At 67.9% G+C, this 57,671-nt stretch carries 43 protein-coding genes and 1 pseudogene (1 of these 44 running past the window's edge); 26 read left to right on the forward strand and 18 right to left on the reverse strand.

Annotated features, from left to right (window positions below):
* Positions 1-501: glycogen/starch/alpha-glucan phosphorylase (locus tag H6G99_RS13710; protein ID WP_190612069.1), on the forward strand; the 501-nt coding region annotated here is incomplete at its 5' end.
* A 4-nt stretch (positions 502-505) separates the two neighbouring features.
* Here the strand turns inward: H6G99_RS13710 and H6G99_RS13715 are convergent.
* On the reverse strand, positions 506-1,738 hold the full coding sequence (locus H6G99_RS13715; RefSeq protein ID WP_190612070.1) for an NAD(P)/FAD-dependent oxidoreductase: 1,233 nt from the start codon (positions 1,736-1,738) through the stop codon (positions 506-508).
* A gap of 114 nt (positions 1,739-1,852) precedes the next feature.
* Here H6G99_RS13715 and H6G99_RS13720 point away from each other — a divergent pair, with 114 nt between their 5' ends.
* Genes H6G99_RS13720 through H6G99_RS13735 form a run of 4 tightly spaced genes read left to right on the forward strand, consistent with a single transcriptional unit; the run spans position 1,853 to position 5,027 of the window.
* Positions 1,853-2,065, forward strand: a complete 213-nt coding sequence (locus tag H6G99_RS13720) for an acetyltransferase (protein WP_190612072.1) — start codon at positions 1,853-1,855, stop codon at positions 2,063-2,065.
* A 35-nt stretch (positions 2,066-2,100) separates the two neighbouring features.
* Entirely contained in the window at positions 2,101-3,024 is a 924-nt protein-coding gene (locus H6G99_RS13725; protein ID WP_190612074.1) for a cation diffusion facilitator family transporter, read from the forward strand.
* Between the two features lie 29 nt (positions 3,025-3,053).
* Positions 3,054-3,845 carry an inositol oxygenase family protein gene (locus tag H6G99_RS13730; protein WP_190612075.1) on the forward strand — a complete coding sequence of 264 codons (792 nt, stop codon included), beginning with the start codon at positions 3,054-3,056 and terminating at the stop codon, positions 3,843-3,845.
* 21 nt (positions 3,846-3,866) lie between these two features.
* Complete coding sequence (locus H6G99_RS13735) at positions 3,867-5,027, forward strand: UDP-galactopyranose/dTDP-fucopyranose mutase family protein (protein WP_199297204.1); 1,161 nt, start codon at positions 3,867-3,869, stop codon at positions 5,025-5,027.
* Here the strand turns inward: H6G99_RS13735 and H6G99_RS13740 are convergent.
* The 3 genes from H6G99_RS13740 to cysT all read right to left on the reverse strand — a co-directional run bounded on the left by H6G99_RS13740 (position 5,022) and on the right by cysT (position 7,732).
* Positions 5,022-5,840 carry a glycosyltransferase family 25 protein gene (locus H6G99_RS13740; protein ID WP_190612080.1) on the reverse strand — a complete coding sequence of 273 codons (819 nt, stop codon included), beginning with the start codon at positions 5,838-5,840 and terminating at the stop codon, positions 5,022-5,024. The two genes, H6G99_RS13735 and H6G99_RS13740, sit on opposite strands and share 6 nt — an antisense overlap.
* Before the next feature lie 71 nt (positions 5,841-5,911).
* Positions 5,912-6,811 carry a sulfate ABC transporter permease subunit CysW gene (gene cysW, locus H6G99_RS13745; RefSeq protein WP_094584006.1) on the reverse strand — a complete coding sequence of 300 codons (900 nt, stop codon included), beginning with the start codon at positions 6,809-6,811 and terminating at the stop codon, positions 5,912-5,914.
* A 69-nt stretch (positions 6,812-6,880) separates the two neighbouring features.
* Complete coding sequence (gene cysT, locus H6G99_RS13750) at positions 6,881-7,732, reverse strand: sulfate ABC transporter permease subunit CysT (RefSeq protein WP_190612081.1); 852 nt, start codon at positions 7,730-7,732, stop codon at positions 6,881-6,883.
* 103 nt (positions 7,733-7,835) lie between these two features.
* On the opposite strand from cysT, the gene H6G99_RS13755 reads away from it, so the two are divergent.
* Entirely contained in the window at positions 7,836-8,858 is a 1,023-nt protein-coding gene (locus H6G99_RS13755; protein WP_094584004.1) for a sulfate/molybdate ABC transporter ATP-binding protein, read from the forward strand.
* Here the strand turns inward: H6G99_RS13755 and H6G99_RS13760 are convergent, their stop codons facing one another.
* The 3 genes from H6G99_RS13760 to H6G99_RS13770 form a co-directional block, all read right to left on the reverse strand.
* Entirely contained in the window at positions 8,859-9,050 is a 192-nt protein-coding gene (locus tag H6G99_RS13760; RefSeq protein ID WP_094584003.1) for a hypothetical protein, read from the reverse strand. It abuts the gene before it with no gap.
* 77 nt (positions 9,051-9,127) lie between these two features.
* Positions 9,128-9,679, reverse strand: a complete 552-nt coding sequence (locus tag H6G99_RS13765; protein ID WP_190612083.1) for a Crp/Fnr family transcriptional regulator — start codon at positions 9,677-9,679, stop codon at positions 9,128-9,130.
* Between the two features lie 197 nt (positions 9,680-9,876).
* Entirely contained in the window at positions 9,877-10,308 is a 432-nt protein-coding gene (locus tag H6G99_RS13770; protein WP_094584001.1) for an RrF2 family transcriptional regulator, read from the reverse strand.
* Positions 10,309-10,515: 207 nt separating this feature from the next.
* Between H6G99_RS13770 and H6G99_RS13775 the strand changes: the two genes are divergently transcribed.
* From H6G99_RS13775 to chrA, 4 genes are all read left to right on the forward strand, one after another.
* The gene (locus H6G99_RS13775) at positions 10,516-11,532 is read left to right on the forward strand and encodes a sulfate ABC transporter substrate-binding protein (RefSeq protein WP_094584196.1); all 1,017 of its coding nucleotides are present in this window, start codon (positions 10,516-10,518) and stop codon (positions 11,530-11,532) included.
* A 134-nt stretch (positions 11,533-11,666) separates the two neighbouring features.
* Positions 11,667-12,734 (forward strand): sulfate ABC transporter substrate-binding protein, encoded by a 1,068-nt coding sequence (locus tag H6G99_RS13780; protein ID WP_353617251.1) that lies wholly within the window; start codon positions 11,667-11,669, stop codon positions 12,732-12,734.
* A 50-nt stretch (positions 12,735-12,784) separates the two neighbouring features.
* Entirely contained in the window at positions 12,785-13,588 is an 804-nt protein-coding gene (locus H6G99_RS13785) for a class II glutamine amidotransferase (RefSeq protein WP_190612084.1), read from the forward strand.
* 448 nt (positions 13,589-14,036) lie between these two features.
* The gene (chrA, locus tag H6G99_RS13790) at positions 14,037-15,353 is read left to right on the forward strand and encodes a chromate efflux transporter (protein WP_353617252.1); all 1,317 of its coding nucleotides are present in this window, start codon (positions 14,037-14,039) and stop codon (positions 15,351-15,353) included.
* A 9-nt stretch (positions 15,354-15,362) separates the two neighbouring features.
* On the opposite strand, the gene H6G99_RS13795 is transcribed toward chrA, so the two are convergent.
* Positions 15,363-15,650 carry a hypothetical protein gene (locus tag H6G99_RS13795; protein ID WP_094583999.1) on the reverse strand — a complete coding sequence of 96 codons (288 nt, stop codon included), beginning with the start codon at positions 15,648-15,650 and terminating at the stop codon, positions 15,363-15,365.
* Between the two features lie 47 nt (positions 15,651-15,697).
* On the reverse strand, positions 15,698-17,179 hold the full coding sequence (locus H6G99_RS13800) for an FAD-linked oxidase C-terminal domain-containing protein (protein WP_199297212.1): 1,482 nt from the start codon (positions 17,177-17,179) through the stop codon (positions 15,698-15,700).
* A 118-nt stretch (positions 17,180-17,297) separates the two neighbouring features.
* Between H6G99_RS13800 and hemL the strand changes: the two genes are divergently transcribed.
* The 11 genes from hemL (at position 17,298) to H6G99_RS13855 (ending at position 29,189) form a co-directional block, all read left to right on the forward strand.
* Positions 17,298-18,653: a glutamate-1-semialdehyde 2,1-aminomutase gene (gene hemL, locus H6G99_RS13805; protein ID WP_190612086.1), complete on the forward strand. Its 1,356-nt coding sequence runs from the start codon at positions 17,298-17,300 to the stop codon at positions 18,651-18,653.
* Positions 18,650-19,846 carry an ABC transporter substrate-binding protein gene (locus H6G99_RS13810; protein WP_094583996.1) on the forward strand — a complete coding sequence of 399 codons (1,197 nt, stop codon included), beginning with the start codon at positions 18,650-18,652 and terminating at the stop codon, positions 19,844-19,846. Before hemL ends, H6G99_RS13810 begins: the two co-directional genes overlap by 4 nt.
* Positions 19,847-19,853: 7 nt before the next feature.
* Positions 19,854-20,783 carry a branched-chain amino acid ABC transporter permease gene (locus tag H6G99_RS13815; RefSeq protein WP_094583995.1) on the forward strand — a complete coding sequence of 310 codons (930 nt, stop codon included), beginning with the start codon at positions 19,854-19,856 and terminating at the stop codon, positions 20,781-20,783.
* 5 nt (positions 20,784-20,788) lie between these two features.
* Positions 20,789-21,700 (forward strand): branched-chain amino acid ABC transporter permease, encoded by a 912-nt coding sequence (locus H6G99_RS13820; RefSeq protein ID WP_190612088.1) that lies wholly within the window; start codon positions 20,789-20,791, stop codon positions 21,698-21,700.
* Positions 21,697-22,524, forward strand: coding sequence for an ABC transporter ATP-binding protein (locus H6G99_RS13825; protein WP_190612089.1), 828 nt, complete (start codon positions 21,697-21,699; stop codon positions 22,522-22,524). The genes H6G99_RS13820 and H6G99_RS13825 overlap by 4 nt, the downstream gene beginning before the upstream one ends.
* Positions 22,521-23,240 carry an ABC transporter ATP-binding protein gene (locus tag H6G99_RS13830; protein WP_190612091.1) on the forward strand — a complete coding sequence of 240 codons (720 nt, stop codon included), beginning with the start codon at positions 22,521-22,523 and terminating at the stop codon, positions 23,238-23,240. Before H6G99_RS13825 ends, H6G99_RS13830 begins: the two co-directional genes overlap by 4 nt.
* Positions 23,241-23,242: 2 nt before the next feature.
* Positions 23,243-24,139, forward strand: coding sequence for an ion transporter (locus tag H6G99_RS13835; protein WP_190612092.1), 897 nt, complete (start codon positions 23,243-23,245; stop codon positions 24,137-24,139).
* Positions 24,140-24,448: 309 nt separating this feature from the next.
* Complete coding sequence (locus tag H6G99_RS13840) at positions 24,449-24,766, forward strand: hypothetical protein (RefSeq protein ID WP_190612094.1); 318 nt, start codon at positions 24,449-24,451, stop codon at positions 24,764-24,766.
* Between the two features lie 42 nt (positions 24,767-24,808).
* Positions 24,809-24,970: a hypothetical protein gene (locus H6G99_RS13845; protein WP_190612096.1), complete on the forward strand. Its 162-nt coding sequence runs from the start codon at positions 24,809-24,811 to the stop codon at positions 24,968-24,970.
* 146 nt (positions 24,971-25,116) lie between these two features.
* On the forward strand, positions 25,117-28,470 hold the full coding sequence (locus H6G99_RS13850) for an autotransporter family protein (protein WP_190612101.1): 3,354 nt from the start codon (positions 25,117-25,119) through the stop codon (positions 28,468-28,470).
* Positions 28,471-28,502: 32 nt separating this feature from the next.
* Complete coding sequence (locus tag H6G99_RS13855; RefSeq protein ID WP_286191166.1) at positions 28,503-29,189, forward strand: 3'-5' exonuclease; 687 nt, start codon at positions 28,503-28,505, stop codon at positions 29,187-29,189.
* Here the strand turns inward: H6G99_RS13855 and H6G99_RS13860 are convergent.
* Genes H6G99_RS13860 through H6G99_RS13880 form a run of 5 tightly spaced genes read right to left on the reverse strand, consistent with a single transcriptional unit; the run spans position 29,153 to position 33,893 of the window.
* Positions 29,153-30,010 (reverse strand): metal ABC transporter permease, encoded by an 858-nt coding sequence (locus tag H6G99_RS13860; RefSeq protein ID WP_190612103.1) that lies wholly within the window; start codon positions 30,008-30,010, stop codon positions 29,153-29,155. The two genes, H6G99_RS13855 and H6G99_RS13860, sit on opposite strands and share 37 nt — an antisense overlap.
* A complete protein-coding gene (locus H6G99_RS13865) occupies positions 30,007-30,795 on the reverse strand; it encodes a metal ABC transporter ATP-binding protein (RefSeq protein ID WP_190612105.1) in 789 nt (262 codons plus the stop codon). The genes H6G99_RS13860 and H6G99_RS13865 overlap by 4 nt, the downstream gene beginning before the upstream one ends.
* Positions 30,795-31,790 (reverse strand): metal ABC transporter solute-binding protein, Zn/Mn family, encoded by a 996-nt coding sequence (locus H6G99_RS13870; protein ID WP_190612110.1) that lies wholly within the window; start codon positions 31,788-31,790, stop codon positions 30,795-30,797. The genes H6G99_RS13865 and H6G99_RS13870 overlap by 1 nt, the downstream gene beginning before the upstream one ends.
* Entirely contained in the window at positions 31,787-32,917 is a 1,131-nt protein-coding gene (locus H6G99_RS13875) for a WD40 repeat domain-containing protein (protein WP_190612111.1), read from the reverse strand. The genes H6G99_RS13870 and H6G99_RS13875 overlap by 4 nt, the downstream gene beginning before the upstream one ends.
* 7 nt (positions 32,918-32,924) lie before the next feature.
* Positions 32,925-33,893 carry a CobW family GTP-binding protein gene (locus H6G99_RS13880; protein WP_199297205.1) on the reverse strand — a complete coding sequence of 323 codons (969 nt, stop codon included), beginning with the start codon at positions 33,891-33,893 and terminating at the stop codon, positions 32,925-32,927.
* Between the two features lie 137 nt (positions 33,894-34,030).
* On the opposite strand from H6G99_RS13880, the pseudogene H6G99_RS13885 reads away from it, so the two are divergent.
* Positions 34,031-34,207: pseudogene (locus tag H6G99_RS13885) on the forward strand (NAD(P)/FAD-dependent oxidoreductase); the annotation flags it as partial.
* A gap of 362 nt (positions 34,208-34,569) precedes the next feature.
* Here the strand turns inward: H6G99_RS13885 and H6G99_RS13890 are convergent.
* Positions 34,570-36,687: a hypothetical protein gene (locus tag H6G99_RS13890; RefSeq protein WP_190612114.1), complete on the reverse strand. Its 2,118-nt coding sequence runs from the start codon at positions 36,685-36,687 to the stop codon at positions 34,570-34,572.
* A 553-nt stretch (positions 36,688-37,240) separates the two neighbouring features.
* Here H6G99_RS13890 and H6G99_RS13895 point away from each other — a divergent pair.
* Positions 37,241-38,722, forward strand: a complete 1,482-nt coding sequence (locus tag H6G99_RS13895; RefSeq protein ID WP_190612116.1) for an NAD(P)/FAD-dependent oxidoreductase — start codon at positions 37,241-37,243, stop codon at positions 38,720-38,722.
* Here H6G99_RS13895 and H6G99_RS13900 read toward each other — a convergent pair.
* Positions 38,650-39,417 (reverse strand): potassium channel family protein, encoded by a 768-nt coding sequence (locus H6G99_RS13900; protein ID WP_353617253.1) that lies wholly within the window; start codon positions 39,415-39,417, stop codon positions 38,650-38,652. The two genes, H6G99_RS13895 and H6G99_RS13900, sit on opposite strands and share 73 nt — an antisense overlap.
* 112 nt (positions 39,418-39,529) lie before the next feature.
* Between H6G99_RS13900 and H6G99_RS13905 the strand changes: the two genes are divergently transcribed.
* Together H6G99_RS13905 and H6G99_RS13910 are read left to right on the forward strand one after the other, a co-directional pair.
* Positions 39,530-39,916: a hypothetical protein gene (locus H6G99_RS13905; protein WP_190612117.1), complete on the forward strand. Its 387-nt coding sequence runs from the start codon at positions 39,530-39,532 to the stop codon at positions 39,914-39,916.
* Between the two features lie 56 nt (positions 39,917-39,972).
* Positions 39,973-40,488 (forward strand): HdeD family acid-resistance protein, encoded by a 516-nt coding sequence (locus H6G99_RS13910; protein ID WP_094583980.1) that lies wholly within the window; start codon positions 39,973-39,975, stop codon positions 40,486-40,488.
* 10 nt (positions 40,489-40,498) lie between these two features.
* On the opposite strand, the gene ggt is transcribed toward H6G99_RS13910, so the two are convergent.
* The gene (gene ggt / locus H6G99_RS13915) at positions 40,499-42,319 is read right to left on the reverse strand and encodes a gamma-glutamyltransferase (RefSeq protein WP_286191167.1); all 1,821 of its coding nucleotides are present in this window, start codon (positions 42,317-42,319) and stop codon (positions 40,499-40,501) included.
* Positions 42,320-42,321: 2 nt separating this feature from the next.
* Entirely contained in the window at positions 42,322-46,074 is a 3,753-nt protein-coding gene (locus H6G99_RS13920) for a hydantoinase B/oxoprolinase family protein (protein ID WP_190612121.1), read from the reverse strand.
* 327 nt (positions 46,075-46,401) lie between these two features.
* Between H6G99_RS13920 and H6G99_RS16640 the strand changes: the two genes are divergently transcribed.
* Positions 46,402-57,671 carry the 5' portion of a beta strand repeat-containing protein gene (locus tag H6G99_RS16640; protein WP_190612122.1) on the forward strand. The gene runs 220 nt beyond the window's last position, so 11,270 of the gene's 11,490 nt are visible here — the first part of the coding sequence; it begins with the start codon at positions 46,402-46,404; the stop codon falls past the right edge of the window.

Below are 57,671 nucleotides of genomic sequence, written 5' to 3' on the forward strand. Positions count from 1 at the left end.
GGCCTCGAGGCCTCCGGCACCGGCAACATGAAATTCATGATGAACGGCGCCCTCACCATCGGCACCCTCGATGGCGCCAACGTCGAGATCCGCGAGCAGGTGGGCGATGACAACTTCTTCCTCTTCGGCCGCACCACCGAAGGCATCGCCCAGCTGCACGACCACTACAGGCCCTGGGAATGGATCGCGGCCGATCCCCTGCTGGCGGAGGTGTTCGACCTGATCGGCCGGGGGCACTTCAGCCAGGGGGACACGGACCGCTTCCGGCCCCTGACGGACCAGCTGCAGGGGAGCGACCCGTTCTTCGTGCTGGCCGACTTCGCCTCCTACCTGCAGGCCCAGGCCAGCGTCAGCGCCACCTGGGCGGACCGCAGCCGCTGGAATCAGATGGCCCTGCTGAACACCGCCCGCAGCGGCTTCTTCTCCTCCGATCGGGCCATCGGTGAGTACGCCCGCAGAATCTGGGACGTGGCCCCCTTCCCGGTGACCATCGGCGGCTGAAGCCTCAGCCCGCCGCCCCCGGCATGAAGCGCCGCTCGTGCGGGGCTCCCTTGAGCATGCGGTTCCAGTAGATCCAGGGCAGCACGTCCTTCTTGACCACCCACATGCTCCAGCGCTCCTGGGTGGGATCGAGGGGGAAGGAGGGAACGGGCTGGGCGTCGTAGTTGAACTCGGCCATGATCACGCGCCCGTAGCCGGTGATCAGCGGACAGCAGGCATAGCCGTCGTAGCGGGCGGGCAGGGGCTGGCCATCGAGGTGGGCCAGCAGGTTGGCCACCAGCACCGGCGCCTGGCCCCGCACCGCCGCGGCGGTCTTGGAGTTGGGCAGCGAGGAGACGTCGCCGAGGGAGAAGACGTTGGGATGGCGCACGTGCTGGGTGGTGAACTTGTCCACATCCACCCAGCCGCCCGGACCCGCCACCGCCAGGGGGCTGGTGGCCACCACATCGGGGGCCGCCATCGGCGGTGTGACGTGCAGCATCCCGAAGGGAAGCACCTCTTCGCGCACCGTGTCCCCGTCCTTGACGGCGAAGACCGCCTCCTTGCTGGCGGCACGCACCTCCTTGAGGGTGTGCTGATAGTGGGGCTCGATGCCGCGGCGGGCCACCACCTGGCGCAGGGGTTCGGCGAAGGTGGGAATGGCGAAGATTCCCGGTGTGGCGGTGGCGTAGATCACCTTGGTGGCCGCCGCCACCTCTGGCGAGCGCTTGAAGACGTCGTCGGCCAGATACATGATCTTCTGGGGCGCCCCGGCGCACTTGATCGGCGTGTCGGGGAAGGTGAAGATCGCGTTGCCGCCGCGGAAGGCCTGGATCGTCTGCCAGGTGTAATCGACCAGATCCTTGGAATAGTTGCTGGTGATGCCGCCCGTGCCGAGGGCCTCCGGCAGACCCTTGATCCGATCCCAGCAGAGCTTGATGCCGGTGGCCACCACCAGCGCGTCGTAATGGAGCGTTTCGCCGTCGCTGCTGGTGACGGTGCCGGCCACCGGGTCGAAGCCGGTGGCGGCGGCGCGGATCCAGCGCACCCCCTCGGGGATCAGATCGGCCTCGGCGCGGCGCGTCTGCTCGAGGGTGAAGACGCCGGCGCCCACCAGGGTCCAGCCGGGTTGGTAGTAGTGGTCGGGGGAGGGCTCCAGGATGGCGATCTCCAGACCGGGCCGGGCCCGCTTGAGCTGGCTGGCCACGGTGAGGCCAGCAGCCCCTCCGCCGACGATCAGGATCTGGTGATGGGCCATGGAACGGAGATCAGACGCGGAGGGCCCGGCAGCGGCGAGGGAGAAATGTCACGCTCGCTACCTTCGCCGGCACCGTGGCACCAGACTGAAGGTATCGAGATCCGGAGCAGGGCGATGTTCTTGAAAGTACGCCACAACGATGACGCCAGCCTTGTGGAGGTGCTGAACGTCAAGCAGTTGTTCAACCCCTTCGACACCCTGGTCGAGGCCCGTCTCCACGGCGGCGAGGAGATGCAGGATCCCCAGGAGTACGCCAAGGCCGACCTGTTCTTTCCCTCCGGGGAGGCCCTGCCCCGGTGCTGGCTCGATTCCCATTACCAGAGCTGAAGGCCAGTCGCCGCCAGCGCTGCTAGGACGCCTCCATGGCGTCCCATTCCCACCAGCACCCACCGCACGAACACGGGCATCCGCACCGGCAGGGTTCGCCCCGGGCCTTCTTCTGGGGCGTGCTGCTGAACAGCGCCCTCTCGGGGCTGCAGCTGGCGATCGGCATCGGCTTCGGCTCCCTGGCCCTGATCGGCGATGCCATCCACAACCTCGGTGACGTGGCGGGCCTGCTGTTCGGCTGGGGGGCCGAACGGCTCAGCGCCCGGCCGGCCACGGCCCGCTTCACCTACGGCTTCGGCCGCAGCACCCAGCTGGCCTCGCTGATGAACGCGGCCCTGATCCTGATGGCGGCCGGGGTGGTGATCGTCGAAGGGGTGCAGCGGCTGCTGGATCCGGTGCCGGTGGTGAGCGGCCCGGTGGCCTGGGCGGCGGCGGCCGGCATCGTGATCAACCTGCTCTCGGCCCGGCTGTTCGGCACCGGCCACCACCACGATCTGAACCGGCGGGCGGCGGTGGTGCACCTGCTCACCGATGCCGCCGTCTCGGCCGCGGTGCTGGTCAGCGCCGTGCTGGTGGGGCTGGTGGGCTGGAACTGGCTGGATGCGGCCACCGCCATCGGCGTGGGACTTGCGGTGGCCTGGAGCGGCTGGGAACTCCTGGGGGAAGCCCTCAGCGCCAGCCTCGACGCCGTGCCGCGGGGGATTGACCTGGCCGCGGTGGAGGCGGCCCTGCGCGCCCTGCCCGGCGTGGAGAACGTCCACCATCTGCACGTCTGGGGCATGAGCACCTCCCGCACCGCCCTCACGGCCCATCTCGTCGGCCGCGGTGATGGCCCGCTGGATGGAGAGCTGCTGTCGCTCGCCCAGCAGCGGCTCGCCCAGCTGGGCATCACCCACAGCACGCTCCAGATCGAGGCGCCGGGGAGCTGTGTGGAGGACGGGGCCCACAAGCCTCGATAGGCTGCTGCAGATCCGCTGCAGCGGCCGCCTTGCTGATCTCGCCTTCGCTGCTGCCGAGCCACCTGGTGCCCCGGCTGAAAGGACGGGCCCGACGGGGGCTGGAGCGGGGGCTGGCCGCTGCCGGCCTCGGCCTGGTCAAGCTCGATCCCCCAGACTCCGCCGCCCACCGGGCCGCCGAGCGCCAGCGGACCCTGCAACGGCAGATCCTGGATCGCCATGACCAGCAGTCGATCGCCGATGTGGAGGCCCTCAACGACCGGTATCGGACGCCGGTCTTCGGCAGCCTCCGCCCGATGGATCTGTTCCGGATGCTGGGGGAGTGCCTGGATCCGACCGACAATCTGCTGGGCTGCGCCAGCCAGCTGACCCACAGCCTGCAGATGATCGAGGCGATGGTCAGTGATGGCGTCCTCGACGACGATCTGTTGCTGCTGGCCCTCCTCCATGACCTCGGCAAGCTGCTGCTGCTCGCCGGTGAGGACCCGGCCAACGTGGTGGGCACCAATTCCATCCTCACGCCCAAGGCCAGAACCGGCCTCGACCAGCACATCTGCCAGTGGAACCACTGTGAATTCGGCTACCTGCGGTTCCGCTCCTTTCTGCCGCCCCATCTCAGCTGGACGATCCGCTACCACGGCCTCAAGAACACCAACCCCATCGACTACATGGATGCCAGCGATGAACAGCACTTCAACGGCATCATGAAGCGCTTCCGCCACTACGACACGGCCTCCAAATCCATCGACATCCGACCCGAAACCCGCCTGGACGACTACCGAGATTTCATCGAATCGAGACTTCCCGATCGCATCGTTTTCTGATCCGTCCGCAGGCTTTTCATCATGCGTTTTCTTGTGGTTGGATCCGGCTTCGCCGGCGCCGTTCTGGCCAGGGAACTTGCCGATCACACCGACCACCACATCGATATTGTCGAAGCCAGGGATCACATCGGCGGCAACTGCCACACCCACAAGGAACAGGAAACAGGCATCACCGTGCATACCTACGGTGCCCATATCTTTCACACCAGCGATCTTGGCGTCTGGAACTACGTGCAGCGCTTCACGGAGATGATGCCGTTCATCAACCGCCCCAAGGCCAGCATCGACAAGGGAATCTTCAGTCTGCCCGTCAATCTTCATACCATCAACCAGTTTTTCGGCAAGAAGTTCTCACCATCGGAAGCCCGGCAGTTCGTCGACTCCATCCGACGCCATGACATCGAACAGCCTCGGAACTTCGAAGAGCAGGCCCTGCACTTCATGGGCGATGAGCTCTACCATGCGTTCTTCCATGGCTACACGAAGAAACACTGGGGCTGCGAGCCGCAGCAGATCCCGGCCTCCGTGCTGAAGCGGTTGCCGTTGCGTTTCAACTACAATGACAACTACTACTCCTCGATTTACCAGGGCATCCCCAGAGATGGATACACCGCCGTCTTCGAGCGGCTCATCGACCATCCCCGCATCTCCCTGAGCCTCAACCACCGCTGGCAACCCTCCGATGGCCAGCCCTATGACCATGTGTTCTACTCAGGCCCCCTCGATGGCTTCTTCGGCCACCGGCGGGGCCGGCTCGGCTATCGCACAGTCTTCTGGGAGCGGCAGATCGAAACAGGGGATACCCTGGGCCATCCCGGGATCAACTATCCCTCGCTGGATGTGGGCTTCACCCGCCGCAGGGAGCACAAGCATTACGAATACTGGAAACAGCACGACAAAACAATCGTGTTCACGGAATACAGCAAAGAAACGGGCCTTGAGGATGAGCCCTACTACCCCAAGCGCCTAGCGGCCGACAAGGCCCTGATGCACGGTTACCTGGGCGATTGCCTGCAGACGGACAAGACCAGCTTCATGGGCCGACTGGGGCTGTACAAATACATGGACATGCACCAGGTGATCGCCGAGTCCCTTTCCCTGGCAAGGGAGTTCATCGCATCGATCACTTCAGGGCAGCCCAGGCCCATCTTCCCCGAGGCCTTTCGCCTCAGCCTCTCATAGCTTGTCTCCCACCACCCCCGGGCCTTCCTCCTCCAACTGGAACACCAGCCCCCGGTTGCGTCGGGTGATGGCGGGATCGGTGCCGCGGCAGGCCGGGTCGGGACACAACCGCAGGCTGTTCCAGGCGTACCACTTCAGCGGGAAGGAGCTGACGCGCGGGGAGTTCCGCATGCCGTCACAGATCATGAAGTCATACCCGTAGACCACCGGCTGGCCGGTGAACCAGGCGTACAGCTGACGGCATCCGGCCTGGGTGAGGGTATAGGCGTGGGTGCAGAAGAGCGGGCAGGTCACGATGTCCTGCAGGATCGGCGTCGGCCTGGAGACCAGGCGGCGGGAGACCGACCTCAGGCGGGGATGGCGATCGATGAAGCGGAAGGGACTGGGCCAGGGGAGTTCCTCGTAGAGGATCTGGGAACCGAGAAACAGCAGGTCCCAATCCGCGGGGGTGGCGTCATGGAAGGCCCTGGCATGGGTCGCCCAGATGGGCGGAAAAAAGACGTCGTCTTCGAAGATGTGCAGCAAGGGCAGGTCCCGCTCGATGGCATGGGCCAGCAGGCCCAGGTGGGAGAGCAGGGACCCCTGGGAGCCGCGACGGGCCGGGAAGCGATCGACATCCATCGGCCTGCCCAGGCCGTGGCGCTCGAACAGCGCCTCGAGATTCTCCGATCGGGCATCCACGGCGGGCCAGATCGAGACCTGGGTGAAGCCGGCTTCCCCCAGGCGCTCGAGCAGCCCATCGCGCCGATCGGGACGACGCTCCAGATTGATGCAGAAGGCTGGGGCCTCCAGTAACGCCTGCCAACGCCCCATGGCTGTCCCGTCGTGCCGACGCGAACGTTAGGGAACCGGCTCGGGCCCGACCCGAAGCGGGCCGTTGCCGGTCACGGCTCGGTCCTGGCCGCCTTCTTGTCCTGCTCCAGAAGCTGCTCCACCAGGAGCTTGAGCAGCAGCGACACGATCGCCACGCCCCCCAGCACCATCGCCGCCCCGAAGGCCAGCTCGGTCTGGTAGTTCTTGTAGGCGTCCTCCACGAACAGGGGCAGGGTCTGGGTGAGGCCCTCGATGTTGCCGCTGACCACCGCGACGGCTCCGAATTCCCCCAGGGCCCGGGCCGTGGTGAGGATCAGGCCGTAGAGGGCGGCCCAGCGCACCGAGGGGAGCGTCACCTTCCAGAACACCTGCCAGTTGGTGGCCCCCAGGGTGCGGGCGGCCTCCTCCTGCTCCCAGCCCTCCTCCTCCAGCAGGGGGATCACCTCCCGGGCCATGAAAGGGAAGGTGACGATGATCGTGGCCAGCACGATCCCGGGCCAGGAGAAGATGATCTTCCAGCCCAGGCTCTCGATGACACCCCCCAGCAGGCCATGGGTGGGGCTGTAGAGCAGCACCAGCATCAGGCCCACCACCACCGGTGAGATCGAGAAGGGCAGATCGATGACGCTCAGCAGCAGGGCCTTGCCCCGGAACTGGCGGCGGGCGATGGCGGTGGCCGCGGCCAGGCCGAAGATGACGTTGCAGGGCACCGCCACGGCGGTGGCGAACAGGGTGAGGCGCAGGGCCGAGATCAGTTCGTGGGACTGGAAGTTCTCCAGGAAGGGGCCCAGCCCCTTGGCAAAGGCGGAGGCCACCACGCTCAGGGCTGGCAGCAGGATCACCACCCCCACGTAGACGCAGGCGACCAGGGGAATCAGGATCGCCGGCAGATCCAGGCCCTGGCGGCGGGATCGCTTGCCTGGAGCGGGCGTGGGCCTGGGGCTCTCCAGGGTGGGAACAACGATGGTCATGGCGGAAAGCCGGTGGCGGGAACGGAAGGCGGACAGGACAGGGGGTGAAGGCTGGGGCAGGCGGCAGGATCAGGCCGCATCGCCCTGGTAGCGCTGGCCCCACACCTGCAGCAGGTTGATGACCAGCAGGCTCAGCAGGGAGAAGATCAGCATCACCGCGCCGATCACGGTGGCGGCATCGAAGTCGTATTCCTCCAGCTTCTGGATGATCAACGTGGGGGTGATCAGGTCCCGGAAGGGCACGTTGCTGGAGATCATCACCACCGAGCCGTACTCACCCACGGCCCGGCTGTAGCCCTGGGCCACGCCGCCGAGGATCGCCGGCAGGAGCTGGGGCAGCACCACCCGCAGGGTGGTCTGGAGCGGCGTGGCCCCCAGGCACCAGGAGGCCTCCTCCTGCTCCTTCTCGAGGGAACGCAGCACGGGCTCCACGGTGCGCACCACGAAGGGCAGGGAGATGAACACCATCGCCACGGTCACCCCCGGGGCGGCGAAGGCCACCTTGATGCCGAAGGCCTCATGGAGCGGCTGGCCCAGCCAGCCGTTGGTGCTGTACACGGCCGTGAGGGCGAGTCCGGCGACGGCGGTGGGAAGGGCGAAGGGCAGATCGATCAGGGCATCGAGCAGGCGCTGGCCTGGAAAGCTGCAGCGCACCAGCGCCCAGGCCACCACCAGCCCGAAGACGCCGTTGATCACGCTGGCCACCAGGGCCAGGCCGAAACTCACCTTGTAGGTGGCGATGGCCTCCGGCGTGGTGGCCATCTCCCAGAAACCGGCGGGTCCCACTTCGGCGGCCCTGAGCAGCATGGCCCCCAGGGGCAGGAACAGGATCAGGCCCAGGTAGGTCCAGGTGATGCGCCAGGGCCAGCTGGGCAGCGCCAGGGTCGGCGGGCGCCAGCGACGCAGGAGGGCGGGGGTCATCGGGGCAGGGGGATGGCGCGCTTCAACGGCGTCAGACTAAAGGACGGTTCAGCGGTGCGCTTACCGGTATAGTCGGATCCTCCCAGCCACCCAGGCCGTTTCGATGGGCATCCGCGTCGCCAACGTCAGCAAGAACTTCGGCGATTTCCGCGCCGTCGACGACGTCAGCGTCGACGTGGACAGCGGCTCCCTGGTGGCCCTGCTCGGACCCTCCGGGTCGGGCAAGAGCACCCTGCTGCGACTGATCGCCGGGCTGGAGGAGGCCGATGCCGGCCGCATCTGGATCACCGGCGAGGAGGCGACCGAGCGGTCGGTGCAGGAGCGCCAGGTGGGCTTCGTCTTCCAGCATTTCGCCCTCTTCAAGCACCGCAACGTGCGCCGCAACGTGGCCTTCGGCCTCGAACTGCGCCGCTGGAAGCCCGAGGCGATCCGCCGGCGGGTCGACGAGCTGCTCGACCTCGTGCACCTGCGGGGCTACGGCAACCGCTACCCCTCCCAGCTGTCCGGCGGACAGCGCCAGCGGGTGGCCCTGGCCCGCGCCCTGGCGGTGCAGCCCCGGGTGCTGCTGCTGGATGAACCCTTCAGCGCCCTCGATGCCAAGGTGCGCAAGGAACTGCGGGCCTGGCTGCGCAATCTCCACGACGAGATGCACGTCACCACCGTGATCGTCACCCACGACCAGGAGGAGGCCATGGAGGTGGCCGATCGGATCGTGGTCATGAACGAAGGCCGGGTGGAGCAGATCGGTTCCCCGGCGGAGATCTACGACCATCCCGCCTCCCCGTTCGTGATGAGCTTCGTGGGCGCGGTCAACGAGCTGCCCAGCGGCTCCCTGCCCGTGCGGCGCGATGCGGTCCCGCCGCTGCCGACGGAGGGCCGGATCTTCGTGCGCCCCCACCATGTGCAGGTGCATGCCACCCCCCAGCCGGGCACCGTGCCGGCCCGCCTGCGGCGCCTCACCCACATGGGCCGCGACCTGCAGGCGGAACTGGTGCTCGACTCAGAAGAAGTGGTGGTGGCCCAGTTCCCCCGGGAAGAGGTGGACTACGCCAACCTCAAGCCCGGCGACCGACTGCATGTGATCAGCCGCCAGGCCCACGCCTTTCAACCGGATTTTTCGATCTGATCAGTCGCTTACCGCAGTGGCGGCACGGCGCCGTGGAGGTTCGGAATGAACCTCCGCCAGGCGGGCATCGGCGAGGTACTGGGCGACGGCCAGGGGATCCTGGTGGCGCAGCAGCTCACCGTTGCGGAAGACGAGGGTGAAGCGCTGGGGTTGGGGCTCATTGAGCCTGGAGCGGAAATACTGGGCAGCCATGACGGTGGTTGTTGATGTGTGGGTGTTGATGAACAGAAAGGACGCTGAAAATGGGGCGCTGGAACGCGTCGGCGCACTCAGGGGATGCTGACCATCAGGTCGGTGTCGCTCACCTGATGCAGCAGACCGAGGCGCTTGAAATGGTTGAGGGTCTTGGTGACCGTCACCCGGGTGAGGCCGCAGATCTCCGCCAGGGCCTGATGGGTGAGGTTCATGTCCCGCAGGGAGAGGCGGTAGCCGCGGCTGCTCACCTGCCCGAAGCGGATGCCGATCCAGCGCAGCAGCCGCAGCAGCCGTGAGTCGGCGCCGCGGACCCGGTTGATCTCGAACAGCTCTTCGGTGTTGCGGATCTGGTGATGCAGGAAGGCCAGGATCTCGGCCTCGCTGGGATGGCCCTGCTCCACCACCACCGTGGACAGGCACTGGATCTCCACCGGACGCAGGGCGGAGTAGGCATTAGTCACCCAGTCGCCCGGGCCCCAGAGGCCGAGGGTGAAGGACTCGCCTTCCTCGTCGTGGGAGGCGGTGCGGATGTAGCCGTCCTGGATTCTCCAGTGCAGCCCATCGGGCAGGACGTCATGGGGCTGGAGCGTGAGGCGGAGGGCCTGGGGTGTGCGTGAGGTGGTCATGGCCGCAGGCGGACAGCGATGGGGTGGGGGGGTTCAGGGCAGGGCGGACGGCCAGCCTTCGGCTGGCGACAGGCATTCGCCGACAACAGCACATGGGGAGCCTGCGGGGACCCCAACACCATACCTCACATTCCCCATCGGCAATGTGGTCTATTTAACGACCCAGCGCGGTCCGGCCGGATTCAGGGCCGGTCCGCTCAGATGAAGTACATCGCCTGGGCCTGGGCCAGGTGATCGCGCTGGTCCAGCAGATCCTGCAGGGTGGTGCCCGAGAGGATGGCGCGACGCGCCTCTTCGAGCCGTTCCTCCAGCCGGCCCAGCACCTCGAATTCAGGGGTGGCGCTCTCGCCGCCGCCCCGCGGCGTGACGTCCCCCTCCAGACAGCTCACCACGTCATCGACACGGATCTCGGCCGGCGGCCGGGCCAGCTGGTAGCCCCCCTTCGGCCCGCGGATGCTGCGCAGGATCTGGCCCCGGCGCAGGCTGGCGAGCATCTGCTCCAGGTAGCGGTCAGGGATGCCCTGGCGCTGGGCGATCTCCGCCACCTGCAGCACGCCGCCGCGGGAATGGATGGCGGCCAGCTCGATGAGCGAGACGAGGCCGTATCCGGTTTTCGCGCTGAAGGCCAAGGGAATCCACGGTTGTCTTACGGGGATTGTGGCAGCCACCACCCCCGGACCAGCCAACGGCCAGGCACCGGGGGGATGTCATCCGCCCTACATCGCCGCGGCGGCGCGACGGATAGGTTTCACCAGTTCACCCATCGGACAATCGTGCTTTATCCCTTCTCCTCGCCGGTCCCGCCAGCCGCTCGCCGCCCGTGGCATCCCGGCCTGGTGGCCGCCCCCCTGGCCGTCGCCGTCGCCCTGGGGGGTTCCGGCACCCTGCTGCCCCTGAACGCCCAGGCCCAGCAACCGGCGCCACGGCAGGAACTGCTGCTCGTGTCCTATGCAGTCACCAAGGCGGCCTACGACAAGATCATTCCCCGGTTCACGGCCGACTGGAAGAAGCGGACCGGCCAGACCGTCGTCGTCCGCACCAGCTACGGCGGCTCCGGCTCCCAGACCCGGGCGGTGATTGACGGCCTGGCGGCGGATGTGGTGGGCCTGGCCCTGGCGGCCGACACCCTGAAGCTCGAGGAGGCCGGCCTGATCCGTCCCGGCTGGGAGAAGGAGAACCCCAACAACAGCATCATCACCAACTCGGTGGTCGCCTTCTTCGTGCGTCCCGGCAACCCGAAGAAGATCCGCACCTGGAACGATCTCGACAACAAGAACGTTGAAGTGATCACCGCCAATCCCAAGACCTCCGGCGGCGCCCGCTGGAACTTCCTGGGCCTGTGGGGTTCGGTGACGGAGACCGGCGGCAATGAGGCCAAGGCCCGCGCCTTCGTGACCAACGTGTACCGCAACGTGGACACCCTGCCCAAGGATGCACGCGAGGCGACCGACGTGTTCGTCAAACGCAACCAGGGTGATGTGCTGCTGAACTATGAGAACGAGGCGATCCTGGCCAGGAAGAGCGGCACCTGGAAAACCCCCTACATCGTGCCCACCACCAACATCCTGATCGAGGGGCCGATCGCCGTGGTCGACAGGAACGTGGACCGCAAGGGAACCCGCCGGGTGGCCGAGGCTTTCGCCAGGTACCTGTACAGCGAACCGGCCCAGCGGGCCTTCGCCGAAGAGGGATTCCGACCCGTCAACGCCAAGGTGAAGGCCGAGACGAGATCCCGATTCGCTCCGGTCTCGAAGCTGTTCACCGCCCGGGACTTCGGCGGCTGGGACACCATCAACAAGCGGTTCTTCGGCAAGGGAGGGCTCTGGGATTCGATCTTCTCCAAGTCCCGCTGAGCCAGCAGCCGGCCCCCTGAGCGGGGGAGCCGCAGACCAGAGAGGGAGGGAGGGGGCAGGCCAGGGGCAAAGGGGGACTGGATAGCCGATCGGGATACCGGTGTATGCTCTGCCGGATTGTCGATCAGTGAACCGTGGTTTCCCCCTTCGCCCGCTCCGCCGCCCCCCTCGCCATCACCGGCCTCCTGCTGGGGGGCCTGACCCTGACCGGCTGCGGCGCCCAGCCCGAGGGTGGCGGCGGTGCCGGTGCCGATGCTGATGCCGGCGGCGCTCCCCAGGAGCTGCTGCTGGTGAGCTACGCCGTGACCAAGGGGGCCTACGACCGGATCCTGCCCAAGTTCGAAGCCGACTGGAAGGCCAGAACCGGCCAGGCCATCAACGTCAAGACCAGCTACGGCGGCTCCGGCTCCCAGACCCGGGCGATCATCGACGGGCTCGATGCCGACGTGGCCACCCTCGCCCTGGCCGGTGACGTGCTCAAGCTCCAGGAAGCGGGCCTGGTGCAGCCGGGGTGGGAAAAGGACCTGCCCGGCGGCGCGATCATCACCCATTCGGTGGTGGCCTTCATCACCCGTGACGGCAACCCCAAAGGGGTCCGGACCTGGGCCGACCTGGCCAAGCCGGGCGTCACCGTTCTGACGGCCAATCCCAAGACCTCCGGCGGCGCCCGATGGAACTTCCTGGGGCTGTGGGGCTCGATCAGCCAGACCGGCGGCAGCGAGGCCCAGGCCAAGGCCTACGTCAGTTCGGTCTACCGCAACGTGGAGAACCTGCCAAGGGACGCCCGCGAGGCCAGTGACGCGTTCCTCAAGCGCGGCCAGGGCGACGTGCTGCTGAACTACGAGAACGAGGCGATCCTGGCCAAGCGCAGCGGCGACCTCAAGACCCCCTTCATCGTGCCCGAGGTCAACATCCGCATCGAGGGCCCCGTGACCGTCGTCGACCGCAACGTGGATCGCAAGGGCACCCGCAAGGCCGCCGAGGCCCTGGCCACCTATCTCCAGAGCGAGCCGGCCCAGGAGATCTTCGCCGAGGAGGGCTTCCGTCCGGTCAACCCCGGGGTCTGGAGCCGGGTGAAGGGCCGCTTCGCGCCGGTGAAGCAGCCGTTCTCGGCCGGCGACTTCGGCGGCTGGAAGCAGATCAACGACACCTTCTTCGGCAGTAACGGGGTCTGGGACCAGCTGTTCAGCAGCTCCCGCTGATCCACAGTCGCCAGGACGGGGACAATGGGGGCCTCGGTGGACCTCGGGTGATGTGTGAACTGCTGGCCCTCAGCGCCAACACCCCCACCGACATGCGCTTCTCCTTCCATGGCCTCACCCGCCGGGGGGGCGCCACCGGCTGCCACGGGGATGGCTGGGGGGTGGCCAGCTTCGACCCCGATGGCCGCGGGGTGCATCTGTACCGGGAGGACGCCCCGGCCGCCTTCTCGCCGATCGCCGCCCAGGTGGCCAGCCTGGATCTGCGCTCCCACTGCTCGATCGCCCACATCCGCAAGGCGACCCAGGGGGTGGTGGCCCTGGAGAACTGCCACCCCTTCCACCGGCGCTGGCAAGGGCGGGAATGGGTGTTCGCCCACAACGGCAACCTGCTGGGGCCTCTGCCGCGGACGCAGCTGTTCGTTCCGGAGGGATCCACCGACAGCGAAGTGGCCTTCTGCTGGATCCTGGAGCAACTGAACGCCGCCGGTGCCGATCCGGCGGACCTGGACGCCATCTTCGGCACGCTGGTGTCGTGCGCCCGGCAGCTGGAGCAGCAGGGCACCTTCAACTGTCTGATCAGCAACGGCAGCTGGCTGTTCGCCCACGCCAGCAGCCGCCTGCACCGCATCACCCGTCGGGCCCCGTTCGGCCGGGCCACCCTGGCCGATGACGACCTGAGCGTGGACTTTTCCGAGCTGGCCGGCGTCGACGACGTCGTGACGATCGTCAGCACCGAACCGCTGACCAGGGATGAGGAATGGCTGGCGCTTCAGGCCGGCGAGGCCGTCCTGCTGGTGGGGGGCGAAGTGGTGCGGCACCAGCCCCCTGGAGCGCCTGTCGCCCCCATCCCCTAAGCCAGGCAACATCCTCGGACCCTGCAATCATCGAGCGGAACGTCACTCGCACCCCAGCAGGATGTGGGCCTGGATCAGCGATCGAACAGCCAGCCACAAAGCAGACAGAACGCCGCGATGAGAACGAACAACTGGGGGGAAAAGCCGATCACCTGGCCGAGGAGAACACCCGCCAGCATCACCATCCAGGCCCGCCAGTTCGTCCACGGACTGAAAAAGGAGCCCCCACGGACTGGCTCGGCCGGCGGCTTCTGCGGCTTCCTTCCGCCAGTCCCTTCGCCAGCCCTCTCGCCGGCTTTGGAGCTGGGACCATCGCTCCCTGCCATCGCCAAACCTTTCCCTCCATCCTGCTGCCCATCGATGGGCGGGATGTAAGTGGAAACACATCCGATCAGTGACGCCGGGGATATCCCGCTGACTACGTTGTGAGCCTTCGCGGTGCCGATCGGTGCTGAAGGATCCGTTCAGCCTCGCCACAGCCGCCCGCTTCTGGCTGCGGCTGGGACTGGTCAGCTTCGGCGGGCCGGCCGGCCAGATCGCCCTGCTCCATGCCGAACTGGTGGAGCGCCGGCGCTGGCTGTCGGAGCGGCGCTTTCTGCACGCGCTGAACTACTGCATGCTGCTGCCGGGGCCGGAGGCCACCCAGCTGGCCACCTACCTGGGCTGGCTGATGCACGGTCTGGGCGGCGCCCTGATCGCTGGCGGCCTGTTCCTGCTGCCCTCGGTGGTGGTGCTGCTGAGCCTTTCGGCGATCTACGCCCTCTGGGGCCAGCTGCCGTTGCTGGCGGCGGTGTTCTGGGCCCTCAAGCCGGCGGTGCTCGGGATCGTGCTCCAGGCGGCCTGGCGGCTGGGGCGGCGCACGCTGCACAACCCCGCCTTGGTGCTGATCGCGGCGGCGGCCTGTCTGGCCCTGGCCGTGGGCCGGGTGCCCTACCCCGCCCTGATCATCGCCACGGCCCTGGTGGGTTGGATCGGCGGTCGGCTGCGGCCGGCCTTGTTCCGGGGCCCCTCACCCCATACCGCCGCCGAGGTCGGGGGCGCCACCCCACCGGAGGCCGCCCTTCACGGCGACGACACCCCCACCCCCACCCACGCCCGCTTCCACTGGCGCCGCCTCGCCCTCACCCTGCTCGGGGGCGGGGTGGCCCTCGGCATGCCCCTGACCCTGCTGACGCTGGCGGGGGGCTGGAACAGCCAGCTGGCCACCATGGCCCGGTTCTTCACCAAGGTGGCCCTGGTCAGTTTCGGGGGCGCCTATGCGGTGCTCCCCTTTGTGGCCCAGGGGGCGGTGGACACCTACGGCTGGCTGGACGCCGCCCAGATGGTGGACGGCCTGGCCCTGGGCGAGACCACACCGGGGCCCCTGATCATGGTGGTGGCCTTCGTGGGCTTCATGGGCGGCTGGAACGGCAGCGGCACCCTGTCGGCCGGCGTGGCGGCCGCCCTGGTGGTGGTCTGGTTCACCTTTCTGCCCTCCTTCCTGTTCATCCTGGCCGGCGGCCCCCTGGTGGAGGCGAGCCGCGAGGACCTGCGCATCGGCGCCCCCCTCACCGCCATCACCGCCGCGGTGGTGGGGGTGATCCTGAGCCTGGCGCTCTACCTGGCCGGACCGGCCCTGGCCCCCGGCGGCAGCCTCGACGGCGGCGCCGTGCTGGTGCTGCTGGCGGCGGTGGTGCTGCTGGGCCGGGGACTGGGGGCCCTGCCCGTGATCGGCGCCGCCACCGCGGTGGGACTGGGGCGCTGGTGGCTCAGTGGGGGCGGCTGAAGCCGGCGATCAGGGGATCATCCCGCAGACGAACAGCTTGTTCACCACCGGGCCGGCGACCTGGTCAATGAAGCCCTGACGCAGCTGGGGATCGTCGTTGAGCATGTCGAGCACGCGCTGCTCCTGGGACCCACGCCGCTCGCTGCGGGCGGCCCAGAGCTGCTCGCAGCTGGATTTCTGATAGCGCTCGATCACCTTCTTGGCCACCAGGTTGACGACCGGGGACTGGGCCTGGGCGGGGGTGGCAGCAGCCAGCACGGCCGCCACACCCAGGCTGGCTATCCGACGGATCTTCATGGATTGGGGGAGGTGGAGTGCCCTGCAACGTAGGTCCGCCGCCCCGCTCAGAAGACGTCGAGGGGCTCCAGGCTTGGCGACTCCACGCCACCGGCGGGGAGGGCATCGAGATGCACGGTGAGGGACGACGCCTGACGGCGGGCCGATTCGCCGCAGCTGCGCGGGGTGGGGAAGATCTTGCCGGGGTTGGCCAGGCCCGCCGGGTCGAAAGCCTCGCGCACCAGCCGCATCGTGGCCAGGTCGTCGGGGGCGAACATCCAGTCGAGGTAGCAGCGCTTGTCGCTGCCCACCCCGTGCTCGCCGGTGATGCTGCCGCCCGCGTCGATGCAGAGGCGCAGGATGTCGGCTCCCAGCGCCTGCACCCGGTCGGTCACACCGGGCTCGTCGGCCCGGTAAAGGATCAGGGGGTGGAGATTGCCGTCGCCGGCATGGAAGACGTTGGCCACCGGCAGGTCGTAGCGGCGGCTGAGCTCCTCGATCGCCGCCAGCACCCCGGGCAGGGCGCTGCGGGGCACGACGCCGTCCTGCACGTAATAGGTGGGGGTGATGCGGCCGACGGCGGCGAAGGCGGACTTGCGCCCCTTCCACAGCAGGGCGCGGTCGGCCTCGCTGGAGGCGCGCCGGATCGTGCGGGCCCCGGCCTGGCGGCAGAGCTCACCGGCGATCTCCACAGCCGCCGTCACCTCCCGCTCCTGGCCGTCCAGTTCGATCAGCAGCACCGCGGCCGCATCGCGGGGGTACTCATCGCGGCCGAACAGATCGTCGACGGCGTTGATTGTGAAGTTGTCCATGATCTCCATCCCGGCGGGCAGCACCCCGGCCGCCGTCACCAGACGCACCGCCTCACCGGCGGCCTCCATGGCGGTGAAATCGGCCAGCAGCACCGCCACGCTCTGGGGCGCCCGCAGCAGCCGCAGGGTGATGGCGGTGGCGATGCCGAGGGTGCCCTCGCTGCCGATGAACACCCCGCGCAGGTCCAGCTCGGGGGTCTCGGCCAGGCCGCTGCCCAGGGTGGTGACCGTGCCGTCGGGGAGCACCACCTCCATCTCCAGCACGTGGTTGCTGGTGACCCCGTACTTGAGGCAGTGCACACCACCGGAGTTCTCGGCCACGTTGCCGCCGATCGAGCAGACCACCTGGCTGGAGGGGTCGGGTGCGTAATAGAAGCCGTCGCCGGCCACCGCCCGGGTGACCCAGCCGTTGATCACCCCCGGCTGGACGGTGATGCGGCGGTTGGCCAGATCGACATCGAGGATCGAGCGCATGCGGCTGGTGGCGATCACCAGCGCTCCGTTCTCCGCCAGGGCACCGCCCGAGAGGCCGGTGCCGCTGCCGCGGGCCAGGAAGGGCACGCCGCGGCGGTGGCAGAGCCGCAGGATGGCGGCCACCTGCTCGGTGGTTTCCGGCAGCACCACCAGGGGGGGCTGGGCCCGGTGCAGGGTGAGGCCGTCGCAGTCGTAGGCCAGCAGCTCCTGGGGCGCCGCCACCACGGCCCGCGCCGGCAGCAGGGCGCGGCAGTCACGCTCCATCGCGGCCCAGTCGATCGTCACGGAAGGGGTCCGGTGGGCCGGTGAAGGGGGTGCCATTGCTTCCGAACTTACCGACGCCCGGCACCCCGGCACCCTTCTGGGTCAGGATGGGAAACGAATGCGTCCACCTTCCGCGGATCCCGCCTTGAGTTCGGCCACCCCTTCAGCGCCCGCCTCGGCCCCTTCCCTCCTCACCACCCGATCCGAGGAGATCTTCGCCGCCGCCCAGACACTCATGCCCGGGGGCGTCAGTTCCCCCGTGCGGGCCTTCAAGTCGGTGGGCGGCCAGCCGATCGTCTTCGACCGCGTCAAGGGGGCCTACGCCTGGGACGTCGACGGCAACCGCTACATCGACTACGTCGGCAGCTGGGGGCCCGCCATCTGCGGCCACAGCCACCCGGAGGTGATCGCCGCCCTCCACCAGGCCCTGGAGAAGGGCACCAGCTTCGGCGCCCCCTGCGTGCTCGAGAACGAGCTGGCCGAACTGGTCATCGCCGCCGTGCCGTCGGTGGAGATGGTGCGCTTCGTGAACTCCGGCACCGAGGCCTGCATGGCGGTGCTGCGGCTGATGCGCGCCTTCACCGGCCGGGAGAAGGTGATCAAGTTCGAGGGCTGCTACCACGGCCACGCCGACATGTTCCTGGTGAAGGCGGGCTCCGGGGTGGCCACCCTCGGCCTGCCCGACTCCCCCGGTGTGCCCCGCGCCGTCACCGCCGGCACCCTCACCGCCCCCTACAACTGCCTGGAGTCGGTCAAGCAGCTGTTCGCCAACAACCCCGGGGAGATCGCCGGGGTGATCCTGGAGCCGGTGGTGGGCAATGCGGGCTTCATCACCCCCGAGCCCGGCTTCCTCGAAGGCCTGCGCGAACTGACCAAGGAGAACGGCGCCCTGCTGGTGTTCGACGAAGTCATGACCGGCTTCCGCATCAGCTACGGCGGCGCCCAGGCCCGCTTCGGCGTCACCCCGGACCTCACCACCATGGGCAAGGTGATCGGCGGCGGCCTGCCGGTGGGGGCCTACGGCGGCCGGGCCGACATCATGGCGATGGTGGCCCCCGCCGGCCCCATGTATCAGGCGGGCACCCTCAGCGGCAATCCCCTGGCCATGACCGCCGGCATCAAGACCCTGCAGCTGCTCAGCCAGCCCGGCACCTACGAGCGGCTGGAGACGATCACCAAACGGCTCATCGACGGCATCCGCGCCGCCGCCGCCGAGGCGGGCATCCCCTTCTGCGGCGGCAGCATCAGCGCCATGTTCGGCTTCTTCCTCTGCGAGGGGCCGGTGCACAACTTCGAGCAGGCCAAGGCCGCCGACACGGTCCGCTTCGGCCGCCTGCACCGCGGCATGCTCGAGCGCGGCGTCTACCTGGCACCGAGCGCCTTCGAGGCCGGCTTCACCTCCCTGGCCCACAGCGACGCCGACATCGACGCCACCATCGACGCCTTCCGCGACGTCTTCCTGTCGCTGGCGTGAGCGTCGGTCGTCTCCTGGGGGTCGGCACCGGGCTGCTGACCCTGACCCTGCTGGCGGGCTGCGCCGCTGACCCCGGCAGCAAGCCCGTCGACGTGGCCGGCGGTGTGCCGGTGGGGGCGGTGCTGGCCCTGACGGGCAACGCCAACGTCTACGGCCAGGACCAGAAGATCGGCCTCGAGCTGGCGCTCCAGCACCGCAACGGCGCCGGTGGCATCAACGGCAACCCCCTGAAGCTGGCCCTGGAGGACAGCGGCAGCGACGAACCGGGGGCCAACGCGGCCTTCACCCTGCAGATCAACCGGGGCGTGCTGGCCCTGATCGGCCCCACCCTCTCCCAGCAGGCCTTCTCCGCCGATCCGATCGCCCAGCGCCGCGGCGTGCCGGTGGTGGCCCCCTCCAACACCGCCACCGGCATCCCGGAGATCGGCTTCTTCATCAGCCGGGTCTCGGCCCAGAGCTCGGTGATCGCGCCCCTGGCCATCGAGCGGGCCCTGAAGATCCAGCCGGGCCTGAAGCGGGCGGCGGTGTTCTACGCCCAGGACGACGCCTACAGCACCGCCGAGACCACCATCTTCCAGAAGGCCCTCAAGGAGAAGGGCCTCGATCCGGTGACGGTGCAGCGCACCCAGCTCAACGACCAGGACTTCCAGAACCAGATCAGCGCGGCCCTGCGGGAGAAGCCCGACCTGATCGTGCTGTCGCTCCAGGCGGTGGACGGCGGCAACCTGATCCGCCAGCTGCGGGAGCTGGGGTACAAGGGCCTGATCGTGGCCGGCAACGGCATGAACACCCCCAACATCTATCCGATCTGCCAGAAGTACTGCGACGGTCTGCTGATCGCCCAGGCCTACAGCCCCGAACTCGACACCCCCGCCAACACGGCCTTCCTCAAGGCCTTCCAGGCGGCCAAGGGCGGCGCCATCCCGCCCCAGCTCACGGCCCAGGCCTACACGGCGCTGCAGGTGATCGGCGACGCCCTGGTGCGACTGGACAAACGCCAGCCCCTGAAAGGCGCCACCCTGACGGCGGCGCGCAAGGCCCTGATGGAGGAGATCCTGGCCGGCACCTACGCCACCCCCCTGGGGGAGATCCGCTTCACCCCGGAGGGTGAGGTGATCCAGAGCCAGTTCTTCGTGGCCCAGGTGCGCATGGATCCGGGCGGGCGCAGCGGTCGCTTCGCCCTGCTGAAGTGATCGCCGGGTGGACCTGCTCCAGATCCTGGTCAACGGTCTGTCGGTGGGGGCGGTCTACGGGCTGTTCGCCCTCGGCTACACCCTGGTGTTCTCGGTCCTGGGGGTGATCAACTTCGCCCATGGGGCGGTGTTCACCCTGGGGGCCTACTTCACCTACCTGCTGATCGGCGGCGCGGTGGGGGCCAACGGTCTGCTGGCCGGCTTCCAGCTGCCCTTCGCCCTGCCCTTCTGGGGCGCCCTGCCCCTGGCGGGGCTGGGGGCGGCCCTGGTGGCCCTGCTGGTGGAGCGGGTGGCCTTCCGCCCCCTGCGCCGCCGCCGGGCCGATCCGCTGCTGGCCCTGATCACCAGCCTGGGGGCCGGGGTGATCCTGGTGAACCTGATCCAGCTGCTGGTGGGGGCGGAGAGCTACGCCATCCCCACCGGCGCCCTCGGCGGCCTGCCGGCCTCCTTTCCCCTGCTGGGCGCCCGGGTGCGCACGGTCCAGGCCCTGCTGCTGGGGATCGCGGTGCTGCTGCTGGCCCTGCTCACCCTGTGGCTGGAGGGCAGCCGCAACGGCAAGGGGCTGCAGGCGGTGGCCGAGGACGCCGAAACCGCCCAGCTCCTCGGCATCGACAGCACAGCCATGGTGCGCCTGGCCTTCGGACTCAGCGGCTTCCTGGCCGGGGTGGCCGGCGGCCTGGTGGGGCTGAGCGTCAGCATCGCCGGGCCCTACTTCGGCATCGGCTACGGCCTCAAGGGGCTGGCGGTGCTGGTGCTGGGCGGGCTGGGCAGCGTGCCGGGGGCGGTGCTGGGCGGCCTGATCGTCGGGCTGGCGGAGGCGTTCGTCCCGGCTGACTGGTCGGGCTACAAGGATGCGGTCAGCTACGGCTTCCTGTTCCTGGTGCTGCTGCTGCGGCCCCGGGGGCTGCTGGGCCGGCCGCTGCCCACCAAGGTGTGAGGGCCATGGACGCCGCCCTGCTCGAACAGATGCTGCTCGGCGCCCTCCTGGCGCTCTCGGTGTACCTGCCGTTGCGCTGCGGCCAGCTGTCGCTGGCCACCCCGGGCTTCTATGCGGTGGGGGGCTACGTGGCCGCCCTGCTCTCCACCGGCGTCCCCGCCTTCGCCGGCAGCGGCGCCACCTCACCGTTGCCGGCCCTGCTGGCGGAGATGGTCCTGGGCGGGGCCTTGGCGGGGCTGATCGCCCTGGCGATCGGCGGACCGGTGCTGCGCTTGCGGGGGATCTACCTGGCCATCGCCACCATCGCCCTGGTGGAGATCCTGCGGGTGCTCAACCTCAACCTGCCCTTCACCGGCGGAGCCATGGGGATCTTCGGCATCCCCCAGCCCTTCGCCCATGCCGAGGGCTACGTGCTGTTCACCCTGGGGCTGCTGGCCCTTGCCTGCTGGCTGTGCCAGCGGCTGGAGGCCCTGCGGCTGGGGCGGGCGATGGCCGCCATCCGCGACGACGAACTGGCGGCCGCCTGCGTCGGCATCGACACCCCCCGCACCAAGCTGATCGCCTTCGTGGCCAGCGCCGTGCTGGCCGGCGTCACTGGCGCGCTGGCAGCCCACTTCTTCAACTCCTGGAACGCCCGGGCCGGCAGCTTCGACGCCAGCATCACCACCCTGGCCTTCGTGGTGTTCGGCGGTTCCCGCCTGTGGCCGGGGCCGGTGCTGGGGGGGCTGGTGCTCACCGCCCTGCCGGAACTGCTGCGGCCGGTGGGGGACCTGCGCCTGATTCTGTTCGGCGCGGTGATCCTGCTGGGTCCGCTGTTCTTTCCCCAGGGACTGGTGACGGCGGAGCGGCTGCACTGGCTGGCCGCCCGGCTGGGACGAGGGCGCCACCGGGGCCGTCAGGCGCCGCAGACCTCATGAACCAGAGCCCCGACGGCACCGCCCCGGCGCCCCTGCTGCAGGTAGAGGCGGTCAGCTGCCGCTTCGGCGGCCTGCTGGCCCTCGATCAGGTGAGCCTGGCACTGGAGGAGGGGGAGATCTTCGGCCTGATCGGCCCCAACGGTGCCGGCAAGACCACCCTGTTCAATGTGATCTCTGGCCTCACCCCCCCCAGCGGCGGCCGCTGCCTGTGGCGGGGGGCGCCCACCACGGGCCTGGGGGCCAGCGGCCTCAACCGGCTCGGCATCGCCCGCACCTTCCAGAACCTGCGCCTGTTCGAGAGCCTGTCGGTGCGGGAGAACGTGCTGGTGGGCCTGCACCACGCCGCCCGCGCCCCCCTGCTGGGGTCCCTGCTCGCCAGCGGCGCCTTCCGCCGGCAGCAGGGGCAGCTGCAGGAGCGGGTGATGGAGCTGCTGAGCCTGCTGGAGCTGGAGGCCCTGGCGGAGCAGCGGGCCGGGGACCTGCCCTACGGCGACCGCCGCCGGCTGGAGATCGCCCGGGCCCTGGCGACGGCACCGCGGCTGCTGCTGCTGGATGAACCCGCCGCCGGCATGAACCCGGCCGAGAAGGACGACCTGCGGCGGCTGATCGGGACGATCCGCGCCCACTTCGCGCTGACGGTGCTGATCATCGAGCACCATGTGCCGCTGATGATGCAGCTCTGCGACCGGCTGGCGGTGCTCAACTTCGGCAGGCGCATCGCCCTGGGCAGCCCCGCCGCGGTGCGCACCGATCCACGGGTGATCGAGGCCTATCTGGGCAGTTCGGGTGGCAGTTCGGGCGGTGCCGGCGGAGACGGCCGATGAGCGCGCCGCTGCTGGAGCTGCGTTGCCTCACGGTGCGCTACGGCGCCCTCACCGCTCTGCGGGGCCTCGATCTGCAGGTGAGGGAGGGGGAACTTGTGGCCCTGCTGGGGGCCAACGGCGCCGGCAAGAGCACCACCCTGCGGGCCATCTCCCGGCTGGTGGGCGCCGCCGCCGGCCAGGTGCTGTGGCGCGGCGCCGACCTGGCGGGGGTGAGCACCCACCGCACGGTGCGCCTCGGCATCGGCCACTGCCCGGAGGGCCGCCGGGTGCTGGCCCGCCAGACCGTGGCCACCAACCTGGAGCTGGGGGCCTGGCTGCGCCGCGACAGGGCCGGCATCGCCGCCGACCTGGAGCGCTGCTACGGCCTGTTCCCCCGCCTGGCGGAACGGCGCCGCCAGCTGGCCGGCAACCTCTCGGGCGGCGAGCAGCAGATGCTGGCGATCGCCCGGGCCCTGATGGGCCGGCCCAGCCTGCTGCTGCTGGATGAGCCGAGCCTGGGCCTGGCACCGAAACTGGTGGCCGAGGTGATGGCCGCCCTGGCGGGGCTGCACGCAGGCGGCCTGTCGATGCTGCTGGTGGAACAGAACGCCACCGCCGCCCTGGAGATCGCCGACCGCGGCGTGGTGCTGGAGGGCGGCGCCATCGGCCTGGAGGGCAGCGCCGACGCCCTGCTGGCCGATGCGGGGCTGCGGGCCTCCTACCTGGGGAGCGGCTGACGATGCTGCAGGTGCCGCTGCTGGAGCCCCTGCTGGTGCCGCTCCTGCTGGTCGGGCTGGTTGCCGTGGCCCTGGTCCTGGTGCGGGTGGTCGGGCGCCCCTGGCTGGAGCGCACCATCCTCGAGACGGACACCCCCTCCGGCAAGGCTTTCGACGCCGTGCTGATGCTGGCGATCGCCCTCAGCGTGCTGGCGGTGGTGCTGGAGAGCGATCCGCTGCTGCGGCAGCGCTGGGCCGGCGCCTTCCTGGGGCTGGAGTGGGGCTTCACCCTGCTGTTCAGCCTCGAGTACCTGCTGCGGCTGCGGCTGGTGGCCGAGCCGCGGCGCTACGCCACCAGCTTCTTCGGGCTGGTGGACCTGCTGGCGATCCTGCCCACCTACCTGGGGCTGCTGATCGGTGGCGGCCAGCTGTTCCTGGTGGTGCGGGTGCTGCGGCTGCTGCGGGTGTTCCGGGTGCTGAAGCTGGGGGCCTACCTGCAGGAGGCCGAACTCCTCTGGAGCGCCCTGATCGCCGCCCGCCGCAAGATCACCGTGTTCCTGCTGGCGATGGTGACGCTGGTGATCCTGATCGGCGCCTTCATGTACGTGATCGAGGCCGGCAACGACGGCTTCCGCAGCATCCCGGTGGCCATCTACTGGGCCTGCGTCACCATCACCACGGTGGGCTACGGCGACGTGGCCCCGGTGACGCCGCTGGGGCGCTTCATGGCCTCGGTGGTGATGCTGATCGGCTACAGCATCATCGCCGTGCCCACGGGCATCCTCAGCGCCGAGATCGGCCTGTCGGTGCTGCGGCCGCCGCAGGAGGACCAGACCAGCCCGGTGGTGTGCGGGACCTGCCTCAAGGGCGGGCATGACCCGGATGCGCGCCACTGCAAGTTCTGCGGCGCCGAACTCTGAGTGACGGGGGGTGATGGCGCCGTGATGGTGCCAGGCCATTGTTATGGTGTGATGTCGTGGTAAACGCCGCATTCCGTTGCCGTCCATCCGTCCACCCCAGCTCACGCCAGCGGAAGGGCTGGCGTGAGCGATCATCCTTTCTCCCTGTGGCTGAAGCGCCTGGGACAATCCCGGAACCAAGGCCGATCAAGCCAGCGCCCTGAGCCTCAACCGCGCCGGAACGACCGCAAGGCCCGGCGCCCGCGCAAAGGGAGCCCCCGAAGTCCGGGGACACCGCGATGGCGCCTGGCCGTGCTCGGCGCTTCGGGGTTGATCCTCGTCGTCACCATCGGACTGCTCGGCAAGCTGGCCTTTTCAAACGAACCCGCCTCCGAGCTGGCCATGAAGGACCGGCGGCCGGAGCAACAGGCGGATTGCGAGCAACTGGTGAAGAACAAGCTGCTGCATCCAGCCAGCTACAAACTGACCAGCCCGTTTACGAAAACCGGCGATGACGGCGCGCAGCGCACCTTCGCATGGACGTTCACCAGCCGGAGCAAGGATGGCGGGACGGGCAGGGGTTCCGCCGTCTGCAAAGCCAGCAACCACCTGCCGATCGCGACCATCGAAGTCCGGCAGGTCGAGTAGGCGGGGCGGATCGGCTTCCTCGAGCGGCTGAAGAGGCTGCTGGTGCCGCTGCTGCTGGTGCCGCTACTGCTGGGGGGCCACCCGGCCGACGCCCGCCACGGCAAGCACTGCAGGGCCTCCCTGGGGGGAAGCCCATCCAGAGACCGCCGCATCCGGAGCCCCGGGCCCGGCCATCACCGTCACCGGCTGCTGGAGCGCAGCTAACCACAACCTGCGTTTTCATTACATCTTGAGCAGCAAGAGATCAACAAAGATCACATCGAACAGGCGAGAGTTGTGGACAACTCGCACCCCGATACGATGCCGGAAGCGGCCATCGGCGGATGAGAAAAGCAGGGAATCAGAGACAGATGGCCAGCGTTCAGGATGAACAACTCGATCAGCCCATCGGCCAACGCATCGGGCACCCCGGTGCCAGTCATGACAACCGGAAGGCTCCGGATCGACGGCGGGGCTGGCAGGCGCTGATCAAGGACACGGCCCCCGGCGCCCTGGCCCTGCTGGTGGCTTCGGCGTTCCTCAGTCCGGTCGAGCCTGCCGCTGCCGCGCCGCTGGAAGTGACGTTCAACGGCACGATCTACACCGTCGATCTCTCCCAGTGTTTCGCGCCTGGAAGGATCCTGGGCTGCAATGGAGCCACGGACTTTCGGCAGAGTTCCTGGTTCGGCAATTCTCAGCTGGCCCAGAGTCTTTCGGCAGCCACAGGAGACCAGCTGGGACTTCCCAATCCTGCCCTGGGAACTGGCCTGGGGCCCAATTTTGTCTGGCAGTCAGGAAGCCCTGCCCAGTTCAACGAAAGCGCGCTTCCTTTCGATGGATTTGTGTGGGATCCGGTCCTGAACATTTCCTATTCCAGAGGGGGAAGCTGGAACAGCCTCACCGGCGCGTCCACGTACAGCACCGTGTGGCTGGCCAAGGAAGTGGTGGCTCCGCGGCCCCTGGCCGGTCCCATCCTGCCGGGTAACAACGGCACCAGCGTCAACACCACCTCCAGCCTGCTCGCCGGCAGGCTTCTGCCCCAGTTCAAGGGCGGCACCCTGGCGGTGTCGGCCTCCGGCACGACGGTGGCCAACAATTTCAGTCTGGATGACTCCAGCACCAATGCCATCGATGCCGCTGGCAACAACGCCACCTTCAGTGGTGTGTTCGCGGATCAGGCCGGCCTGCAGGGGAGCATCAACTTCAGAAACTCGGGTGCCAACGGAGCTGTTGTGCTTCTCAGCGGCCAAAGCACCTATCAGGGCCTCACGTCCATCTGGGACAACGCCACCGTGGACATCGGCATCACCAATGCCCTGCCCACCAGCACCGAGCTGATCCTCTTTGGCAATGGACGCCTCCGCCTCAGGGACAACAACCAGACCATTGAGGCCCTCGGTGGTGCCGGTGCCATCGAACTGGGAGCCGGCAACCTCACGCTGAACCTGAATGCCCCGTTCACGCGGAACTCCAGTGTGGACATCAGCGGCAGCGGCAACCTGATCAAGGACGGCAGCTACACCCAGGTGTTCAGTGGCGCCTTGGGCCACACCGGACAGACGCTCATCAATGGAGGAAGCCTGATCCTCAACGGCACCAGCACCTCGGATGTGCTGATCCAACCCAATGCGCTGCTCGGAGGCAACGGCGTCATCAGCGCCAATGTCCTCAACTTCGGCACGGTGTCTCCGGGTCAGCAGAGCATCGGCACCCTGACCATCAACGGAGGCTCCTATCTCCAGGACACCTCCGCCACCCTGGCCATTGATGTGGCCGGATCCGGCCAGAGCGATCTGCTGCAACTGACGGGCTCCGGTGTCGGGCAGTTTCTGCTTCTGGAGGGAAACCTGCGTCTGACGAGCTTTCAGGGAGCCTCCATCACGCCCGGGATGATCTACACCGCCGTGACCGTTCCACTGGGCACGGTCGGCGGGGACCCAGGGCTTTTCGCTGACACCGGCGGCGTGGCGGGAACCAGCGGCTTCCGGTTCGTGCGTGATGAGGACGCGGCCTTCACCTTGCTCGCCAATGGCACGGCCGTCGCCGATCCCGACAAACTGCAATTCGGCTGGCTGCAGCTCAGCCCGACGGGCTCGGTGATCCCCACCAACACCCCGCCTGGAATCGCCACGATCGCCGCCGTGAAGCCGACGGGTGGCGCCCTGACCCAGGCCATCACCGGAACCATCCCCACCCTGCTGCAGCAGTGCACGGCGAACACCGGCAATGCCGCTGCCTGTCAATTCAACCTGACTGTGGGTGGTTCCTCAGGAGCCAACGGGCCCAATGGCAACAGCATCCCCACGGCCAAAGCCCTGGATGCCGGCATGTCTTCGGTGTACGCGGCCGCGAGCCAGGGCCTCCGGGGTGGTTTTGCCATCCCCACCATCAATGGCGGCTTCAGTGGCTACAGCAGCAACCAGGCCCTGGCGGCTGCTGTCACACCGGATTTCATCGCGGTCTATGGAGCCCTCTACAGCCTCCCCAACCGGGCCCAGCTGAACCAGGCCCTCCACTCCATCACCGCCGAGCCCTATGCCTCGATGCAGACGGTGGCCCTGGCGGCGCTGGAGCAGTTTCGCCGCCAGACCCTCTCCCTGGGCGACAGCACCCAGGCCATCCGGCTGTTCACCGAAGCGGAGGTGTGCCGGGCCGCGGACGGCACCTTGATTCCCGCCGACCGCGATCCACGGCCCCTGGACTGCCAGCCCCTGAAGATCCCCCAGGCCAGCCGCTGGTCGCTGCTGATCGATGCCACCAATACCCAGGCGAGCATGACCGGCACCAACGATCTCTCCTCCCTCGACTACAACATCTTCCAGAGCAGCTACGGCCTCCAGTACGACGTCTCCAGGCAATGGAGCGTGGGAGCCAACTTCGGCTATGGCCAGGCGAATCTCTACAACATTCAGTATGCCAACGCCTCCATCAGCTCGGACACCTACAGCGGCAGCCTCTGGGGCCTCTATCGACCGTCCAGACCCTGGAAGATCAAGGGAATGGTCGGTTACACCAACTTCCAGTCCAGCGCCAACCGCAGCATCAACTTCGGCAGCCTTGACCGCATCGCCACCGCCAGCTTTGGCGGTACGGGCTTCACCACGGCCCTGCAGGCCGAATACGACTGGATCCTCTCGGCGGACAAGGCCGATCGCAACGCCGTCCGGCTCAGGCCCAACGCCACGGTGGCCTACAGCCGTTACAACCAGGCGGGCTTCTCCGAATCGGGCGCCCAGTCGCTCAACCTGAGCGTCGACGGTCACAGCGCCGATTCCCTCGTCTTCGGCATCGGCTTCACCCTGGAAACCCCCCTGCAGCTGAGCAGCAGCACCCGCCTGATCCCACGGCTCTCGCTGGGCTACGCGTATGACACCGACGCGGGCACCCATCCCGATCAGGAGCAGCAGCTGACGGCCTCCTTCGCGGAGGTCCCGGCCCTGGGGGCGATCGACGTGCAGGGCCAGAACCGCGGTGCCGACGACCTGACCGTCGGTCTGAACGTGGAACTGGAAACCTCCGACCAGTTCTCCCTCTACGCCGGGGTGGCCGGATCCTTCCGAAGCAACGTCAATGAGCTCAGCTACGGCTGCGGCCTGCGCTGGCGCTTCGGGGGGCCGCCCCGGGCTGCTGTCGCCAAGGGCGGGACCGTTGCCGCACCGGCCCCGGAACCACCCGTGCCCATGCCCTCCGAACCCGTCACACCGACCATTCGCGGCCTCTGGTGAGCAGGATCGGGAGAACTCCGCCCGTCATGCCGATGGAGGACTCCAGCCGCAGCGAAGAACTCAGGGCCCTTGGCTGGCCGGAGCCGGAGGTGCGCCGCTACCGCCAGCTCTGGACCCACCGCAGCCGCTGGGGCGCCGCCAACCTGGACCGTGATGAGCGCCGGTTCCTGCGCCGGGGGGAGGACGCTCTGATGGCGGTCCGTCAGGACTGCTTCGTGGCGCTGGATTTCGAGACGGCCGATCAGGGCCGGGACAGCGCCTGCTCGATCGCCCTGGTGCGGGTGGAGGGACGCACCATCGTGCGCCGCGAGCACCACCTGATCCGGCCGCCGCGCCGGACGTTCCAGTTCACGTCCATCCACGGGATCAGCTGGTCGCAGGTGGCCGATGCGCCCAGCTTCGCCGAGCTCTGGCCCCAGCTGGCGGCCTGCCTGGATGGGGCGCAGTTCATCGCCGCCCACAACGCCAGCTTCGATGCCGGTGTGCTGCGGGCCTGCTGCGAGCAGGCCGGCCTGCGCCCCCCGGCCCAGCCCTTCGTCTGCACCGTGCAGGTGGCCCGGCAGGCCTGGAATCTGCGGCCCACCAAGCTGCCGGATGTGTGCCGGCATCTGGGGCTGCCGCTCCAGCACCACGATGCCCTCTCCGACGCCGAGGCCTGCGCCGGCATCGTGCTGGCGGCCGGTCAGGAGGGGACGGCCGGCTTGGCCCGCAGCCGCTGAGGCCGCCCCCTCAGGCTCCAGAGCAGGGCCAGCAGGAAGCCGAAGAACTGCACGATCACCACGCAGGGGCCCGACGGCAGGTTGGTGAGGCCCGAGCCGAGCAGCCCCAGCACGGCGCAGCCGCCGCCGATCACCGAAGAGAGCACCAGGTAGGTGCCGAAGCGGCGGCTCACCAGCCGGGAGGCACAGGCGGGGATCACCACGAAGGCGCTGATCAGCAGCACCCCCACGGCCTTGATCGACACCGCCACCACCACGGCGAGCAGCAGGATGAAGGCGATCCGGTGCCACTGGCTGCCCACCCCGAAGGCCCCGGCCAGATCGGCATGCAGGGTGACCAGCACCTGGGCCCGCAGGCTCACCAGCAGGTAGGCCACCGCCGCCACCAGCAGCACGGCGATCAGGGCAAGGTCCAGCCAAGAGATGCCGAGGATGTCGCCGAACAGCAGTTGCTGGATGCCGCCCTTGTAGGTGGTCACCAGGCTGAGGGCCACCACCGCGAAGGCCAGGGAGGTGGAGTAGACGATGTTCAGTAGGGCATCGGTGGGCAGCTGGCTGCGCTGCACCAGCAGGTTCACCAGCAGGGCGAACAGCACCGCGAAGGGGATCAGCACCAGGGTGGGGTTGAGCCCCAGCAGGATGCCCAGGCTGATGCCCAGCAGGGCGGAATGGCCCAGGGCATCGCTGAAGAAGGACAGCTGGCGCAGCACCGCGAAGCTCCCCAGCAGGCCGCCCAGGGCCCCGGTGAGCAGCCCGCCGACCAGGGCCCGCTGCATGAACGGCTGGCCGATCACGGCGCTGAACGGGGAGAACTCCGTCATCCGATCCGGGGACGGCCCATGGGTGCCTGGCGCCGGGGATGGCTGGGAAGGTCGGCCGGGTCGTAGAGGCGCTCCAGCTGGGCCCGGGACAGGGCCAGTTCGGGATGGCCGCTGCAGCGCAGCTGGCGGTTGAGGCACAGCACCTGGTCGCAGCTGCGCCGCACCATGTCCAGGTCGTGGGAGACCTGCAGGACGGTCCAGCCCTCACTGCGGCGCAGGTCGAACAGCAGGCTGTGGAACTGCTCGGTGGAGGGGGCGTCCAGGCCGGCCTGGGCCTCATCCAGCACCAGCAGGCGCCGCGGCCGCACAACGCAGAACGCCAGCAGCACCCGCTTCAGCTGCCCCCCCGAGAGCTCGCTCAGCAGGCGCACGGCCAGGGGACCGCAGCCCGTCTTGGCCAGGGCGGAGTGCACGGCGGAGCGGCGCGCGCCACCGCCGCTCCAGGGCAGACGCGGGCCGGGCGGATCCCAGCCGAAGCCGACGAACTCGGCCACGGTGAGGGGCAGGCGCCCCTGAAGCGGCAGGGCCTGGGGCAGGAAGGCCAGCTGGGCGCGGACCTGGGCCGGCAGCTGGCCGGCGGGGCCCAGCCGGTGGCCGAGGATCCGCACCTCCCCGGCCTGGCGGGGGATCAGGCCCAGAATCGCCCCCACCAGGGAACTCTTGCCGGCCCCGTTCGGCCCCACCAGGGCCGTGTCGCTCTCGGCCGCGAGCTGGAAGCTGACGTCGTCCACCGCCAGCACCCCATCGCGCACCACCCGCAGGCCCTCGACCTCCAGCACGGCCATCAGCGGAAGGCGCTCACCAGGTCGGTGACATTGCGGCGCATCACTTCGGCGTAGGTGGCCGGGTTGCGGGAGGACTCCTCGGTGCCCGTCTCCATCGGATCGAAGACGCTGATGCGGATCCCCAGATCCCCGGCCAGGGCGTTGAAGGAGCGGTTGCCCTCCTGGGGTTCACTGAGCAGGGCCCGCAGCTGGGTGCGCTTCACCGTCTCCGCCACCCGGGCCAGATCCGCCGGCGAGGGGTTCTGCTCCGGCACATCCACCAGGTAAGCGGCCTTGAGGCCGTAGCGGTCGGCGAAGTAGGGGGCGAAGTCGTGCAGGACCACGAAGGTCTTGCCCCGGAACGGCGCCAGCTGCTTCTCGAATTCCGTATTGAGCTGGCGCAGCTGGCCGCTGAAGGCGGCGGCGTTGCGGCGGTAGCCGTCGGCGCAGGCGGGATCGGCGGCGATCAGGCCGTCACGGATGTTGTCCACCTGCTGGGCGGCGCGCACCGGATCGAGCCAGATGTGGGGATTGATCGGGCCATGGTCATGGCCGTGGTCGTGGCCGTGGTCGTCGTGGCCGTGGTCGTCGTGGTCCTTGGCCTTGGCCTCACCGCTCGCCTCCGGGTTCTCCAGGGTGGCGATGCCACGGCTGGAGTCGATCACCTTCAGGTCGGGGTTCTCGGCCCCCTTGACCAGCTTGTCGAGGAAGGACTCCATCTCCAGACCGTTCTTGACCAGCACCTTGGCGTTCTTAAGGGCCGCCACATCTCCTGGCCTGGCCTGGAAATCGTGGGGGCCGCTGGCGGCGGGGATCAGGGCGGTCACCTCGGCGCAGTCGCCGGCCACGGCCCGGGTGAACAGGGTGATCGGCAGGAAGGTGGTCACCACCCGGGGGCGATCGGCCCGGCCGGCCTGGGCTTCCGGCGCCTGCACGGCGGGGCGGCAGCCCAGCAGCAGGGCGGACAGCCCCGCGGCCAGGGCCAGGACGGGACGACGGACGGGGGGCTGGGTCATGGGGCGAAACCTCCGGAACGGGGTGGGCGGGAAGGCTGGGGGCGGGAAGGCTGTGGGCGAGAACGGACAGATGGGGGCAGGCTGACGGGCCAGAGCCACCACTGCCCCTGGTCGCCGCCGGCGACGAGGTGGCGGCCATCGGGTCGCCAGCTCAGGCAGGTGATCGCCTGGCCGTCGCCCTCCAGCAACTGCTGCAGGCGGCCGCGTCCATCCCAGAGCGCCACGGTGCCATCGCTGGAGGCGCTGGCCAGCAGGCTGCTGCCGGGGGCGAAGGCCACGGCGTTGACGCGGCCCTCGTGCAGCACCAGGGGCTCGGGCTTCCAGCCCTTGGCGCCACGATCCTGCTGGCTCCAGAGCACGGCGATGTCGGTGGAGGCCACCGCCAGCAGGGGGGCCAGGCGCCCAGGCTTATCGCACCAGGCCAGGGAGCGCACCTTGCCGGGGAAGCCGCTGAACTGCCAGCCGCGGCCGGCGGCGCCGTCGGGCCAGAGCATCAGCGAGCCGTCGAGCTGGCCACTGGCCAGCAGGGTCCCCTGGTCGGACCAGCCCAGGGCCACGCCGGCCGAGCCGGTGGCGCAGCGCTGGGGCGGCTCAACGGGGTCATCCGGCCGCCAGAGGAGCACCTCGCCGTGGCAGGCGGCCGCCAGCCGCTGGCCATCGCGGCTCCAGGCCAGGGACAGCACCGTGCGCTCCAGCTCCTGGCTCTCCTCCCGCAGCGCGCGGGCGTCCCCGTCCCAGAGCCTCACCCGCCGGCCGGCCCCCAACGCCAGCAGGGCGCCGTGGGGCCGCCAGGCGGCCGCATCCAGCCAGCCGGCCTGCAGCGGCACCGGATCGAAGGCCATCGGCCGCACCCCCGTGCCGCCCATCTCCCAGAGCAGCAACTCGCCGCTCTGGCCAGCCGCCATCAGAAAACGGCCGTCGGGACTGAAGCCGAGCACATCGAGGCTGCTGTCCCGCTCCCCGCGCAGCAGCTCCTCGCAACCCGCCCGGAAGTCGAGCAGCAGCAGCTCCCCACCGGCGGTGGCCATCGCCAGGAATTCGCCATCGGCCGACCAGGCCTGGGTGGTGATGGCGTTGCCGCAGGTGCCACAGAGACGTTCCTGCACCAGGGCCTGGGGGGGCGCCATGGCCGGATCAGGCGACACAGGCCTCAAAACCGGCCCGCAGGGCGGGTTCATCGAGATCGCGGCCGATGATCACGAAGTCGGTTCTGGGGGTTTCATCCGCCCGCCAGGGACGATCCCGGGCGCTGTCGATGAGCATGTGCACCGACTGGAAGACGTAGCGGTGGCTCTCGCCATCGATCTGGAGGATGCCCTTCATGCGGAACAGATCGGGACCCCGCTCGCTCACCAGCCCATCGATCCAGCGTTCCAGCTTCCTGTAACTCATCGGCCGCTCTTCGATGAAGGCCACCGAGCTCACGGCATCGTCGTGTTCGTGGTCATGGTCGGAGGCAAGGAACTCCGGATCGATCTCCAGGGCCCGCTCGAGCTCGAAGGCCCCCACGCCCAGGATCTGGTCCATGGCCGCATCGGCCCGGCAGGTGGCAATCACCCGGGCCAGGGGATTGATGGCCCGGGTGCGCTGGCGAATGGCCTCGAGCGCCTCCGCCTCCACCAGATCGGTCTTGTTGAGCAGCAGCACATCGGCGAAGGCCAGCTGTTCCTGCACCTCCTCGCTCTCCCAGTGCTGCTCCACATGCCGGAGGTCGACCAGGGTGACGACGGCGTCGAGCCGAAGCTGGTCCCGCAGGTCCTCATCGACGAAGAACGTCTGGATCACGGGGGCCGGATCGGCCAGGCCGGTGGTCTCGATCACCAGGTGATCGAAGCGGTCACGGCGCTTCATCAGGTTGCCGATGATACGGATCAGATCGCCGCGAACGGTGCAGCAGATGCAGCCATTGTTCATCTCGAAGATCTCCTCATCGGCATCGATCACCAGCTGGTTGTCGATGCCCACCTCACCGAATTCATTGACGATCACCGCCACCTTGAGACCGTGCTCGTGGGTGAGGATGCGGTTGAGCAGCGTCGTCTTGCCCGAGCCGAGATAGCCGGTGAGGACGGTGACGGGCAGGCGATCCCGATCAGGGGCCATGGAAGGGGCCGAGCGCATCGGAGCAGAACCCAAAGGGCCGGTCATGGGAATCATTTTCAACCTAGCAGCCCCGGCCTCTCTTGGCCGCCGTGGTGGACTGCCTGCGGCTCCGTCCTGAGGTTCAGCCCCAGGGCGCCATGGCCGAATGGCCCCACGTGGTGATCGTGGGCTGTGGCTGCGCCGAGCTCAAGGCCTGCCATGTCCTGGCGGGACAGCCGGTGCGCGTGACCCTGATCGACAGGCGCAACTTCAACCTCTTCCAGCCCCTGCTCTACCAGGTGGCCTCCGGTCAGGTGTCGGAGGCGGGTGTGGCGCCTCTCAGCTCGGGTCCCTGCTGGTGGAGCATGGACTGGTCGATGCCGATCCCTGAAGGGGTCCCTGGTACGCCAGGCCGCCTGGGGTGATGATCTTCGCTGGCCAACCCCGAACCGCCAACAGCTCAGACAGATCATCCAGCCGATCGAAGCCTGTCGCTGTGCCCCCTTCACCGCCATCGGCAAGCCCTGAACGCTGAGGGGCAACCTGGCGGGCTGTTGGTCACCCATCCTCAACCACAGCCCCAGGCTCGTTGATCACATCGATAGGAAGTCAAGTAGGAGCTGTTCTTGATATGGCTGGAGAAGCCAGATGGTGTTGCCAGATGACAGGAGTAAAGAGGGCCTGGATAGATGAGGGTCTAGACATCTTTGGTGTCTTTGGATGCCGCTTTGGCCAAAGCCTGCTCTCGTTCACGCGCAAGTTTTCTGGCTCGGGCGCCAGCGAGATCCATGCCAAGAAGAACGATCACACTTGCCACTAGCCCGACAGCAACCATCCAATTCAGGGCGCTGCCAACATCGATCACATGCCCGCCGACGAGGGCGGGAGCAAACCAGATGGCGATAAAGACTGGAGCCACAGCCATCGCAAAGAAAAACCACATGTCATTCAGAATTTTTGTGTCGGCCGAAGTCGGATTGAAACGCCGAATCCAGGAGGAGACCGGTGCGCCTGGCTCAACACCTGGACGAACTCCGAAAAAGTTACTCAGCTCATGAGAACCCCACCGCTCCCATAGCCACCGCAACACACGACTTGATGCGTAGATCGTGATAAGGGAACCGCAGGTTGCCAACCAGACTTCTCTGCTAGGTGGCACTGGGGTCGTATGTCGAATCACGCCCGGAAACAGGACATTGACTCCGCTGGTCATCTGCGCAAAAGTCCACATGCACAATGCTCTCCAGGCCCCGGCATGGGACAAAACCACGGCCAGAGCAGAGCCTGTCGCAAGCAAGTTCGCTGCGGACAAGGACCTCACACGCCATCTCCGCCGAACCTTGCCGGTAACATAGGAACCCGTAGGCAGAGCACTCAGTGACTTCCACGGCTCACCAATAACATGCACAAGAGCCCAAGATACAAGGGAAACAAATTCTTCTGTATTCCGCCAATAGGTCGTGTGATCACTTACCAGAGAGCGTTCATTCACGATTTCAATTGACTCTGGCCCAATCACGTCAGACTCATGATCCATCAACGAACCATTGGAAACCGGGTCGTCGGTGGCATAGAGATCCACCCACCATAGGCCCTGCGCCCTGAATTGAGACCCGTACCAGTTAATCGCGTGAGCTGGGTACTCGAAGAGATACATGAACACCAAGAATATAAAAATGCTGATGCCTGCCATTCCAGTAACCATGGCTCCAAACGTCCCAAGGATCTTCGCTCCAGTCAGCGAGAATCCAATCATCAGGACAGCCGCAAAAGTAAGATAGATACGGCCGAAGAAACCATCATTCTCCTTGGACATCTGTTCCAGTTCCTCAAGCTTTCGCAATCCCGATCCGAACGTCAAAAGCAAAGCAACTTCAGGTGGACGAGCATGGCGCAGCGCTCGGTGGGCCACCGCGCCACCTTGGGAGTGCGCAATCACGGCCACACGCTTGCATCGCTCCGAAAGCCAAACCAGATCACGATGCACCTGAGCGATCATGGCGGCCTGCTGCATCGGACTCGCCACCAACACCAGACTGTCACCGAGAAAACTTGCCAGCAGACCTTCCATCGCGAGCAGCACTCGGCTCAGACCAGGAATGGGCAGCAAACCAAACATCACGACAGCAGCAATGCATAACTCGAGCAATACAGCTAATGGCAAGGAAAACAACAGCATCAAAAAGTTCTTCAGCAGCGACAGCACTGCAGGAACTCGCGCAAGTCCAGATTGAGCTCTGAAAGCCCTGACCGACCGCCTGACACGAACACCGAAGTGCGACCCCATCGTCCAAGGCACGATGGCGATGAGCCAGGTGGCCAGCGTACGAAACCTAGGTGCGGCAAACGACTCAGCCCACCACGACTCGGCCATCAGCCATCGCGACTCATGCAGAGTGCCCTCCCTGTCCAACGCATGGAGCTCAAGAAGGGCATGGGATGGCGCATCATTAAACGTGGTAGTTACCTGGGCATCACGCAGGACGGCACGTGCACATACGAAGTTACCGGCGGCATCATTCACCACCTCCTCCAACGGTTTCAACGGACCTTGTGGCGTATCCATCGACAGGCCAGTGATGAGGCAATTCAGGGTCTCGAAGTGTTTGGTGGTATCAATAGAATTCCCTGGGCCGCTCCAACTCGGCGCCTTACGGGCAAGCCAGTCACGCTCCTGGGAAAAGGTAAGGCCAGTAAACGACCAACTGCGAGCAATTCCATCGAAGCGCTCCTGGAACCAGCGATAAAGTGGCTCCCCAAAGCTGACGAGTGTTGATCCCCGTTTCTGCTGTCCAATGCCATGAACGAACAGCACGCCAAGATCTTGCCTTTCGTCCGAGCTTCCCATCGTTGGAGGGGCAACGACCACAGCAGGCCTGTGCAACGAAAGTGCACGGATTCAGGACACGAGTCCCATCCTATGCCCGTCGCGACGTCCAGCCGAGAAGTCGGTTCAGGTGTTGGCTGGATTGGAGTGGTGTGACAAGGTCGGTGCGTAGCTATTCAAGGTACGTCAAAGGCCCTGTGGAGCCAATTACCTCCAGAGATGAACTCCACTCCTTGCATTCCCGCAGAATGGGACTGACCTGGCAGGAGAGATCAACTGAAGATTAACGACTCTACCCACAACTTTTCTTGCATCATCAGACAGCTGGCGTAGCCAGGCCAGAGTAAAAAACAGCGCGTCGCAGCCACGGACCCATGGGAAAGGGTTAACCAGGGACATGGCGAGGCAGGGGACGTGATTTTTTTCACGATTCGAAGCAACTTCCTGCAGACCACACCTTCCCTTACCAGTCAAACCGCTGCCATTACTACAACCCCTACCCCAGTGATCTGGATACGTTGAGAGACCCTGGAGGCGTGCGATGGCCCCGGAACGCTTCTTCCTCGAGCTGGATCCGCCCCACGGCGCCATGGCCGACTGGCCCCACGTGGTGATCGTGGGCGGTGGTTTCGCCGGGCTCAAGGCCTGCCATGTCCTGGCGGGACAGCCGGTGCGCGTGACCCTGATCGACAAGCGCAACTTCAACCTCTTCCAGCCCCTGCTGTACCAGGTGGCCTCCGGCCTGGTGTCGGAGGCGGATGTGGCGTCCCCCCTGCGGCAGATGGTGGGCCAGGCCCCCAACATCCAGATCCTGCTGGGCGAGGTGGTCGACATCGACACCGAGGCCAGGGAGGTGGTGTTCAACGACCACCGCTACGCCTACGACCACCTGGTCCTCGCCAGTGGATCCGGCAGCACCTACTTCGGCCACGAGGAGTGGCGGCCCCTGGCGCCGCCGATGAAGATCCTCGAGCACGCCGATGAGATCCGCCGCCGGCTGCTGATGGCCCTCGAAGAGGCCGAGCAGACCAGGGATCCCGAACGGCGCCGCTTCCTGCAGTCGGTGGTGGTGGTGGGGGCCGGGCCGGCGGGCTGCGAGCTGGCCGGCTCCCTGATCGAGCTGATGCACCGCGCCGTAGAGCGGGACTTCAAGCAGCTCGACCGGGCCCAGTGCCGGGTGATCCTGCTGGATGCGGTGGACCGGGTGCTGCCGGCGATGGCCGCCAATCTCTCCGCCGATGCCTCGGCCTACCTGGAGCGGGCCGGGGTCGAGCTGCGCCTGAACACGATGGTGGCCGCCATCGAACCGGGCCGGGTGCTCCTGCGCCGCCCCCCGGATGCCACCGGCGAGGTGGACACCGGCGGCGTTGGCCTCGGCGACCTGGAGGCCGCCACGATCTGCTGGACCGCCGGGGTGCGCGCCTCCCGCCTGGGCCGGCTGCTGGCCCAACGCACCGGCGCCCCCGTCGACCGGGGCGGACGGCTGCAGGTGGAGGCCGACTTCTCGCTGCCGGGGCACCCGGAGATCCGGGCGGTGGGCGACCTTTGCCATTACGCCCACACCGGCGACGGCCGGGTGCTGCCGGGCATGGCGGGGCCGGCGGTGCAGATGGGCGGCTGGGTGGCGCGCGACATCCTGGCGGGTCTGGAGGGGCGCCGCAGCGCCCCGTTCCGCTGGTTCGACCTCGGCAGCATGGCCGTGATCGGCCCCTGGTACGCGGTCGCGGATCTGCGCGGGCTGCACGTGAGCGGGCTGGCGGGCTGGATCCTGTGGGCCCTGGCCCATCTGGCCTTCATCCCCGACACCGAGAACCGCATCGCCCTGTTCAGCAAGTGGATGTGGCAGATCGCCACCCGCCAGCGCACGGCCCTGCTGATCACCGGCCGTCCCGACCAGCACCTCGGTGTGGATGTGGGGCTGGAGCGGGCCGTGCCGCCCGATGGCCTTTCTCAGTTGCCGGGGGCGCCCCCTTCCGGCCCCTTGAACCGGTTGATCAGCACCCCCAGGATCACGGCGATGTAGAGCGGCCCGGCAATGCCCAGCACCACGCTGGCCATGCGGGCCGGCGGCTTGGCCGGAGTGATGTCGCCGTAGCCGGTGGTGGTCAGGCTGACGAAGGCGAAGTAATTGATGCGGGCGAAATCCAGCTCCCAGACGCTGTGGGCGCGCCCCCCCGCCTGGGAGCGAACGATGGCGGCCTGGCCATCGGCGGTGTTGGCCAGGAAGCTGCCGGGCTGGATCGTTTCCAGCACGCTCAGCACCAGGCCACCACTGAGGCCGAGCAGGAGATAGCCGGCCACCGCCCCGACCACCACCGAGCGGGTGGCCCGGGGCTCCCGGCCCAGGCTCCGCACCAGCCGCACCAGGCTCCAGCCGATGAACAACGTGGTGATCAGCAGCAGGGGCACCCCGGACAGCCGCCGGGACTCGGGGGTCAGCAGCCAGTACAGCTGGAGAAAGGGGTTGGTGCATCCCAGCGCCAGGAACAGACGGTCGCTCCAGGAACGCCCGACCCCGCCGGCCAGGCAGCCGCTCAGTTCCACGGTGGTGAGGACCGTGATCAGGAGGTAGCTCACCGATCCGACCAGGCTCAACGTCTGGGGAAACGCCAGGCTGAGCATCACCAGCACACACAGCACCAGCAGCCGGCGGTAGAAGCGATGCCGCCGGCGCACCAGAACCTCCGTCGTCGCCGGCGCTGCCGAAGGTCGGATCACGGAGGCGATGGATCGGAACCGACAACGTACGTCGGAAGTCTGCGGCGGCCAGCGGCCCCGAGGCGCGGATCCGCCCAGCGCATCGATACTGGACACACCCGCAAGGAGCCCGATGGCCTTCCGTTTCCGGCCCGCCGCCTGCCTGCTGCCCGCCGCCGCCGGGCTCCTGCTGGCGGTGGCCCCCCTGGCCCCGGTCCTGGCCCAGGGGATCCCCTTCAACGAGATCCGGGCCCTCAACCTGGCCCGCAACGCGGCCGTGCTCAGCAACGGCGGGCTGACGGTCTACACCCCGGCCAACTGCATGTTCAGCACCTCGGCGGCCAGCAATCCCTGCCTGGTGCGCAGCGATGCCGAGGGCTTCGTCTACCGCTTCCTCGGAGGTCCCCCCGGCTGGGAGGCCAAGGGCCTGCCGGCCACCACGGAAACGGAGATCAGGATCGCCCCGGACGGCCGCACGGTGGTGGCGATCCTCTACAACGGCCCGCCCCGCACCCGCTGAAGCCGACGGTCGGCCAGGGGAAAGCGGCCTAACCTCCCACCAGCCTCCCCAAGCCCTTGTCCGTCCCCGCTTCCCCCACCCTCCGCTGGGTCACCGCCGGCCTGCTGCTGGTGGCGGCCGTCCTCTGCCTGGCGCTTCCCTTCGTGTCGGCCACGCTGCTGACCATCGCCCTGGGCGGGGTGGCCGCGGCGGCGGGCGTCTCCCAGCTGCTGCGGCTCACGTCGGCCGATGACACCCGCAGCAAGGTGTTCCGCGCCATCTCCGGGGTGCTGTACGTGGTGGGCGGCATCGGTCTGGTGGCCTTCCCGGTGGCCAGCACCGTCAGCCTGACCCTGTTCATCGGCGTGCTGCTGGCGGTCGAGGGGGTGATGGAGCTGGCGGGCGCCGCCGCCGGCGCCGGGCCGGCCCGGGGCCTGGTGCTGCTCGATGGCATCGTCACCGTGGTGCTGGGGGGGATGCTGATCGCCGAGTGGCCCTCCGACAGCCTCTGGGCCATCGGCACCCTGTTCGGCTTCGGCCTGGCCTTCTCCGCCTTCAACCTGATCACCGCCCCCGCAGCTCCCCAGGCCTGAGGGCTGGGCCTCATTCCGCCACGGCCGGACCTTCGGCCCGGCGCGGATCCACCGTCCCCAGGCTGCCGCCCCCCGCCAGCACCTCAACGCTGTTGGCCGCCCCCATGGCCGGGGCCTGGCGGACGCTGTGGCCCATGGCCTCCAGCAGGCGGCGGCTGTCGGGGCTGAGACCCTCCTCCGCATCGATCCGGTCGGGCCAGAGCTGGCTGTGGATGCGGGGGGCGGCCACGGCACCGGCCAGGTTGAGGCCGTGCACCATCCGGTTGAGCAGCACCTGGAGGATGGTGGTGATGATGCGGCTGCCGCCGGGGCTGCCGGTGGCGAGCCAGGGGCGGCCATCGGGGCGGAACACCAGGGTGGGGGCCATCGAGCTGAGCGGGCGCTTGCCCGGTGCGATGGCGTTGGCCGTCCCCTGGCGCAGACCGAAGGCGTTGGCGCTCCCCGGGAGGGCGGTGAAGTCGTCCATCTCGTTGTTGAGCAGGAAGCCCGCCCCCGGGACAGAGATGCCGTTGCCGTAGGGGAAGTTGAGGGTGGTGGTGAGGGCCGCCAGGCCGCCCTGCCGGTCGGCCACTGAGAGGTGGGTGGTGTTGGTGCCTTCCGTGGCGGCGGCCGCCTCCAGCGCCGGGGCCGGGGTGTGGCGACGGGGATCGATGCGGCGGCGCAGGCGATCGAGGTGGGCCGGCGACAGCAGCCGTTCCACCGGCACCGGCACCTGGTCGGGGTCGCCGAGCAGGGCATTGCGGTCGCGGTAGGCCAGGTTCATGGCCTCGGCCATGGGATGGAGGCTGGCAGCGGCATTCAGGCCGGTGGCCGCCAGGTCGAAGGGCTCGAGGATCCCCAGCAGCTGCAGCAGGGTGAGCCCGCCGCCGGGCGGCGGCATCGAGAGCACCGGATGGCCGCGGAACTCGCGGCGCAGGGGCCGCACCAGCCGGGCGCGGTAGGCGCGCAGATCGCCGTGGGTGATCAGGCCGCCACCCCGCTCCATGGCGCCCACCAGGGCGTCGGCCACCGGCCCTGTGTAGAAGCCCCGCTCCCCCTCGGCGGCGATACGCCGCAGGCTGGCCGCCAGCTCGCCCTGGCGCAACACGGTGCCCGGGACCGGCGGCGGCAGGAACAGGCGGCGGGAGACCGGATCGGCCTGCAGCCGCGGAGCGGCGGCGGCCAGGGAATCGCCCAGCTCACGGCTCACCGGGAAGCCCTGGGCCGCCAGCCGGATCGCCGGCGCCATCACCTGGGCCAGGGGCAGCCGGCCGTAACAGCGCTGGGCCAGGACCAGGCCGGCGACGCTGCCGGGCACGGCGGTGCTGAGCAGGCTGCGGGTGGCGCGGGTCCGGTCCACCTGGCCGTCGGGGCCGAGGAACATGGTGGCCGTGGCCGCCGCCGGGGCCGTCTCGCGGAAGTTCACCGCCACCGCCGTACCGCCGCCGATGGCCAGCTCGGGCCCGCTCGCTTGCATGCCGGCGGGTGCCCCGTCCAGGCAGCCTCGCTCCCGCGCCGGCGAGGGGCCGGGGAGCCAGAGCAGCAGGAAGCCGCCGCCGCCCAGGTTGCCGGCCTGGGGCAGGGTGACCGCCAGGGCGAAGGCGGTGGCCACCGCCCCATCCACCGCATTGCCCCCCTGGCGCAGGATCGCCGCCCCCGCCGCCGAGGCCAGAGGCTCCTGGGCCGCCACCAGCCCCCGGGCCGACCACTGGGGCCGGAAGCGCTGCTCCCCCTCCAGCAGCACGTTGCTCTCCGCGGCGGCGGGCGGCGCCGGTGCCTGGGCCAGCGCCCCCGGCCCGGGGGCCGCCGCCGCCAGCAGCAGCACCGCACCGGCGGCTCCCTGGCGAACCATGCTCACAGCGAGGCTCCCGCGCCACCGGCATCCGGGGCACCGAAACCGCCCCCCCCGGGGGTGGCGATCTCCAGCAGGTCGCCCGGCTGCACGGCCACCTGGTCGCAGCCAGCCAGCTCCTGCAGGCGGCCATCGACCCGCTCCAGCCGGTTGCGCCCCACGGCCCCATCGCCACCACCGGCCAGGCCGAAGGGGGGCACCCGGCGGGAGCCCGAGAGGATGGCGACGGTCATCGGCGCCAGGAAGCGCAGCCGCCGCACCACCCCGTCCCCGCCGCTCCAGCGGCCGGCACCGCCGCTGCCGCGGCGGATGGCAAAGCCCTCCAGCCGCACCGGGAAGCGGTCTTCGAGGATCTCCGGGTCGGTGAGGCGCGAGTTGGTCATGTGGTTCTGCACCGCGCTGGCGCCGGCGAAACCGCCGCCATCCGCCAGCACCCCGGCGCCGGTGCCGCCGCAGATGGTCTCGTAGTACTGGCGCTGGGCATCGCCGAAGCTGAGGTTGTTCATCGTGCCCTGGGCCGCCGCCATCACCCCCAGGGCCCCGAACAGGGCGTTGGTGACCGCCTGGGAGGTTTCCACGTTGCCGGCCACCACCGCCGCCGGCGGCAACGGGTGCAGCAGGCACCCCTGGGGCACGACCAGCTCGATCGGTTCGAAGCAACCGGCGTTGAGCGGGATCGGGCGGCCCACCAGGCAGCGGAAGACGTAGAGCACCGCCGCCTTGGTGATCGCCAGCGGGGCGTTGAAGTTGCCATCCAGCTGGGGGGAGGTGCCGCTGAAGTCGATGCGGGCCCGGCGGGCGGCCCGGTCGATGCGGACGGCCACGACGATGCGGCTGCCGTTGTCGAGCTCGACGCTGTGGTCGCCGTCGCTGAAGCGGGCGATCGCGTCTCCCACAGCCTCGGCCGCGTTGGCCAGCACGTGGCCCAGGTAAGCGCTGACCTCCCCGGTGCCATCACGGCTCAGCAGCCGCTGCAGTTCGCTCTCCCCCAGCCGGTTGGCGGCCACCTGGGCCTGCAGATCGGCCAGCAGCTGGTCGGGGTTGCGCACCGGGTGGGGGCCGGCGGCCAGCCGCTCACGCCAGGCGTCCGCATCGAACTGGCCCTGGCGCAGCAGCGGCACGTGGCGCAGCAGCAGCCCCTCCTCCTCGATCCGACGGCTGAAGGGGGGCATCGAGCCCGGGGTGAGGCCGCCCACGTCGGCATGGTGCCCACGGCAGGCCACGAACAGCAGCGGCGCCGCCCCGCCCTCGGGGGGGAACACCGGCGTGATCACGGTGATGTCGGGCAGGTGGGTGCCGCCGTCGAAGGGGTCGTTGGCGGCGTAGGCATCGCCCGGCGCCAGGGGCGGCAGGCTGCCGGCGGCCACGGCGGCCAGCAGGCTGGCGACGCTGTCGCCCATCGAGCCGAGGTGCACGGGGATGTGGGGGGCATTGGCCACCAGCCGGCCGGCGCCATCGAACAGGGCGCAGGAGAAGTCGAGCCGCTCGCGGATGTTCACCGAGCGGCTGCACTGGCGCAGCCGTTCTCCCATCTGCTCGGCGATGGCGGCAAAACGATGGTTGTAGAGCTCCAGCCGCACCGGATCCACCGCCTGGTCGCTGCTGGTGGCCAGGGACGCTCCGACGGGTGGCGCCTGCCGCTCCAGCAGCAGCTCACCCCCCGCCAGCACCCTGCCGCGCCAGCCTGGCTCCAGCACCGTGGTGCCCGTGGGCTCCACCACCAGGGCTGGCCCCGCGATCTGCTGGCCCGCCGCCAGCTGCTCCCGGCGCCAGAGGGGCACCTGGCGCCAGACCATCCCGGCGCCGCTGCCCCCGCCGTGCTCGTCCTGCAGGCACAGCGGCACCCATTCAGAGGGCTCGGGCGGATCCGCCGCCTCAGGCAGTTCAGCGGTCCTGGTAGCGGGCTGCGGGTTCTCGGGGGCTGGAGAACCCACCTCCACCTGCAGCCGCTCCACCACCAGCGGCTCGTCCGGCACCACGAATCCGAAGCGCTGCCGGTGGCGGGCCTCGAAACCCTTACGCAGCGCCAGCACCCCTTCGGGCGAACCGGCGGGCCAGGGCAGTTCCAGCCCCTGGTCGCTGCCGCGGTAGCGCAGCTCCAGACGGGCCTGCCAGCGCGGCGCCACGCCGGGCGCCAGATCACCGCTGGTGCGCAGCTCGGCGGTGGCTTGGGCCAGCAGCGCCTCGATCTGCCGCTCCAGCTGGGTAAGCAGGGCCGGCTCGAGGGGCTGGCGCAGGGTGCGCTCCCGCAGCAGGGAGGGGCGGGCCAGGCCGATGCCGTAGGCCGAGAGCACCCCGGCCAGGGGATGGAGCAGCACCCGGGTGAGGCCGAGGGCATCGGCCAGGGGGCAGGTGAGCTGGCCGCCGGCGCTGCCGAAGGTGACGAGCACGGCGCCACGCAGGTCGTGGCCCCGCTGGATCGAGATGCGCCGGATCGCCTCGGCCATGCGCTCGATGGCGATCGTCAGCGCCCCCTGGGCCGCCACCTCCGGCCCGGCCACCCCCAGCTGGCGGGCCAGGGCCTCGAAGCGCTCGACCACCACCTCCCGATCGGCCGGCTGGTCGCCGCCGGGGCCGAACAGGCGCGGCAGCGCGTCCACAGGCAGCCGGCCCAGCAGCAGGTTGGCGTCGGTGATCGCCAGGGGACCCCCGCGGCCGTAGCAGGCGGGGCCGGGGTTGGCGCCGGCCGACCGGGGACCCACCTGCAGGCGCCCGTCCCGCACCTGCAGCACCGAGCCGCCGCCCGCCGCCACCGTGTGGATCGGCAGCATCGGTGCCAGCAACCGCAGGCCGTCGATCTCGGTGTCGTTGCTGCGCTCCCAGGCCGCCTCGCCGCGGCTGCCATCGAAGTGGAAGACGTCACTGGAGGTGCCGCCCATGTCGAAGCCGAGGATCGGGCCATCACCGAATCCGGCCGCCTCCGCCACCGCGACGGCCGCCACCATGCCGCCGGCGGGGCCGGAGAGGATCGTGTCCTTGGCCTGGAGCAGGGCGGGGGCCCGGAGGGCCCCGGCGGAGGTCATCACCCGCAGCGGGATGGCCGCCCCGATGGCGGCGCGCACCTGATCGAGATAGGCGCCAAGCACGGGGCCCAGGGAGGCCTCCAGCACGCTGGTGTCGAGGCGGGGCACCAGCCGGGGCTGGCGGCTGAGCTGGTGGGAGAGCACCACCGGGCCGAAACCCTTCGTGGCCAGCCATGCCCCCAGGGCCTGCTCGTGGGCCGGGTGGCGACCGGCATGGAGCAGGGCCACCGCCACGCTGCCGAAGCCGTCGGAGCGGGCCTGGGCCAGGGTCTCCTCCAGATCCGCATCCAGCTGCAGGGGCTCCAGTTCCACCCCATCAGCCGCCAGCCGGCCGCCCACTTCGACCACCCGCAGGGGCGGGGGCTCGGGCCGCCGGATCTCCAGGGCAAAGAGGTCGGGGCGGTGCTGGTCGCCGATGCGCTGCAGGTCGGCGAAGCCGCGCGTCACCAGCAGCAGCACCGGCGCCCCCCGGCGCTCCAGCAGGGCGTTGGTGGCCACGGTGGTGCCCAGCCGCAGCTCCGATACGAGGCCGGGGGGGATGGGCTGGTCCGGCGTCAGCTCCAGCAGCTCCCGCAGGGCGGCCACGGCGGGATCCTGCGGAGCGGTGCCATCGGCCGGGCGCGGCGGATCGGAGAGGCGCTTGCGCACCAGCAGCTCGCCCGTCGGCCTGCGGGCCACCACATCGGTGAAGGTGCCGCCGCGGTCGATCCAGAAGCGCCAGCCAGTCGCCACGGGCGTCACGCCGGTGGAACCGGGTCGGGCGGGGAGGGAAGCGATGGGTCCGGCAGCTCAGGGGCCCTCCCAGAATGAACGTTGCGCTGCGGCCTGAAAAGACGCCGCCGGGATGTCACCAGGAACGCATGAAGATGTCATCAGGATGACATCAGCGTCATCCTGATGACACAGGCTTCCCCCCAGGAAAGCGATCCGGGAGATTCGATAGTTATAAATTTTTATTACAAGCCTTTTTTCCGCGGAACCGCTATAGGGATTCAGATTAGGCTTTGGTGAAATTTCTTTCATGCGAGATTCAGGCCAATGGCTGTCTCGACCTATGTTGTGAATTTCACCGGCCTGCTGACGGAGCCGGGGGAACAGCAGGTCTTCACCTTTGATGGTGTCATCGGCGACAGAATCGCCTTCGACGGCATCGACGCCGATCCGGTCTTCGAGAACATCTCCTACAGCCTGATCGACCCTTCCGGGGCCACGATCTTCACCAACTTCGGCCACACCGCCGACACGGCCCCGGCCACCCTCACCCTCAGCGGGACCTACCAGATCGTCATCCGAGGCGACGCCAGCACCACCGGCGACTACAACTTCAGCCTGCTCAAGCTCAATCAGGCCCCCATCCTCCCCCTGGGCGCCACGGTCACCGATGCCCTTACCCCGGGGATCAGGAGCAATGTCTATCGTCTGAACGGCACCAAGGGCCAGCGTCTCCAGTTCGACAGCCTGCTCGCGCCCCCCACCAGCACCACCTGGGTTCTCTACGGCCCCGGCAATCAGGCGCTCAACTCCTCCGGCACCTCCAGCGGCACAGATTTCAGCGTCACGCTGCCCGCCGATGGCGAGTACTACCTGGTCTTCGATGGCACCAATGCCACCGCCAGCGTCAGCTACAGCTTCCAGGTCAACGACATCAGTGATCCACCGCCGGCTGCCCCCACCGCCTTCCCTTTCAGCCAATCGGGGTCGGTGAGCGGATCTCCCGTTGATTTCACCTTCACGGCGGCCGCCGGAACCCTGCTCTACTTCGACAGCCTCGATCAGGACGGCGATGCGGTCAACTTCAGCATCCTCGAGCCGGGGGGCGCCAGCATTGGCTCCGACAACGCCAGCAACGACTCCGTCAGGGTGCTGCCGCGTGCAGGCACCTATACGGTGCGCCTCACCGGCACCGGTGATTTCAATTTCCGGCTTCTCGATCTGGCCGTCAACGCCACGGCGCTGACCCTGGGAAGCACCGTCACCGAGACCGTGACCCCCACTTCAGGAGCACGGATCTTCAGCTTCAGCGGCGCCGTGGGGCAACGGCTTTTCTATGACGCCCTCGAGCAGGACTTCGACAGCGTTCAGACGTATCTGATCGGCCCCAGCGGCAATACTCTCAGCAGCCTCTTCTTCGTCAACGCCTCCAACGACAGCGACGTCTTCACCCTCAGCGAGTCCGGCACCTACTACCTCGTTCAGCAATCCACCGCGCAGACGACGACGGATTTCAGTTTCCGGTTGCTGCAGCCACCGGCCACGGATCTGGCCTTCGATACGGCCACCAGCAGCACCCTGGTCCCCCTCGGAACCGAGCTGTACCGCTTCACCGGCACGGCAGGCCAGCGCCTCGTCTTCGACAGCCAGTCACCATCGGCGTCCAGTGCCAGCGTGCTGCTGCGTGGTCCCAACGGTGACGCAATCACCAGCGGCAACCTCGCGTCTGACTTCGAGATCACGCTGACGCGCACGGGCAGCCACATTCTCTACATCGACAGCACCAGCACGAGCAGCCTTCCCTACAGCTTTCAGCTCGTCACCCCCACTACCACCAGCACACCGCTGACCCTGGGCAGTGCCGTCAACGGCTCGATCACCGAACTGGGCGAGCAGGACCTCTACACCTTCACCGGCACCGCCGGGCAGCGCCTGCTTTTCGACGCCACGGTCAACAACAGCAGGGCCTTCTTTGCCACCCTGCGCAGCCCCAGCGGCGCCCTGGTGATCAATTCTGCCGATACCGATTTCGACAGCAGCCTGGTCACCCTCACCGAAACCGGCACCTATCAGCTGTCCATCGAAGGCCAGGTCGGCAGTGCCACCAGTACGGGCAACTACAACTTCCAGTTGATCGATGCCTCGGCCGCACAGACCCTCCCGCTGGATACCGACACCCCCGGCACTCTCACCCCTGGGGCTGAGAGTGAGTTCTACCGCTTCACAGCAGCGGCAGGCCAGCGTTTCGCTTTCGACAACATCAGCGGCACCGGTCCGACCGTTCGCGTCTTCGATGCCGGCAACACCCAGATCGGCAACGGCTCCCTCGGCTTCGACTTTGAGTTCACGACGCCGGAAGCCGGCACCTATCTGCTCCAGATCGACGGCAACGGTTTTGCCACCAGTCCCGTCAGCTACAGCTTCAGGCTGGTCACCCCCACCACCACCAGCACGGTGCTGAGCCTGGGCAGTGTCGTCAGCGGCTCGATCGGTGAACTGGGCGAGCAGGACATCTACACGTTCGCTGGCACCGCGGGTCAGCGCCTGCTGTTCGACGCCACCGTCAACAACGCCAGGGTCCTCTTCGCCACCCTGCGCAGCCCCAGCGGGGCCCTGGTGATCAATTCTGCCGACACCGATTTCGACAGCGGCCTGGTCACCCTCACGGAGACCGGCACCTATCAGCTGCTCGTCGAGGGCCTGGTCGGCAATGCCAACAGCACGGGCAGTTACGACTTCCAGCTGATCGATGCCGCCGCCGCACCCGTCCTCACCCTGGACACCGAGACCGCAGGAACGTTGACCCCTGGGGCGAAGAGTGATTTCTATCGCTTCACCGCCGCGGCGGGCCAGCGGTTCGCCTTTGATGCCATCACCGGCACAGGCCCGAGCTTCCGGGTCTTCGATGCCGGCAACACACAGATCTTCTCTGGCTCCATCGGCTTTGACTATGAGTTCACCACGCCGGAGGCCGGCACCTACCTGCTCCAGATCGAGGGGAACAGCAACACCACCACTCCCGTCAGTTACAGCTTCCAGCTCGTCACCCCCACCACCACCAGCACGCCTCTGACCCTGGGCAGTGTCGTCAGCGGCTCGATCACCGAACTGGGCGAGCAGGACATCTACACCTTCAGCGGCACAGCCGGCCAGCGACTCTTCTTCGACGCCACGGTCAACAACACCAGAAGCATCCTGGCCACTCTGCGTAGTCCCAGCGGGACCTCCCTCAGTTTCCTGGACGCCGATTCCGACGGCAGTCTGATCACCCTCACCGAACCTGGCACCTATCAGCTGATCGTCGAAGGCCAGGTCGGCGTTGCCAACAGCACGGGCGACTACGACTTCAAGCTCATCGATGCCAGCAATGCCCCCCTGATCACCCTGGGCACGGCCATCACCGGCACCCTCAGCCCAGGGAGAGAATCGGATTTCTATCGCATCTCCGGCACCGCGGGCCAGCGGCTCACTTTCGACAGCCTGGCCGCCGCGACGGGGGCCAACTGGCGTCTGTTCGACCCCAGCAACGTGACGGTGGCGGGATCCAGCGTTGGTGCCGGCACGGATTTCACGGCCTTTCTGGATGCCACCGGCACCTACCTGCTGCAGATCGACGGCAGCAGTGCCAGCGATGTCAGCTACAACTTCAATGTAACGGGCACCATCGACCCGCCGCCCGCCGCACCCACCGCCTTCCCCTTCAGCCAATCGGGGACGGTATCCGGATCTCCGGTCGATTTCACAATCACCGCAGCCGCCGGCAAACTGCTCTATGTCGACAGCCTGGATCCGGATTTTGACAGTGTTTCCCTGCAGATTCTCGATCAGGGCAATGCCAACACCGCCATCTACTCCGCCAATGCCGGAAGTGATTCAGGTGGGGGTTTCGCTCTGCCGCGTTCGGGAAGCTACACCGTCAGGATCAACGGAACCGGTGACTACAACTTCCGGATCCTCGATCTGAGCGCCAATGCCACGCCGCTCACCCTCGGCGCCGCCTCCAGCGGTCCCCTGGCGGCCGCTGCCACACAGATCTTCAGCTTCAGCGGCAGCGCAGGCCAGCGGCTCTACTTTGACGCGCTCGAAGAAGATAACGACTCCATCAACCTGGTGCTGCTGCGCCCCGATGGAAGCTCGGTGCTCAGCAGCAGTGGGGAAGCGGACAGCTTTCCGACCTTCAGCCTCACGGAACCGGGCGCCTACCACCTGCTGCTGATCAACAATGCAACGACAGCGGCCGACTTCAACTTTGTTCTGAGGGATGTGGCCGCCGCCACGGCTCTGCCCTTCGACACCGTCACCAACGGCAGCCTTTCCCCCGGCCAGGAAACCGACCTCTTCCGCTTCACCGGCACGGCCGGCCAGCGACTCGTGTTCGACAGCCAGACCGCCGGATTCCCCAACGCCACCTGGCGGGTCATCGGACCGGCCAACCAGTCCGTGGCTAACCAGAACATCAGCACCGACCTGGAGCTGAACCTCACCGCCGATGGCACCTACGTCCTGGCGATCGATGGCTCCAGCACCACCACGGTCAACTACGGCTTCAGCCTGATCACCCCCTCCACCACCACAACCGCCCTCAGCCTCAACAGCCCCGTCTCCAGCTCACTGAGCGAGATGGGAGAGCGGGACATCTACACCTTCACCGGAACGGCGGGCCAGCGGCTCTACTACGACGCCCTCACCAGTGACTTCACCAGGAGCTTCCCCGTTCGCCTGATCGACCCAACCGGCGACATCGGTCTGCTGAACCAGCAGCACTACTTCGACAGCAACACCCCCTTCACCCTCACCGAAACCGGCACCTACCAGCTGCAGCTCGAGAGCACCTCCTCCTTCTCCCTCGACACCGGCGCCTACAGCTTCCAGCTGCTTGATCTGGCCGCCGCCACAGTGCTGCCCTTCGACACCGTCACCAACGGCACCCTTTCCCCCGGCCAGGACACCGATCTCTACCGCTTCAACGGCACGGCCGGCCAGCGACTCGTCTTCGACAGCCAGACCCCCGGATTCCCCTCCGTCAGTTGGCGACTCTTCGGACCGGGCAACCAATCCCTGGCCAACCAGAACATCACCAGCGACCTGGATCTCACCCTGAGCGCCGATGGCACCTACGTCCTGGCGATCGATGGAGCCAGCGCCACCAACGTCAACTACAGCTTCAGTCTGGTCACCCCCACCACCTCCACCACCGCCCTCAGCCTCAACAGCCCCGTCTCCAGCTCGCTCGCCGAAATCGGCGAACGGGACATCTACACCTTCACCGGATCGGTGGGCCAGCGGCTCTACTACGACGCCCTCACCAACGACACCAGCAAGAGCTTCCCCGTTCGCCTGATCGATCCCACCGGCGACATCGTCTTTCTCAACCAGCAGCACTACGCCGACAGCAACACGCCCTTCACGCTCACCGAGGCCGGCACCTACCAGCTGCTGGTTGAGAGCACAGCGACCTTCTCCCTCGACTCGGGCGCCTACAGCTTCCAGCTGCTCGATGTCGCCGCCGCCACTGCTCTCAATTTCGACACCGTCACCAACGGCACCCTTTCCCCCGGCCAGGACACCGATCTCTACCGCTTCACCGGCACGGCCGGCCAGCGGCTCGTCTTCGACAGCTTGACCCCCGGATTTCCCTCCGCCGCCTGGCGTCTCTTCGGACCGACCAACCAATCCCTGGTCAACCAGAACATCACCACCGATCTGGAGCTGAACCTCACCGCCGATGGCACCTACATCCTGGCCATTGATGGGGCCAGCGCCACCAGCGTCAACTACAGCTTCAACCTGATCACCCCGACGTCCGCCCGAACCGGTGCGCCCAACATCATCGTCGCCGACCGCACAGGGAACACCAACACGCCGATTCCGCTCAACATCGCCGCCAGCTTCGCGGCCAGCGATGGCAATGATCAGCGCAGCATCCTGATCTCCGGCGTGCCCAGCGGAGCTCTCCTCTCAGCGGGGACCAACAACAACAACGGCACCTGGACCCTGACGCCCGCCCAGCTCGCAGGGCTGACCATCACGGTGGCCAATGCCGCCAACTTCGCGCTCACCGTGACGGCCACCAGCGCCGAAACGACCGGTGACACGGCCACCACCACGGCCACGTTCTCCGTCATCGTCAACGTCGCCACCGGCATCACCGTCACCCCAACCTCGGGCCTGGTCACGACAGAAGCCGGCGGCAGCGCCACCTTCACCGTGGTGCTCGACAGTCAACCCACGGCGAACGTCACCGTCGGCATCGCCAGTTCCGACGCCACCGAAGGCAGCACCAACGTTTCCTCGCTCACCTTCACGCCGGCTAACTGGAACGTCGCCCAGACCGTGATCGTCACCGGCGTCGATGACCCTGCCATCGATGGCACGGTGGCCTATTCGATCGTCACCGCGGCGGCCACCAGCAGCGACCCCAACTACAACGGCTTCAACGCCGCTAACGTCAGTGTCTCCAACACGGACAACGACACCGCGGGGGTCACGGTTGCGCCCACCGGTGGGTTGTTCACATCGGAGGGCGGCGGCACGGCCGGCTTCAGCGTGCGCCTCACCAGCCAGCCGTCGGCCAACGTCAGCATCAGTATCGCCAGTTCGGACAGCACCGAAGGCTCCACCAACGCTTCTTCCATCACCTTCACCCCGGCCAACTGGAATGTCTTCCAGTTCGTTACAGTCACAGGCGTCGATGAGGGCGTTGTGGATGGAAATATCGTCTACACGATTCTCACTGGGGCGACCACCAGCACTGACACCAACTACAGCGGGCTTGCCGTCGCCGATGTCGGTGTCACCAACGTTGACAACGACGCCGCTTCCTTCTCGATCAGCGACGTCTCCATCACCGAGGGCAACAGCGGCACCACCACCGCCGTCTTCACCGTCACCCTCAGCAATGCCGTCGCCGGTGGGGCTTCGGTTTCCTACGCCACCGCCAACGGTACCGCCATCGCCGGTACTGATTACGTCGCCACCTCCGGCACCCTCAACTTCACCGGCACCGCCGGTGAACAGCGCACCGTCTCCGTCACCATCAACGGCGACACCACGATCGAATCCGACGAGTTCTTCGTCCTTAACCTCTCCTCGCCAACCAACGGCGTCACCCTCGCGGATACCCAAGGCGTCGGCACCATCACCAATGATGATGCGGCTCCCGTCCCCGTCGTCACTCTGGCTGTGTCTCCGGGCAGCGTGACGGAGAACGGAGTAACGAACCTCGTCTATACCTTCTCCCGCACCGGCGACACCACCAATTCCCTTGTCGTCAACTACTCCATTGGCGGCACCGCCACAGGCGGCACCGATTACGGCCTGATCCCCGCTTCCGTCACCTTCGCCGCCGGTTCCGCCACCGCCAGCGTCACCGTCGATCCCACCGGGGACACCCAGCTGGAGCCCAACGAAACCGTTGCCCTCACCCTCACTGCCGATCCCGCCTACACCATCGGCACCGCTGGCGCCGTCACCGGCACCATCACCAACGACGACGCCGCCTCCTTCTCCATCAGCGACGTTTCCATCACCGAGGGCAACAGCGGCACCACCACCGCCGTTTTCACCGTCACCCTCAGCAATGCCGTCGCCGGTGGCGCCTCCGTCAACTACGCCACTGCCGATGGCACCGCCACCGCTGGCTCCGACTACCTCGCCGCCTCCGGCACCCTCAACTTCGCAGGCACCCCGGGCGAAACCCAGACCGTCTCCGTCACCATCAACGGCGACACTGCCTTCGAGCCCAACGAATCCTTCTTCCTCAACCTCTCGGCCCCCACCAACGGCGTCACCATCGCCGACTCCCAGGGACTCGGCACCATCACCAATGACGATGCCGCTCCACTCCCCGTCGTCACCCTCGCCGTCTCACCTGCCAGCGTCACAGAAAACGGAACAACGAACCTCGTCTATACCTTCACCAGAACCGGCGCCACCACCAACCCCCTCACCGTCAACTACGCCATCAACGGCACCGCCACCAATGGCACTGATTACGGCCTGATCCCCACCTCCGTCACCTTCGCTGCCGGCTCGGCCACCGCCACCGTCACCGTTGATCCCACCGCTGACGCGATCCTCGAGCCCGACGAAACCGTCTCCCTCACCCTCACGGCCGATCCCGCCTACGTCGTCGGTACAACCACCACCATCACCGGCACCATCGCCAACGACGACGCCGCCTCCCTCTCCATCAGCGATGTCAGCCTCACCGAGGGGGATGCCGGCACCAAGATCGCCGTCTTCACCGTCACCCTGAACCAGGCCGTCGCCGGTGGAACTTCCGTTACCTACGCCACCGCCAACGGCACCGCCACCGCAGGCTCCGACTACGTCGCCACCTCCGGCACGCTCAACTTCACCGGCACCAGCGGTGAAACCCAGACCATCTCCGTCACCATCAACGGGGAGAGCAGGGTCGAACTCAACGAAACGTTCTTCCTCAACCTCTCCACCCCCACCAACGGCGTCACCCTCGCCGACGGTCAAGGCCTCGGCACCATCACCAACGACGATACCGCCAGCCTGAGTATCAACAACGTCAGCAGGGTGGAAGGCAACAGCGGCATCACCAGCTTCGTCTTCGATGTCACCCTCAACAACGCCGTTGATGTTCCTCTCAGCGTTGGCTATGCCACCGCCAATGGCACCGCCACCCTTGCCAACAACGACTACCAGGCCGCCAATGGCACCTTGAACTTCGTCGGCACGGCCAGTGAAACCCAGCAGATCACCGTCAATGCCCTGGGCGACACCACGGTCGAGGCCAACGAAACCTTCGTCGTCAACCTCAGCAACCTGCAGGCCTCCGGACGGAACGTCACCCTCGCCAACGCCCAGGCCACAGGCACCATCACCAACGACGACGGTGCCTCCTTCTCCATCAACGACGTCTCCGTCACCGAGAGCAACAGCGGCACCAAGACCGCCGTTTTCTCCGTCACCCTCAACAACGCCGTCAGCGGTGGCTCCTCCGTCAGCTACGCCACTGCCAACGGAACCGCTACCGCCGGCTCCGACTACCTCGCCACTTCCGGCACCCTCACTTTCGCAGGCACCGCCGGCGAAACCCAGACCATCTCCGTCACCATCAACGGCGACACCGCCTTCGAACCCGACGAGACCTTCTTCCTCAACCTCTCGGCCCCCACCAACGGCGTCACCATCGCCGACTCCCAGGGCCTCGGCACCATCACCAATGACGACCCTGCTCCCCTGCCCGTCGTCACCCTCGCCGTCTCCCCCGCCAGCGTCACGGAGAACGGTGCAACGAACCTCATCTATACCTTCACCAGAACAGGCGCCACCACCAATCCACTCACCGTCAACTACGCCATCAACGGCACCGCCTCCAATGGCACCGATTACGGCCTGATCCCCGCCTCCGTCACCTTCGCTGCCGGTTCCGCCACCGCCTCCGTCACCGTTGATCCCACCGCTGACGCGATCCTCGAACCCAACGAAACCGTCTCCCTCACCCTCACGGCCGATCCCGCCTACGTCGTCGGTACCACCACCGCCGTCACCGGCACCATCACCAACGACGACGCCGCTTCCTTCTCCATCAGCGATGTCTCCATCTCCGAGGGCAACAGCGGCACCAAGACCGCCGTGTTCACCGTCTCCCTGAGCCAGGCCGTCGCCGGTGGGGCTTCCGTCTCCTACGCCACCGCCAACGGCACAGCCACCGCCGGCTCCGATTACCTCGCCGCCTCCGGCACCCTCACCTTCACAGGTACCGCCGGCGAAACCCAGACCGTCTCCGTCACCATCAACGGCGACACCACCTTCGAACCCGACGAGACCTTCTTCCTCAACCTCTCGGCCCCCACCAACGGCGTCACCATCGCCGACTCCCAGGGACTCGCCACCATCACCAATGACGATCCCGCTCCACTCCCCGTCGTCACCCTCGCCCTCTCACCTGCCAGCGTCACAGAAAACGGAACAACGAACCTCGTCTATACCTTCACCAGAACCGGCGCCACCACCAACCCCCTCACCGTCAACTACGCCATCAACGGCACCGCCACCAATGGCACTGATTACGGCCTGATCCCCACCTCCGTCACCTTCGCAGCCGGCTCGGCCACCGCCACCGTCACCGTTGATCCCACCGGCGACAGTGACGTTGAACCGGATGAAACCGTCAGCCTCACCTTGCTGGCCAATGCGGCCTACGCCATCAGCAACACCGGGGCCGTCACGGGCACCATCACCAATGACGACGTCGGCAACAGAGCTCCGGTGTTCGTCGCGGACCCGGCCAAAACCATCCGGCCCGGCCAGACCGCCACCTTCACCGGCGCCAGCCTCGTGGCCAACGACACCGACCCGGATGGCAATCCCCTCTCGGTGAGCCAGTTCTTCACTGCCACCAGCCAGGGCGGTTCCGTTGCCAACACCGGCTTCGACACCTTCACCTACACCCCTGCCGCCGGCTTCACTGGCACAGACATCTTCTCCTACGTGGTCTCCGACGGTGCCGGCGGCTTCACCAATGCCACCCTCGCCATCAACATCGTCAATAGCGCTCCGGTGTTCGTCGCCGACCCCGCGATCACCATCCGGCCAGGGCAGACCGCCACCATCAACGGCGCGACGCTCCTTGGTAATGACACCGATCCCAATGGCGATCCCCTCTCGATCAGCCAGTTCTTCACTGCCACCAGCCAGGGCGGTTCCGTCGCCAACACCGCCTTCGACACCTTCACCTACACCCCGGCCGCCGGCTTCACGGGCACCGATACCTTCTCCTATGTGATCTCCGACGGCTTCGGCGGCTTCACCAATGCCACCCTCGCCATCAACGTCGTCAATAGCGCTCCGGTGTTCGTCGCCGACCCGGCGATCACCATCCAGCCCGGGCAGACCGCCACCATCATCGGCGCCAACCTCCTGGCTAACGACACCGATCCCAATGGCGATCCCCTCTCGGTCAGCCAGTTCTTCGCCAACACCAGCCAGGGCGGTTCCGTCGCCAACACCGCCTTCGACACCTTCACCTACACCCCGTCCGCCGGCTTCACGGGCACGGACACCTTCTCGTACGTGATCTCCGACGGCTTCGGCGGATTCACCAACGCGTCCCTTGCCATCAACGTGCAGGCCAAACCGAGGGTCTCCCTGGCGGTATCTCCAGCCAGCGTTGCCGAGAACGGAGCAACGAACCTCATCTATACCTTCTCCCGCACAGGGGCCACCACCAATCCCCTCACCGTCAACTACACCGTCAACGGCACCGCCACCAACGGCAGCGATTACGGCCTGATCGGCAACAGCGTCACCTTCGCCGCTGGGTCGGCCACCGCCACCGTCACCGTCGATCCCACCGGTGACAGCGTCGTTGAGTCCGATGAAACCGTCTCCCTCACCTTGCTGGCGGATGCGGCCTACACGGTCGGCACGGCTGGGGCCGTCACAGGCACCATCACCAATGACGATGCGGGCCAGGTCATCAACGGAACCCGCAACCGGGAGACCCTTACGGGTACCGATGGCGACGACGTGATCACCGGACGCCAGGGGGCCGACACGATCCGCGGCAATGGCGGTGCCGACCGATTCGTCTACACGAGCATCGTCGACGCCGGTGACACGATCATCGACTTCAACAGGGC

This window comes from Synechococcus sp. FACHB-909, from assembly GCF_014698945.1.
In the GTDB taxonomy this organism is placed as follows: domain Bacteria; phylum Cyanobacteriota; class Cyanobacteriia; order PCC-6307; family Cyanobiaceae; genus Cyanobium.

Bases quoted from the DNA above. Each gene is read 5' to 3' on its own strand.
- H6G99_RS13715 (WP_190612070.1), bottom strand. From the start codon at position 1,738: ATGGCCCATCACCAGATCCTGATCGTCGGCGGAGGGGCTGCTGGCCTC.
- H6G99_RS13720 (WP_190612072.1), top strand. From the start codon at position 1,853: ATGTTCTTGAAAGTACGCCACAACGATGACGCCAGCCTTGTGGAGGTG.
- H6G99_RS13725 (WP_190612074.1), top strand. From the start codon at position 2,101: ATGGCGTCCCATTCCCACCAGCACCCACCGCACGAACACGGGCATCCG.
- H6G99_RS13735 (WP_199297204.1), top strand. From the start codon at position 3,867: ATGCGTTTTCTTGTGGTTGGATCCGGCTTCGCCGGCGCCGTTCTGGCC.
- H6G99_RS13740 (WP_190612080.1), bottom strand. From the start codon at position 5,840: ATGGGGCGTTGGCAGGCGTTACTGGAGGCCCCAGCCTTCTGCATCAAT.
- cysW (WP_094584006.1), bottom strand. From the start codon at position 6,811: ATGACCATCGTTGTTCCCACCCTGGAGAGCCCCAGGCCCACGCCCGCT.
- cysT (WP_190612081.1), bottom strand. From the start codon at position 7,732: ATGACCCCCGCCCTCCTGCGTCGCTGGCGCCCGCCGACCCTGGCGCTG.
- H6G99_RS13755 (WP_094584004.1), top strand. From the start codon at position 7,836: ATGGGCATCCGCGTCGCCAACGTCAGCAAGAACTTCGGCGATTTCCGC.
- H6G99_RS13760 (WP_094584003.1), bottom strand. From the start codon at position 9,050: ATGGCTGCCCAGTATTTCCGCTCCAGGCTCAATGAGCCCCAACCCCAG.
- H6G99_RS13765 (WP_190612083.1), bottom strand. From the start codon at position 9,679: ATGACCACCTCACGCACACCCCAGGCCCTCCGCCTCACGCTCCAGCCC.
- H6G99_RS13785 (WP_190612084.1), top strand. From the start codon at position 12,785: ATGTGTGAACTGCTGGCCCTCAGCGCCAACACCCCCACCGACATGCGC.
- H6G99_RS13795 (WP_094583999.1), bottom strand. From the start codon at position 15,650: ATGAAGATCCGTCGGATAGCCAGCCTGGGTGTGGCGGCCGTGCTGGCT.
- H6G99_RS13800 (WP_199297212.1), bottom strand. From the start codon at position 17,179: ATGGAGCGTGACTGCCGCGCCCTGCTGCCGGCGCGGGCCGTGGTGGCG.
- hemL (WP_190612086.1), top strand. From the start codon at position 17,298: ATGCGTCCACCTTCCGCGGATCCCGCCTTGAGTTCGGCCACCCCTTCA.
- H6G99_RS13820 (WP_190612088.1), top strand. From the start codon at position 20,789: ATGGACGCCGCCCTGCTCGAACAGATGCTGCTCGGCGCCCTCCTGGCG.
- H6G99_RS13825 (WP_190612089.1), top strand. From the start codon at position 21,697: ATGAACCAGAGCCCCGACGGCACCGCCCCGGCGCCCCTGCTGCAGGTA.
- H6G99_RS13830 (WP_190612091.1), top strand. From the start codon at position 22,521: ATGAGCGCGCCGCTGCTGGAGCTGCGTTGCCTCACGGTGCGCTACGGC.
- H6G99_RS13835 (WP_190612092.1), top strand. From the start codon at position 23,243: ATGCTGCAGGTGCCGCTGCTGGAGCCCCTGCTGGTGCCGCTCCTGCTG.
- H6G99_RS13850 (WP_190612101.1), top strand. From the start codon at position 25,117: ATGGCCAGCGTTCAGGATGAACAACTCGATCAGCCCATCGGCCAACGC.
- H6G99_RS13855 (WP_286191166.1), top strand. From the start codon at position 28,503: ATGGAGGACTCCAGCCGCAGCGAAGAACTCAGGGCCCTTGGCTGGCCG.
- H6G99_RS13860 (WP_190612103.1), bottom strand. From the start codon at position 30,010: ATGACGGAGTTCTCCCCGTTCAGCGCCGTGATCGGCCAGCCGTTCATG.
- H6G99_RS13865 (WP_190612105.1), bottom strand. From the start codon at position 30,795: ATGGCCGTGCTGGAGGTCGAGGGCCTGCGGGTGGTGCGCGATGGGGTG.
- H6G99_RS13870 (WP_190612110.1), bottom strand. From the start codon at position 31,790: ATGACCCAGCCCCCCGTCCGTCGTCCCGTCCTGGCCCTGGCCGCGGGG.
- H6G99_RS13875 (WP_190612111.1), bottom strand. From the start codon at position 32,917: ATGGCGCCCCCCCAGGCCCTGGTGCAGGAACGTCTCTGTGGCACCTGC.
- H6G99_RS13880 (WP_199297205.1), bottom strand. From the start codon at position 33,893: ATGGCCCCTGATCGGGATCGCCTGCCCGTCACCGTCCTCACCGGCTAT.
- H6G99_RS13895 (WP_190612116.1), top strand. From the start codon at position 37,241: ATGGCCCCGGAACGCTTCTTCCTCGAGCTGGATCCGCCCCACGGCGCC.
- H6G99_RS13905 (WP_190612117.1), top strand. From the start codon at position 39,530: ATGGCCTTCCGTTTCCGGCCCGCCGCCTGCCTGCTGCCCGCCGCCGCC.
- ggt (WP_286191167.1), bottom strand. From the start codon at position 42,319: ATGGTTCGCCAGGGAGCCGCCGGTGCGGTGCTGCTGCTGGCGGCGGCG.